This is a genomic window from Demequina sp. (assembly GCF_047975725.1).
GTDB lineage: Bacteria > Actinomycetota > Actinomycetes > Actinomycetales > Demequinaceae > Demequina.
Genome location: NZ_JBKEED010000023.1, coordinates 1 through 56,264, shown reverse-complemented (window position 1 = coordinate 56,264; position 56,264 = coordinate 1). Strand labels below are relative to the sequence as shown.

The window sequence follows — 56,264 nt, the reverse complement described above, 5'->3', positions numbered from 1 at the left end:
ATGAGGTCGTACTTCTTGGGCGCGAGCTCCGCGGTAGGGGACAGGTCGATCACCGACGCGTTGTTCACGACCATGTCGATGCCGCCAAAGCGCTCGACGGCACCCGCGACGGCGCGCGCGATGTCCTCGTCGCTGCGGACGTCGCCCACGACCGCGAGCGCTTGCCCGCCCGCGGCCTCGATCGCCTCGGCCGCGATGTGAATGGTGCCTTCCAGGCGTGGGTGAGGCGTGTCCGTCTTGGCGAGCATCACGACGTTGGCGCCGTCACGTGCCGCTCGTAAGGCAATGGCGAGACCAATGCCGCGGCTGCCGCCGGACATGAAGATGGTGCGGCCGGCGAGGGTGGCGTCGCTCATCGCAGTCCCGCCCGGGCCGCGCTGGCCGCCGCGAAGGCCGCGACGCGCCCCCGGGATTCCTCGGTGTCGTACGCCCGGCCGATGCTCGCTGCCTCGTCCGCGAGCGCATCGGAGAAGCTGCGCGTGCCAGCCGCTCGGACGAGCCGCTTGGCCTGCCCGAAGGCCTCGCTCGCGCCCTCAGCCCAGGACGCGGCCACCTGCTGGGCGCGCTTGAGGGGTTCGGAAGAGACCTCTGCGACGAGGCCCCAGTCGAGGGCGGTGGCCGCGTCCAGGGCCCGCGGGGTCAACAGGATTTCCAGCGCCCGGCGGTGCCCCACCGCCTGAGCGAGCAGTGTGCTGACGCCCAGGTCGGGGGTGAGACCAATTTCCGCGTACTTGCCCGCGACACGCAGGTCTTCGCCTGCGATCACCACATCTGCGGCGAGCATCAGCCCGATCCCGCCCCCGGCGACCGCGCCGTGCGCGGCGACGACCACGGGGATCGCCGACTCCACCAGCGAGGCAATGCCCTCGTGGATGACGTGCGCGCCCGCGGCCACGTCGCTGCCCGCCACCCCCGCCGCGGCCATGGCGAGCACGTCGCCGCCCGCGCAGAACGCCGGGCCCTCGGCGTGAATGAGGATCGCGCGGGTGTCCTGGGCCCCGACTGCGGCGAGGCACGCGTCGCGATATGGCTCACCCATGGCGAAATCGAAGGCGTTGAGTCGCGAGGGCCGCGCGAAGGTGATGGTCACGATCCCGTCCTGGGCCTCGTAGCGAATGTGCTCGGGCATGAAACCTCCTGGTGCATCGGCGTTGATGCTGCTGTGGCCATCCTGTCATGGGCGTAGGGCTTGCGGTATGGCCGATGCGGGTGCATGCTAGCGATATATCGTTCACTATCGCTCGGAACAGGAAGTGGTCATCGTGGGCACGGACAGCAACTTTGACCGGCACCAAGCCGCGGAGGCGATGCGCACAGCCTTCGACCAGCTGCGCGGCACCTTCGATCGCCAGGTCGGCCAGCGGATGGGGCGTGGGGACGTGCGCGCAGCCGTGCTGACCCTGCTGCTGGAAGAGCCCATGCACGGCTACGAGATCATTCGTCAGATCGAACAGCGCACTCACGGGCGCTGGAAGCCCAGCCCCGGCTCTGTGTACCCGACGCTGCAGATGCTCGCCGACGAGGGGCTCGTCCAGGTGGAGACGGAGCAGGACCGCAAGGTCTACTCCCTGACGCCCGAGGCGACGGAAGAAGCGGAAGCCTCTGCCGCATCGGCCCCATGGGAAGGCAATGCGTTCGACGCGAGCGGCTTCGGGGTCGTGCCCAAGGCCGCCATCGACCTCGCGCAGGCGGCGACCCAGGTGTATCGCAGTGGCACCACCTCTCAGCAGGAGCAGGCCGCGGAGGTACTGGGCGAGGCCCGACGTAAGATCTACTCGATCCTCGCGCAGGACTGACAAGCCCCTCGAGCATCGGGGATCAGGGAGGTCCCCATGCCCGAGACGGTCCTCGACCGCGCTCGCTACCGTCGGCTGCTGCGCTTCGCCGCGCGCCACTTGATCTCGACATGGTGGTACGAGGTGGTGCTGCCCTTGATCGGCTTCAGGGCCGTCGCGGACCGCCGCCGCGCGAGCCGGATGCAGAACTTCGCGAGGAAGTTCCGCGCGCTGGCCGTGGAGCTGGGCGGATTGATGATCAAGATGGGGCAGTTCATGTCCTCGCGGCTCGACGTGTTGCCGCCCGAGATCACCAAGGAGCTCGAGGGACTGCAGGACGAGGTGCCGGCGGCGCCGTTCGATCAGGTGCGCATGCTGGCGGAGGCGCAGCTCGGGGTGCCCCTCGAGCGGGTGTTCGCCTCCATCGATGCGGAGCCCGTTGCCGCAGCATCCTTGGGACAGGCGTACCGCGCCACGCTGGGAGCGGACGACGCGCGCAGGGCGGGCTTCGCCGACGTGGTCGTCAAAGTCCAGCGGCCAGGGATCGGCGCGATCGTCGAAGTTGACCTCGCGGCGCTGCGCCGGGTGGGGCAGTGGGTGCGGCGGTTCCGGCTCGTGTCCGACCGTGTCGACGTGAAGGCGCTCATTGAGGAGTTTGCTGCGGTCTCGCTCGATGAGATCGACTACTTGCACGAGGCCGCAAGCGCCGAGCGCTTTGCCGCAGACTTTGGGGACAACCCGCGCGTGCGCGTGCCGCAGATCGTGTGGGAGCGCACGTCGCGGCAAGTGCTGACCCTTGAGGACGTCTCCGCGATCAAGATCAACGACCGGGCCGCGTTGCGAGCGGCCGGCGTGGACACGCGCGAGGTCGCGAAGGTGCTCGCGGACATCATGTTCGACCAGCTCTTCTTGAACGGGTTCTTCCACGCGGATCCCCACCCCGGCAACCTCTTTGTCCACCCCGCGCCTGCGGGCAAGCGAGCGGACGAGTGGACGCTCGCGGTGGTGGACTTCGGGATGATGGGCGAGGTCAAGCCTGGAGTTTCTGAGGCGCTGCGCCAGCTCTTCATCGCCTCGGCCAGGCGTGACGGGGCGGGCATGGTCGCCGCGATGCACCAGGCCGGTGTGCTCCTGCCGCAAGCCGACACCGTGGAGCTCGAGAAGGTCATGTCAGAGGTGTTCTCGCGCTTCGGCGGCATGGGCCTGGCGGAACTGCGCGACGTCGACCCCCATGAGTTCGCCGACTTCGCCGCCGAGTTCAGCGATGTGATCCTGAGCTTGCCGTTCCAGTTGCCAGAGGACTTCCTGCTGGTCATACGAGCGATCTCGTTGACCTCGGGCGTCGCGACCGCCCTCGACCCGCGCTATAACGTGTGGGACTCCATCGATCCGTACGCGCAGCGGCTGCTGCGCACTCAAGGCGCGAACGTGGTCGGCGACTTCGGCAAGGAGGCGCTCGACCTGGTCGGCATCGCGTGGCGTATGCCGCACAAACTCGATTCGGTACTGACGCAGCTTGATTCTGGGCGCCTGCCCGTCACCGCGCCGCGACTCGAACGCACCATCGCGTACCTCGAGGGCACGGCGCGGCGGCTGATCGCCGGGATCGTCTTCGCGGGGCTCATACTTGCGGGGGCCATGGTGCGCAGCGACGATGCGTTCTTGGGCAACGTGTTCATGCTCAGCTCGCTGGTGCCGCTGGCGATCGCGGCGTTCGGGGGCAGGCCGCGTCGAAGGCCCTGACGCGGGCGACGCAGGGGTGCGGGCGGTGCGGCGAGGGGCGCCTGCGTGACCCTGGTCTACGCGTAGCACGCGCGGAACGCGCGAAGATGGGCCAGGTCTACGCGAACCCCGGGGGAGGGGGAGCGTGGAGGGGGCGGGGAGGTGGTGCCTGGCCCGGTTAGTGTTATCCCACTCTCGTCGCGCTCGGAGCGCGAGGGCCAGAAAGGGCGTGATGGCGAAGCTGTACTTCCGGTACGGGGCGATGAACTCCTCGAAGACTGCTCTGTTGCTGACGGCGGCGTACAACTATGAGGAGCGCGACCAGCATCCCGTCATCGTGAAGCCCGGCATCGACACCAAGGCTGGTGAGGACGTCTCGTCTCGCATTGGACTGTCCCGCGCTGTCGATGTCCTGTTGCAGGCGGAGGACTCCCTGATCGAGAGGCTCGAAGCACACAGGCCACTCGACGCGACCGACGCCGTGTTCATCGATGAGGCACAGTTCCTGACGCCTGCCCAGGTCGACGAGGCCTTTGTGGTGGCCGTCCGGCACGGCGTTCCCGTGCTGTGTTATGGACTGCGCGGCGACTTCATGACTCGGTCCTTTCCCGGCTCGCTGCGACTGCTCGAGATTGCCCACGCGATTGAGGAGCTGAAGACCATTTGTCGATGCGGTTCTAAGGCGATGTTCAACGCTCGGATCGTAGGTGGAAGGTTTGTGTCGCACGGCGCTCAGGTCGCCATCGATGGCCAGCAGGCCGACTACGAGTCCCTGTGTGGCCGGTGCTACCTCGCTGAGGTGGGCCCCATCGCGAGCGCCTGAGGCACCAAGGTCCCGCGCGCGCCAGGCTTGTCGCACCTACCGTGGGGCCGTGGACTGGTTCTATGACCCTGAGCGCTCGTATGAGGACAACTACGCGAACGGCCCCTTTGGCGCCTTCGCGGGGCCCGCGCCCGCCCTGCGAATGCCGGCAGTCTCGCATGAGTTCCTCGGTGTAGAGGTCGCCTCGCCCTTCGGAATTCCTGCTGGTCCGCTTGTCAATGCGCGGTTTTGCGCCGCGGCCTTCGCCCACGGCTTCGACGTCAACGTCTACAAGACCGTCCGCTCGCGTGCTGTCCCGTGCCATCCACACCCCAACGTCCTGAATGTGGACGCGCCCGTGCCGCTGACCTTGGAACGTGCCCGCCAGCCCCTCGTGGCTTCGGCGCACTACGAGGGCGCGCGGTCCATCTCGAACTCGTTCGGTGTGCCCTCCCAAGACCCCGCCGTCTGGCAGCCCGACATGGCCGCCGCAGCCGCCGCGGCTGGGCCCGGTCAGTTCCTCATCGGATCCTTCCAAGGCACGCGTGGTGGCGGCGAGGAGGCCTACATCGCGGATCACGTGACGACCGCACGGCTGGCCGCAGACACGGGCGTGCGGGCACTTGAACTCAACCTCAGTTGCCCCAACGAGGGCACGGGCAACTTGCTGTGCTTCGACACGCCCATGGTCACCCGGATTGTCCGGGTGGTGCGAGACGAGATCGGGGACCTACCCCTCATCCTCAAGCTCGCCTTCTTTCAGGACTGGGGTGCACTGACGCAGTTGGTCCAGGCCACCCACCTGCTCGTGGACGGCTACGCCGCGATCAACACCATCGCCGCGCCACTGGTCGATTCCGAGGGGCACCCGGCACTGCCTGGCGAGGGCCGCGAGGTCTCGGGTGTGTGCGGTGAGGCCATCAGTTGGGCCGGGTTCGAGATGGTCGATCGCCTGGTACGCATCAGGGCCTTGCTCGGCGGGGAGTTTGCCATTGTCGGCGTAGGTGGGGTCATGGACGCGGGCGACGCGAGCGAGATGCTCGCCGTCGGGGCCGATGCGGTGATGAGTGCCACCGGTTCCATGATCGATCCCGCGCTCGGTGCGGCGGTACGCGCCGCCTAAACAGGCGCGCCACGACACGCCGATGGGCGGTGGCAGTTTCCGCCCTACGATCCAGGGCCGAGGGCGTCGATAGGGACCTTGGTCCTACCGCCTGTCAGACACGAGATCTAGTGTTCCTACACGCCTTGCGACACCATATCTAGTGGTTGCGCGGCGATATTCACGCAAAGTTCACGCCCAGGGGAGAAGCCATGACCACCGCAGATCTGGCGCGGCCCGAGACAGCATTTGTCGCCGCGCACGCCACCCGCCTGACCGTCGTGAAGCGCGACGGTCGCACCCTGACCTTTGACGACGCTCGCATTCGCATTGCGCTGGTGAAGGCCTTCGCCGCCGTCTACGGCGAGCTGACCGGCGAGCATGAAGCCACCATCGACCGGCTCGTAGCCTCGATCGACCGCGAGCTTGACGCGCGCCACGACGGCTCCGTCAAGATCTACGAGATCCAGTCCGTCGTGGAGCAGGAGCTGCTTGACGCCGGCCTGTACGACATTGCCCGTGCCTATATCGACTACCGCGTGGACCGCGACTTCGCCCGTGCCAAGGCCACCGACGTCAATCACTCCGTCAACCGTCTGCTGGACCAGGACCAGTCGGTGGTGCACGAGAACGCCAACAAGGACGCGAAGGTGTTCAACACCCAGCGCGACCTCACCGCCGGCATGGTGGGCAAGGCCATCGGGCTCAGGATGCTGCCCGAGCACGTCGCAAACGCCCACCAAAAGGGCGACATTCACTACCACGACCTCGACTACCACCCGTACTCGCCCATGACGAACTGCTGCCTGATCGACTTCAAGTCGATGCTGTCGACGGGGTTCCGCATTGGCAACGCGCAGGTGGAGCCGCCGCGCTCGATCCAGACCGCGACGGCGCAGATCTCGCAGATCATCGCCAACGTCTCGTCGAGCCAGTACGGCGGCTGCACGGTCAACCGTATTGACGAGCTGCTCGCTCCCTATGCCGCGCTGAATTTCGCCAAGCATGAGGCCGAGGCGGCCCAGTGGATCGAGGGTGCCGAGCGACAGCAGGCCTTTGCTGAGGCGCGCACCCGCAAGGACATCTACGACGCGATGCAGTCGCTCGAGTACGAGATCAACACGCTGTTCACGTCCAATGGGCAGACGCCGTTTACCTCGGTGGGCTTTGGGCTGGGCGAGGGCTGGTTCGAGCGCGAGATACAGCGCGCGATCCTGGCAATCCGGATTCGCGGTTTGGGTTCGGAAGGCCGCACCGCAATCTTCCCCAAGTTGCTGTTTACCCTCAAGCGCGGCGTCAACCTCGAGCCGAGCGACCCCAACTACGACATCAAGGAACTCGCCGTCGAATGCGCGACCAAGCGCATGTACCCCGACGTGCTCAGCTACGACAAGATCGTCGAGATCACGGGCTCATTCAAGGCCCCTATGGGCTGCCGTTCGTTCCTGCAGGGCTGGACCGACGAGCAGGGCCATGACGTGGTCGAAGGGCGCATGAACCTGGGCGTCGTGACGCTGAACCTGCCCCGCATTGCCCTTGAGGCGGCCGGTGACCAGGCTCGCTTCTGGCGCCTGCTTGACGAGCGTTTGGCGACCATGAAGGACGCCCTGATGTACCGCATCGGCCGGTGCAAGGAGGCCGTGCCAGGAAACGCGCCCATCCTCTACGTCCACGGTGCCTTCGGCAACCGGCTGGGCCCCGACGACGAGGTCGACACCCTGTTCAAGAACGGTCGGGCGACGGTGTCGCTGGGCTACATCGGCCTGTACGAGGTGGCCGCCGCGTTCTACGGCGGGCAGTGGGAGGACAACGCCGACGCGAAGGCGCTCACTGTTGCCGTGCTCACCACGCTGCAAGATCGTGCGCGGGACTGGAAGGCCGAGACGGGGTACCACTTCTCGGTGTACTCGACGCCGTCCGAAAGCCTCACCGACCGGTTCTGCCGGATCGACAAGGAGCGGTTCGGCTCGATCGAGAACATCACCGACAAGGACTACTACACCAACTCGTTCCACTACGACGTGCGCAAGAACCCCACGCCGTTCGAGAAGCTCGACTTCGAGGCGGAGTACGCGCCGCTGACCGCGGGCGGGTTCATCCACTACTGCGAGTACCCCGTACTCCAGACGAACCCCAAGGCACTCGAGGCGGTGTGGGACTACGCCTACGACCGCGTGGGATACCTGGGCACCAACACGCCGATCGACCGCTGCTTCGCGTGCGGATACGCCGGCGACTTTGACCCCACGGCACGTGGCTTCGCGTGCCCCGAGTGCGGCAACGACGACCCGCGCACGTGTGACGTGGTGAAGCGCACCTGCGGCTATCTGGGCAACCCCCAGCAGCGGCCCATGGTGCACGGCCGTCACAGCGAGATCGCTGCGCGAGTCAAGCACCTGCCGGGCTCCGTCCGGGTGGCACCGCAGGAGAACTAGGTCATGCATCGCACGCCCAACCCGAAGACGTGGAGATCGGACAAGGTCAGCCACGGCTACGTGGCCGACTACAAGCCGCAGTCCTTCGTTGACGGGGAGGGCGTGCGTTGCAGCCTGTACGTGTCCGGTTGCCTGTTCGCCTGCGACGGCTGCTACAACGAGGCGGCGTGGAGCTTCCGCTACGGGCAACCCTTCACTCAGGACCTGGAAGACCAGATCATGGTGGACCTCGCGCACCCCGCGGTACAAGGGCTGTCGCTCTTGGGAGGCGAGCCGTTCGTCAACACCCAGGTGTGCCTGCGAGTGGCGCAACGCATGCGTGACGAGTTCGGCGATACCAAGGACATTTGGGCGTGGTCGGGCTTCCGGTTCGAGGAACTCGCGGCCGATGTCCGCGACAAGCGCATGCTGCTCGAACTGGTGGACGTCCTCATCGACGGCCCGTACGACCAGGACCAGCGGGACCTGACGCTCGCCTTCCGCGGATCTGCGAACCAGCGCGTTCTCGACGCGCGCGCCTCGCTTGCGCAGGGATGCGCGGTTGCTCGTCCGTAGCGGCGCTGGGGCTTAGCGAGCAAATGCGCTGACCGCGAGTTCCTCGAGGTCGGGTTTGGCGGGGGCTTCAAAGCCACCCACACTGGTCGCGACGTACTCGAGGTGCCACCATTCGGGGCGTGAGCCTCCCGCACGTGCCCAGGTGGGGTGGACCCAGCCATACGCCGCGCCGTTCTTTGCCAGCCATGTCGCAGAGGCGTAGTCCAGGTCGACCGCCATGCCCCAACCGTGGTTCGAGGTGCCCGGGACGGCGGCGGTCGAGGGCTTGTTGGCCTTGGTCGCGACCTGTGAGGCGTAGGACCGGTATGAATCCGTGATCGAGATGTGTCGGCCCGTCGCGGAGTAGTACGCCGCATCTGCGGCTTCGAGCGCCTCTGCGGCAGCGCACTGGAGTTGGTGTGAGGTGTCGAAGTCGAGGGTGCACAGGCTGCTGGCGGCGACTCGTCCGTTGGAGCCCGCCACGCCGGTGGGCTTGCCAGTCCAGCCCCCCTGGTTGTTGCCAACGGCCTTCTTGTTCGCCGCCTTCCACTCCGCGCGGGCAGCCTCGACCTTCTCCTGATAGGCGGCCATCAGCGTGTCGTTGGCGGCTTGGCGCTCGGCATTGACGTCCTCGACCCAGGCTTCGTGAGAGACCTGTAGTTGTTCCATCGTGGCGGCCAGCCCCGTCGTCGCGGATTCAAGGTCGGCCAGTGCCGTGGACACCTCATCGGCGTTCGAGCGGTCGACCTCCTGGGCCCTCGTGGCAGCGGCGCGCAGAGCCGAGTCGGCGCCAAGGGCGGCCGTGACGGTACTGCTGGTGACGACCCGACGGCCCACAGCTGAGATGAGTTCGGTAGACGACACCGTCGTGGCCAACGCCGATTGCACGCTGGTGTCCAGCGTCGCCAAGTCCTTGGCCAACTGCACCTCCTGCGTGGCGGCGTGGAGCGACTGTGCTTCCGTTTCGACGTCCGCGGTGACCTGATCGATGGCTTGTTTGGCGCTCTCAAGTTGCTCCGTGGCGGCCCGGGCTACGTCGGGGTCGTCGACCTCGCCGTCGAGAACGGCCGCGAGGTCCGTCACGGCCGCTTGAGCGTCAGCGAGGTCGTCAGTCGTGATGTCCGCCTCAATCTCGATCTCTTGGGCAGCCTGCGCCGTCTCGTCGACGTACTGGTCTGCCGAGGTGGCAGTGACGCCCTCCGTCACAATCTCCACGGACGTGGCGGCGTCGTTGGCCTCCTCCGCGGCTGCGGCGGCATCTACGATCGAGGCCTTCAGAGCATCAGCTGCGGCGGCCAGGTCGGACTCGTCCTCGAGTCCCTTGGCGCTGTTGACGACTTGTTCCGCCTTGGAGATCGACACATCGAGGCGGGTCTGGGTGTCTTCCAGCGCGGCGGCGGCCTCACGCGCGTCTTCAACGGCGTGATGGCGGTCGATCAGGTGGGAGCCGTGGGCGCTAAACAGGCCAATCGAAAAACACGTCAGCGCAACGGTGGCGGCCACGTGTCGGTACGGGCGGGGGATGAAATCCATAGTGGGGGAGGGTCGGGACAGTGGGCACACGCGCTCACCCGAAGGTGGGCGCGCGGCATCGCACACCGGTTCCGGGGATGAGGTGCTGCGCGGTGCGACGTGGCGGCCTTCACGTGACATGTCCGGATTTCCAGGCCGGGTGGCCCCCTCCCCTGGGGAGCGGGCCGTCAGATGAAAGCGCTACGGTGCGGTGCTACGGCGATGCAACGTCAGGACAACGACCACGACGACTGCCTCAGTTCCGGCTCGCCATGTGAGAAAGATCACGCCTAGCGCGTCGGGATGGTGCCCGTCGCGGGAGCAGCCGCGCGCGTCGGGCGGGGTGCTGCCATGAGATGCAGTGTGGCGGCGACGGCGAGGCCCACTGCGGCGATGATGGCGAGGGTGCCCAGGATAGGGAGCGCTCCGCGCGCGGGGTCGAGGAACGGGTAGGGCACCCATCCGTCCACGAAAGCTCGACACAGGAGGTAACCCAGCCAGCCAGCGGGCACCAGCAGCACAGTCCACCAGGTGCGCACGGGCAGGCGCATGCCGTGACCCACGAGGAACCAGTCAGCCACCAAGATCGCGCCCGACCCGCCGTGCAGAATGAGGTTCGCCCAGGGGAACACCGGAGTGGCAACCCCGGCGAGGAGCGCCCAGTAGACCACGCCGGTGATCACACCGTAGGTCGCCGCGTTCACCCGCAACAGCGCTACCCAGCGCGGCTCATTGCCGCCGGCGAGGGCCGCCGCGATGAGCGCGACGACGGCGCACACGGCCGCCAGAGGCGTGAAGTACCCAGGGAGCTCGCTCCAGGTGAAGGTGCCGTACGTGAGGTCGGCCCACGCCTGGACTCCCAGGGCAGCAAGAATGCCTGCGGCTGCGAGGAGGCGCAGGATGGCGGTGATAGCGACGTTGCTCACGTCCATCACTTTACCGAACCTTTGCGCGCACTCGGCGCAGGCTCGACCGAAGTGTGAGGAAATCCATATCTGGCTGGCGTGATCCGAGCTATGGGAGGCTGGAGTCATGTCCCCTCATGACCCGGCGAACCCCACGCCGCCGGCACTCGATGCGCGGCGAAACCCCGGGGACGCCTGGGTGGTGGCTCCCACGGGGCAGCGCTACTGGGGTCGCTATGGCGCGGCCGGGGTGATGATCGTGCATCCGGACAGGGGAGTGCTGCTGCAGCATCGCGCCCTGTGGAGCCACCACGGCGGCACGTGGGGGCTGCCGGGCGGCGCTCTTCACGAGGGCGAACTTCCGTTGGCCGCGGCGCTGAGAGAGGCTGACGAGGAAGCAGGCGCACCGGCCGATGCGCTCGCACCGTTCGCGACGCTCGTCGCCGACAAGGGGGTATGGCGCTACACCACGGTGCTCGCGAGGCTGACGCGAGACTACGTGCCCAGCGCCCATGACGGCGAGAGTCTCGAGCTGCGCTGGGTGAAGCCGCTACAGGTTTCCGAGTACCCGCTCCATCCGGGCTTCGCGGGAGCGTGGCCGACCCTCGCGAGGATGGTCGACCTGCGGCCTGCCCTCGTGGTCGACGCTGCCAACGTGGTGGGGAGTCGCCCGGATGGGTGGTGGAAGGACCGCCGAGGGGCGGCCGAGCGACTGATGGCGCGCCTGGGCCTCCTGCACCGGGTCGGTGTGCCTGCAGGGGAACTTGACCTGCCGGGTGAGCGGTGGCATCCACCGATAGAGGTCGTTCTCGAAGGAGCGGCCCGCGGTGCTGACGCGCTGGACTGCATTGAGGTGAGCGAGGCCCGCAGCTCGGGAGACGATCAGGTGGTGGACAGCACCAGGGCACGACTAGGCAACGGCGAACAGGTGACAGCCGTGACCTCCGATCGTGCCCTGCGCGAGCGGCTAGAAGCCCTCGGTGCCACCGTGCGTGGCGCTGGATGGTTGTTGCGCACGCTCGACCGCATCGCCTCGGACTAGTCGCGCGGTGCTAGCGCCTGGTCGAGGAACGTGCGGACATCGGACAGCATGCGTGCATCGACGCCGTGGCCGAGCCCCGGGTACGTATGCGAGCTCAGGTCGGCGATCGTGGGCAACAAGGCGCTCATGCGCTCAATGGCCGCGGGCCAAATGACCTGATCGGCAAGCCCCCGCCCCCAGAACACCGGTGCGGGGTGCTCGGACAGTCGCGCATCGGCCGGCTGAGGTCCATCGGTGACCAGCCCGGCGAGGACCACGGTCGCTGCGATGCGCTCGGGGCGGGTGCGCAACAACTGGAGCGCCATGAGTCCGCCCTGGGAGAACCCGACAGGCACGAGCGGCGTGTGGGGGTCCAGGTGCGTATCCACCCACTCCCACAGCAAGGCGGTCGCCGAGTCGATGGGCTCCTGCTCCGGCTCGCTGGGAAGCGTCAGAGGGAACCACGCGGCGCCGCCACCTGGCATCGGCAGGGGCGCGCGCACCGAGGCCCACGGCAAGGTGGGAAGGTACGGGGTGAGACCGGGCAAGTCGCGCTCGTTCGAGCCGTAGCCGTGTAGCAGGAGCATCACGGGACCCGTGGGCCCTTCCGGGATGGCAGGGTCGATCGACGCGAGATGGCTCAGAGGCATGTGACCAGTATTCCGCTCCTGGCGGACCCTCTCGCCCCTCAACGGCCCAGGTGTTTGACTGGCATCAGTGCCCGAAGGAGGCGCGCAGAGCCACGAGCGGAGGAGCAACCATGGCCGTCAAGAGCACCGCAAGCACCCTGTGGAGGGGATCGCTCGAGCAGGGAAGTGGGACGACATCATTCGGTACCGGTGTGGCGACGCTCGGCGTGCACTGGAAGGCGCGGTCGCAGGGCTCCGGCGACACGACCACGCCCGAGGAGCTCCTCGCGGCCGCACACGCCTCGTGTTTTGCGATGGCCCTGTCGCACGCCTTGAGTCAGGCCGGCCACGAGCCCAGTGAACTCCAGGTCTCGGCGGAGGTCGGCTTCGAGGCCGGCATAGGTGTGACCGGTTCGGTACTCAAGGTCAGCGGATCCGTCGACGGGCTCAGCCAGGAGCAGTTCGAAGGCTTCGCAAATGACGCGAAGGACAACTGCCCGGTCTCGCAGGCCCTCGCGGGCATCGAGATCACCCTCGCCAGTACATCGTTGCAATAGGACACGCCGCGTGTGAGGAATTTGGTTCGTAGCGATTTGATCTGGTAGTCAGTGCATGGTCCCCGGGGGTGGGCACGGAAGTTCTCTGTGCTGGACAGCCCTCAGGTCGCACCACCAAGCTGAGGAGCTGCACACACATGTCCTTACGAAGTATGCCCACACGAGTCCTGGCGTCTGCGGGCGCTCTCGCCCTCGCGGGCGCCGCCATGATTGGCGCCCCGGCCATCGGCCTCGCTCCGGACGCCCCCCTTCCCGGGGCCACCGGTATCCTCCCCGGACCCAACCCTTCGGGGGGTAACTGGGGAGACTGCGAGCCCGCCTATGGCCTGACGGATTGCTCGGCGAATACCTGGGGAGCCCCGAACATCTACTCGGCGTTCCAGGGGGTCGACAACGCGGCCAATGTGGTCGTGGGTGGCGACTTCCGTACCGGCGCAGGGTCGTCAGAAACCGAGGGACTGCTGGCGGTTGTCGGTGACGTGCTCTTTACTAAGGGCTACTCGGTTGGCGTCGTCGGTGCAGGCTCCTATGTGACGCCCGAGGACGGTGCCCCGATGCTGCTCGCCGCCGGCGACGTGACCGTCGAGGCCTCCCAGTCGGTGTCGATGGGTCTGCTGGTGAACGGCGAACACAGGTACGGCTTGCTGGCGATGGCCGGTGCACAGAACTTCCAGGTGCCGTCATGGAGCGGGGGAGCGTTCGGCAACCTGGGCAACACCGATCCGAGCGCACCGCATCTGCGCGGCGACTACTTCAACGAGCTGCTGTCCCTGGCCGGGCTGTCGGGCTACACGGTGACGACCGCCACGTCGAGCCGTGACATGAGCCCGTTTGCTGGACTGGCCGCGTTCAGTTCGCTCTTTGGGGAGCAGGGGTCGATCGCCCAGTACTCGCAGGGGTGCTACGCGCCGTTGTCCGATGCGGGTGTCACGCAAGCGCGCAACGCGGCCGGCGTTGTCGAGGTCTACCAGGGTGCCGTGGCTCAAACCGGGGGCGAGCTCGTCCTCACAGGAGACGGTTCCGCGGCACTCCAGGTGTTCGAGCTGCCCAGTGCGGCGTATGTGGCCACCACAGTGCGGTTTGCCAACATCGCGGACGACGCGACGGTCCTGATCAACCTCACCGGGGACCAGGTCTCCACGACCTTCACCAACTTCGAAGGCGACGGCCCCGGACAGGACTGGCTCTCCTTCACCACGCGCGTGCTGTGGAACATCCCCACCGCGACGGACATCTCGATCGGTGGCGCCTCGCAGTACCCGGGCTCGTTCCTGATCGGCAGCTCCGCCTCCCAGGCCAACCTCGGCGCGTCCGGATTCAACGGTCGCATCTACACCGCCGGCGACCTGGTGCACCAGGGCACCAACGGCGGTAGCGGCTCGGAGTTCCACGCCTACCCCTTCGAGGGCAGCCTGGCATGTGTGCTGGCCGACGACGGTGGCGATGGTGGCGATGGTGGTGACGAGGGCGGCACTGATGGTGGTGACGAGGGCGGCACTGACGGTGGCGACGAGGGCGGCACTGACGGTGGCGACGAGGGCGGCACTGACGGTGGCGACGAGGGCGGCACCGATGGTGGTGACGAGGGCGGCACCGATGGTGGTGACGAGGGCGGCACTGACGGTGGCGACGAGGGCGGCACTGACGGTGGCGACGAGGGCGGCACTGACGGTGGCGACGAGGGCGGCACTGACGGTACGGACGGTACGGATGGCACTGAAGGTACTGACGGCACCGACAGCACCGACAGCACTGACGGCACCGACGCCTCGGACGCCCTTGCGGCGACGGGAGCGGAGCATGTCACCGCGATGACCGCTCTCGCCGGTGTGCTGGTGCTTGCCGGCGTAGGAGCCTTGGCGATCCGCCGCCGCGCCTAGCGACGGCGACCCTAGAGCCGCCGGTGTGTGAACGCACCGGCGGCCAGGGTGGCCGCCACGGGCATGTGTTCGAGCTCGGCGGTGCTGCAGGTCAGCGGGTCCGCCTCGAGCACCACCAGGTCACCGGGAGATCCCGGGGTGAGGTGCGAGTGGGGGCTGCTCGCGGCAAGGGCCTGACGCCGCGTCAGGGCGTGCTCGGGGTGCCAAGCCTCACGCGCATCGGCCGTACGCGTGACCGCGGCGGCGATCGCTCGCCACGGGTCCAGACGTGCCACGGGGGCGTCTGAGCCCAACACCAGCGCTGCGCCCGCATCGCGCAGTGCCCCAAAGGGGAACGCCCGATGCGCACGGTCGGGCCAGATGCGCTCCGTCGCGTCGCGGTCGTCCCACAGGTGCTCGGGTTGGATGGAGGCGACCACGCCCAGCTCACCGAACCGCGCAAGGTCCATGTCTCGTACCAACTGCGCGTGCTCGATGGTGCCGCGAGCGCCGGTGGCGGCGAAGGCGTCGAGGGCATGGGTCACGGCGGCGTCACCGATCGCGTGTACTGCGACGCGGAACCCGTGCGCGTGTGCGCGCTCGAGCAAGGTCTCGCACAACTCTGGGGCCACGGTGAGTACGCCGCGCGTGTCCAGGCCCGTGTAGGTGTCGTGGCAGTAAGCGGTGCGCGTGTTGAGCGAGCCGTCCGTGATGATCTTGAGGGGTCCGATGGTCAGCATGTCGTCAGTCCCGGGCACCATGTCGCCGGTGCGCCACCCGGCGCCGATGCGTTCGTCGAGTTCCGCAGGGTAGAAGCCCGACCGGACGCGTAGGGCCCGCAGCCCGCGCGTCATCCGCTCGGTCCAGTTCGCCAGGTTGCCGCCCATCTCGAGATCCACGATCCCGACGATGCCGCGCGAGGCTGCGGCGAAGGCGGCTTCCGACACTGCCGCCAGCTCGTCCTCGGCGGTGGCCTTCTCGAGGCGCATCTGGAGTGCGAAGGCCTCGTCTTCCCTGACCACGCCCGCCTCACTGAGGCCGTAGCGATCGCGTGCCGCCGTATTGACCCAGCAGGCGTGCAGATCACCGGACAGCAACACCACGGGGCGCGTGGGTGCGACGGCGTCCAGCAACTCGAATGTCGCCTCGTCATCCCACATCGCGTCGCGGTAGCCGAACCCAATGAGCGGCTCGAGCGCCGCCATCTCCGCGTGCAGGCGTGCCGCGACAGTGTGGGCCGCTGCCTGTGCACTGCGCGCGCCGCTGAGGTCGAGCCTGCGCCGCACGATCGCCCATTGGGTGAAGTGCACGTGGTGGTCCCACAGCCCGGGGATGACCCAGCGCCCGTCGAGGTCGACACGCTCTGCATCGGCCGGGAGTGAGGCGGGATCGACGATCGCTCCGTCGGCGATGGCCAGGTCGACCAGGCGGTCGTGTCCGGGCAGACGGGCGTGGCTCAGTTGGACGGAGGTCATGGCGCGGTGCAGCTCCTCGGGTGGCATCGGTACGGCCAGGATAGGTCGCCTCTCCCATGGTGCGGACAAGCGCCGCTAGCATGCGGTCCATGGAGAAGTCTGCGGGCGGTCGTTCCTTGCCCAAGGAGTTCTCGCGCGGAGTCGCGATGGCCCTCAAGGGTGTCCGTACCTGGGGCGCTAACCCTCGGTTGATGCTGTGGGGCCTCATTCCGGGTGTCATCACGCTGGTGATCTTCGGCGCTGGCGCGGTCGTGCTGATCTCGCGGATCGTCGACATCAGCGGCGCGATCGCGGGAGCCCTTGTCAGTGGAGACGGCTGGTGGGCCGACGCTGTGCAAGTGGTCGCAGCGCTCGCGGTCCTGGGTGCGGCGGCCGTCGTGGGCATCTACACGTTCACGGCCGTGACGCTGCTCATCGGTCAGCCGTTCTTCGAGAAGCTCTCACGCGAGGTCGACCGCGCACACGGCTTTGAGGGCAGCGATCCGGAGGAGTCCGTGTGGGCGGGCACCTGGCGCGGGGTGGGGGAGGCCTTACGCATCGCGGCGCTGAGCATCCCCGTCGCCATCGGACTGTTCCTGATCGGACTCATCCCGGTGATCGGCGGATTGACGGCGTTTTGCCTGGGCGCGGCTTTCGGCGGCTGGTTCCTCACGCTCGAGCTGACGGCCTACCCGCTGGCGAGGCGCGGCATTGTGCCGCTGTCGCAGCGACGCGCCGTGTTGAAGCCGCGCCGCGCCCAGGCGGTCGGGTTCGGAGCGAGCGTGTTCCTGCTGTTCCTGATTCCGCTGGGAGCGGTGTTCTTCATGCCTGCCGCTGTGGCCGGCGCGACGCATATGGTGCGTGGGGCAACCGCCGACAACTCACCCAACTCCCTCGCACCCATGGACTGATCAGCGCGGTCGTTCCACACTGGCCTGATGGCTACCCCTGCGATGCCGTCGTCAATGTTCGACACGGATGCGGTGCTGAACCGGGCGCGACGGTGGCTCGAGAGTGCGGGCGCGTCGCGCCCCACACGCGGCGACCGGGTGCTCGAGCGGGCGCTCGCCACCCCCGGCGGGCTGGGATTTCTCACGCAAGCCGTCGATGGCATCGTCAGGCCGGACGATGCGCGGGTGGCTGCCCGCGCCATGCGTCGCCTGGGTGGTCAGGCGGGGGAGTATTTGCCCTGGCACCTCGCGCAGGGCCTACGGCTCGGCGGCCTGGTAGGGGCCGCGTTGCCTGGCCCCATCGTCTCCACGGCACGGCGGACCGTGCGCTCGCTCGTGGGCCACCTGGTGGTGGACGCGCGTCCGGGTCCGCGTGTGGCGGCGCTGCGTCGACTGGCACGCCAGGGGTACGACGCCAACGTCAACCTCTTGGGTGAGGCGGTGCTCGGCATCGAGGAGGCTGACCGGCGTCTCGTTGCTCTGGGTGAACTGATCGAGGCACCCGAGGTCGACTACGTCTCGGTGAAGGTCTCCGCAGCCGTGGCGCCTCACAGCCACTGGGACGTCGACGGCGCGGTGGACTCCATCGTGGCGCGCTTGCGACCGCTGTACGTCATCGCCGCTCGCCATGGCACGTTCATCAACCTGGACATGGAGGAGTACCGCGACCTTGAGGTCACGCTTGAGGTGTTCGCCAGGCTTGTGCGCGACCCCGAGTTGCTCCATCGTCCCTGGGGCGTCGTCCTTCAGGCCTACCTTCCCGACTCTGCAGCGGCGCTGACGAGGATGCAGGAGCTCGCCCGCGAACGTGAGCGGCGCGGGGGCGTGGGCCTGCGCGTCCGCATCGTGAAGGGCGCCAACCTGCCCATGGAGCGGGTCGAGTCCGAGTTGCGGGGTTGGCCGCTCGCGACGTGGCACTCCAAGGCCGAGACAGACGCGCAGTACAAGCGTCTGCTCGCTTGCGCGCTCGAACCCGACAGCGCCGCCGTCTTGCACGTCGGAGTGGCCGGGCACAACGTCTTCGACCTCGCGTACGCATGGGAACTGGCCGTCGCGCGCGGGGTCACCGACTCCGTCCAGGTGGAGATGCTCCTGGGCCTCGCATCAGGCTTGCGAGAGGCCATCGCTCGGGACGTGGGGCGCATCCGGTTGTACACGCCCGCCGTCGATCCCCGCGACTTCGACGTCGCGCTGGCGTACCTCGTGCGCCGGCTCGAAGAGGTGGCCAATCCCGGCAATTTCCTCGCCCACGCACAGGAGTTGATCGACCGGCCCTCCGGCGACCACGGACAGTGGGCGCGGTTCCGCGAGTCTGCGGAGCGTGCGACGAGGCCACCAGCGACGGCCAGCCACCGCATCGGCGCTGCGAGGACGTCGGACACCGGGACCGCACTGGCCGCTGAGAACTTCCGCAACACCCCCGACGCCGACCCGGCCAACCCCCAGGCACGCGCCAGGATGCTCGCCGCGTTGGCGCGGGCCGCCTCTTCCCACGTGGGGATCGCCACCGCCGACTCCGCATCGTGTACCGACGCCACGGCGCTCGACGCCGTCGTGGGACGTGCCAGAGCAGCGGGCGAGCAGTGGTCGCGCGCTTGCGTCGCGGACCGCGCCAGACTCCTGAGGGCGATGGCCTCGCGGCTGGAGCGCTCGAGGGAGTTGCTCGTGGAGGTGATGGCAAGCGAGACGGGCAAGACCGTCGACCAGGCTGACCCCGAGGTCTCCGAGGCAGTCGACTTCGCCCTCTATTACGCCGCACGCGCCGAGGACCTGGACAGCGTGAGTGGCGCGACACCGGTTCCACGTCCTCTGACGCTCGTGGCGCCGCCATGGAACTTTCCGGTCGCCATCCCGGCAGGGTCGACGCTTGCCGCGCTGGCGGCCGGCTCAGCCGTGGTCCTCAAGCCAGCGACAGAGGCCCGTCGCTGTGGCGCGGTGCTTACTGAGGTGCTTCACCACGCGTGCGACGACGCGGGCGTGAGCCGTGACACCGTCACGCTGGTGGATCTAGACCCCGCGCAGCTTGGGGACCGCCTCATCGCCGACGAGCGCATCGACCAGGTGATTCTGACGGGCGCGTACGAGACGGCCCAGCACCTCCTGGACGTCCGCCCAGGGCTCCGGCTGTTCGCCGAAACCTCGGGCAAGAACGCGATGATCATCACCCCAAGCGCCGACTACGAACTGGCAGCCCGGGACCTCGTGGCGTCCGCCTTTGGTCACGCGGGCCAGAAGTGCTCGGCGGCTTCGCTCGCCATCCTTGTGGGCTCCGCAGGCACCTCTGCTCGGCTCAAGCGTCTAATCCTCGACGCAGCCCGCGCACTGACCGTGGGCGTCGCCACCGACCCGGCGACCCAGATGGGGCCCGTCATCGCCCCGCCCGAGGGCAAACTCCTCAGAGCGCTGACCGCGCTTGACCACGGCGAAGAGTGGTGGCTCAAACCCAAATCCGTCGGCGCCGCGTTGTGGACGCCCGGTATCCGCGCGGGCGTCACACCGGGCAGCTTCTTCCACCGCACCGAGTGCTTTGGTCCCGTGCTCGGGATCATGGTCGCCGACAGCCTTGATCAGGCACTGACGCTCGTCGAGGGCATCGACTATGGGCTCACTGCCGGCCTGCATAGTCTCGATACCGAGGAGATCCACACCTGGCTTGACCGGGTGCCGTGCGGCAACCTGTACGTGAACCGTGCGACCACGGGCGCCATCGTCCGGCGGCAGCCTTTCGGGGGATGGCGCCGTTCGACCGTGGGTGCCACGGTCAAGGCCGGAGGGCCTCACTATGTGGCATCCCTGTGCGGTTGGGTCAGGGCCGATGCGCCCGGCACTTCCGTCATTTCGTCGCCTCCGCATGGGCAGGCCCTCCGTGCGCTCGGAGAGCAAGCTCGCGGCCCTTGGGTGGCCGAGGCTATTGCGGCCGATGCGCAGGCGTGGGAGGACGTCTTCCGGCGCGGCCACGACCCTTCAGGCCTGGCGGCCGAACTCAACGTTCTGCGTTACGTTCCCGCGCCCACACTCGTGCGCTGGGATGGCGTGGACGTCGACGATGCGCTGCGCGTGTGTGCGGCGATGGTCAGGGCCGGCACGTCAAGAGTGCTGTCCGCGGATCGTGCGCCAGCGACGAGCGTGTGCGGAGCGCTCGAGCGGGCAGGGGTCGTGGTGGAAGTCGAGCCGGACTCGGCGGCGCTCGAGCGTGTCGTCACTCGCCACGAGGGGCGCGTGCGCATGGTCGGTGCCGTAGCGCCACTGTGGCGCGGCAACGCGCAACTATACGTTTATGACGGAGACGTGACCGCAGCGCCCGAGCGCGAGTTGATCCCCTTTGTGCGTGAGCAGGCCGTCAGCGTGACCGCGCACCGATACGGCGCTCCCTGGAGGCCCGCTTCCCGCCTGCGGGCATCCCTCCTGGCACCTCGGTGAGCGCCCGCTGGTGAACGACCCACCGCGGAATCGCGGCGCCCGCTACTGTGGTCCCGGACCAACGCCTCGAAGGAGTCTCGATGAAACTCGTGCGCTCTCCCCACAGCCTGGACATCGCTGGAGCTGTCGTCGGCCTGCTGGCCGTCTTGGCCTCGCTCACCCCGTCACTGCTGCCGCGTCCCAACTGGGGCCAGGGACTCGTGTCGGGGCTTGCCTTTGCCGTGGGCTACGGCGTGGGAGTGGGCCTCTGGCGGCTCGCCGTGGTGATCTCGCGCCATCGTTTGCCGCGCAGCGCCGAGGCATCGTGGTGGATCGTGACTCTGATCGGTCTCGCGGGCGTGGCGGCCATGATGCCTCTCGCGATCAAGTGGCAGAACTCGGTGCGTGAGGCGGTCGGATCGTCCCTGGTATCGGGCTTTGACTGGCTATGGGGGGCTATCTTCTTTGGGCTGGCGGCGACCCTGGCCTTCTCCATTGGCAGGGGAGTGGCGCGCGGATGGCGCGCCCTGCATCGGCTTGCGGTGCGGTGGTTGCCGGGCGATCGGGCGACGCTGCGGTACCGCACCGTTGCGGGGGGCCTGACCTTGGTCGCGATGCTGGTGTGCTTCTCGCTCGCGCTGTCAGCGTTGTCGTGGCTGCTCACGGCGGCATCGGTGCAAGCGAATCGGTCCTACGACCCTGCCTATCCGCAGCCCACGAGCCCGCTGCGCTCGGGCAGTGAGGAGAGCCTGGTGGCGTGGGAACACCTGGGTCAAGCGGGCGCCAAGATTGCGGGCGGCGGCCCCACGGTTGCGCAGATTGAGGCCGTGACGGGTCTGGACGCCCTCGAACCGATCCGCGTCTACGTCGGCATCGATGCACCCGGATCCTTCGAAGAACGCGCAGCGCTCGCGGTACAAGAACTTGAGCGCACCGGTGCTGCGGAGCGTTCAGTCCTGATGATTGGCGGCACCACAGGGTCCGGCTGGCTTGATCCTGCAGCGATCGACGGCCTCGAATACCTGCACGCGGGCGACACCGCGCTGGTGGCGATGCAGTACGGCGCCACGGGAAGCCCCATCTCGGCGATCCTCACGCCTGAACTGTCGCAGCACGGCACCACAGCGCTGATCGATGCCGTCACCACATGGTGGGAGGCGCTTCCCGAGGAGTCCCGACCCGAGCTGGTGGTCTACGGATTGAGCCTGGGTTCGTTCGGAGTCCAGGCGGCTTATACCGACGGCGACGACCTGTTGGAGCACGTTGATGCGGCGGTGTTGGCTGGCACTCCGAGCTTCACGCCGGTCTGGCAAGGGTTCCAGAACGCGCGCGACGCGGGCAGTCCGTACACCCTTCCGGTTCTCGACGACGGCGCTCATGTGCGTTGGGCGGCGCAGGCGGACGATCTTCGGGCGCCAAGCGCAGCCTGGGAGGGCAAGCAGATTGCCTACCTCCAACACGGCACCGACCCGGTGGTCTGGATTGGTCCGAGTGTCGTGTGGCGCGAACCCGAGTGGCTCAAGGCGGGCCAGCGCTCACCGGAAGTTGCGGACGACATGCGCTGGATCCCCGCGGTAACCGCCTTCCAGGGCGTCATCGACCTGATCCTGAGCACGGCCGTGCCCGAGGACGCTGGGCACAAGTACGGCAATCTCGCTGTCGACGCTCTCCAGCAAGTCACGGGCGACGCCGGGCTCGACGCTGACGCGCTCGCGCGGATCCGCACGCTGATCGCGAGCTACGACACGTACTCGCCGGTCGCAAACTAGAAACAGGGTTGCCATGAGGATTCGGCGCAATGCTGGGGCGGCGCACCACGAGGTGGCGCCGTACATCGACCACGCGCTGACGTCCTCGGGTGCGGTAATTGTCGCGCCTGACGCAGCGCTGCGAGAGGCGCTCGAATCCGCCACCGAGTCCGATCCCGGCCACATCCCCGACGCGCGCGGAGACGCCACCGACGTGCCCTTCGTGACGGTCGACCCTCCCGGTTCCAGGGACTTGGACCAGGCGGTCCACGTCGAGCGTCACGCGCGCGGCTGGCGGGTGCGCTACGCGATCGCGGACGTGGGGGCGCACGTCACACCTGGAAGTGCGCTCGACGACCTCGCACACGCGCGCGGAGTCACGCTGTATTGCCCCGACCGGCGCATCGGCCTGCACCCCCCTGAGATGAGCGAGGCGCATGCCTCGCTCTTGGAGGGGCAGCGCACCAAGGCAGTGCTGTGGACGCTCGACATCGACCCCAATGGCGCCGTTGCGTTGGTCGGTCTCGAACGTGTGTGGGTCCGTTCGCGGAGGCAACTGACGTACGCCGAGGTCCATGCCGGAGCCGACGAGCTCACGAGTGAACTGCGAACCCTGTTCGCGGAGGTCGGCGATGCCAGACGCCTGGGCGTGAGCCGCGCCGGGGGAGTGACGCTTCCCAAGCCCGAGCAAGAGGTGGATTCACGCAAGGAGCGCTTCTATCTCACGTTGCGAGCCGCGCTGCCGTGTGAGGATGACAACGCCCAAGTATCCCTCGCGACTGGGACCGTCGCCGCACAGGCGATGGTCGGTGCCGGCGCAGGCGTGCTGCGCACCATGCCACCTGCGAGCCAGGAGGCACTCGACGCGCTCCGACGCGAGGCGCTCGCACTCGGGATCGTGTGGCCCGCGGGTGCGGATTATGCCGAGATCTTGCGCGCCGTGGACCCTCAGTCGCCGTCGGGCTTGGCTTTTCTCACTGCGGCCACGCGCCTGTTCCGCGGCGCGCGCTGGGCGGCCTTCGATGTCGCTGCGGGAGTTCCGGTGCCCTCGCCCGCCACCCATGGCGCGCTGGCCGCTCCGTACGCGCACGTGACAGCACCATTACGTCGCTTGGTCGACCGATATGCCACCGAGGCCGCGCTGTCGGCGTTCACCGGCCGCGCGCTCCAGGACTGGGCGCGCGCAGGACTTGAGCGGGCCGCGCAAGACACCGCACGCGGCGCTGCTCTCGCGGGCGACGTCGAGCGCCGCTGTGTCGATGCGCTCGAGTCGGTGGTGCTCCGGGGCTGGAAAGGGCACGTCTTTGAGGCGGTCGGGATCGACCGGACCACAGTGCAATTACGCGAGCCGCCGGTGGTGGGGCCGTGCGAGACGCCCGTGCCGGTGGGCGAGGCGGTCGCAGTCGTCGTTGCCGAGGCTCAGCCGCCTCAGGGGCCGCGCTTCGCGTCCGTTTCCTCCACGTAGACAGCGAGGGGGAACACCGCGCCGCGGCTCGGGGTTGCATCCGACGTGGGCACGGTCGCCCGCGGCCCAGAGAAGAGGAAGGTGACAGCCATGGCACCCCGAGAGTGGAGCGCCAAGCGCGATCGTCAGTACAAGCACGTCCGCGACAGCGCCAAGCAACGCGGCATGAACAAGGATGAGGCCGAGGAGTTGGCCGCACGCACGGTCAACAAGGAGCGAGCCCGTCACGGCGAGTCGAAGTCCGCCTCCAAGTCTTCGACTGACGACATCTCGAGTGGCCGACGAGGCGGGCTTCGCTCGCATAGTGGCGCCCAAGGCCCGACCAAGGACCAGTTGTATGCCGAAGCCAAGCGGCGCGGCGTCAAGGGTCGTTCGCGCATGAACAAGAAGGACCTTGCCAAGGCACTCGGGCGCTGAGCACGGCTTGACCTCGCCCCCTAGGCTGAGGGAAGTCCCTGCCTGACACCATCGACGGAAGGAGCAACACATGTCCGAGGACAACGCCATGGACACCCGGCGCTACAAGTTCGAGCAGATCAAGGCGAAGGAGCTCGCCCGCGGTGCGAGCGAGGACGAGGCCACCCGGATCGCCGCCGCCACGGTCGACAAGGTCATCGCTCAGGAGGGCGAGGACAAGTAGACTCGCCCCTCGTGGGTGAACAGGTGGAGGAAAAGGCGTCGGTGGAGCGAGACGAACCGGTGTTGGCAAACGTCTGGACGGTGCCGAACATCGTCTCTTTCGTGCGCATCGGCCTGATCGTCGTCTTCGGATGGCTGCTGATCGCGGGCGAGGACCTGTGGGCCATCATCGTGCTCGCGTTGGCGGGGATCAGCGACTTCCTCGACGGTTTCCTGGCACGCCGCTGGCACCAGGTGACGCAACTGGGTCGCTTGCTCGACCCCGCGGCCGACCGCCTGCTCACCGCCGTGGTCGTCGTGGGCTTCGCCATTCGCGGCATCATCCCGTGGTGGCTGGTCGCGATCCTGCTCAGCCGCGATCTCATGGTCGCCATCGCGTTGGTGATCGGGCAGGCCAAGGGGCTGAAGCCGCCAGAGGTGAGCTTCATCGGCAAGACGGCCACGGCGATGCTCTATGTCGTTCTGCCGGTGGCATTCCTGGCCTTCGAACGCTGGGACGGCATCCACGCTGGCGCGGTCATCGCTACCTACATCGCCGCTGGCCTGTACTGGGCTGCAGGACTCGGGTACGTCCGCGACGTCAGGTCGCGTCTGCCCGGAGCCGGGCGCGGCGAGTCTGCCAACCGGGCTGCTAGCGGCCTAGGATGATGGGGTCTACACCAGTCTCGACCAGCGGAAGGAGGAGTCATGACGTTCGATGAGAGTCCTGTAGAGCGGACCATGTCGCTCGACGCGCACGTCGTTCCTGATGACCACGCACCGGCGCGTATCTCCCCGCAGGACCAGGCAGCCGTCGACGCGCTCGACGAGCACTGCGCCCTGCTGATCGTTCATCACGGCCCCAACCTCGGTGCCCGGTTCCTGCTCGACGTCGATGTCACGACGGCGGGCCGCTCAGTGTCGGGGGACATCTTCCTCGACGACGTCACCGTGAGCCGCGAGCACGCTCGGTTCGTGCGAGAAGGCAAGCGCTTTGTCGTGCAGGACGCGGGGTCGCTCAACGGCACGTATGTGAACCGCCAGAGCGTCGGCGAAGCCGAGCTCCACGCGGGCGACGAGGTTCAGATCGGCAAGTACCGCATGACCTTCTACCCCGGATCTGCCGGCTGACCTGATGGCAGCGCTTAGGGCAGTCGAACCCGGAGACGAGTTCGACAGGGTTGCCGCGACGCCGGGCACCCCCTGGCCTCAGCAGCTTTCCCATGACCCGGAGCTGCGTGTGAGCGACGTGCTCGCGCAACTCGTCCACGAGTTCCCGGCGCTCACCCCGTCCAAGTTGCGCTTTCTTGACAGCAATGGACTGGTGAGCCCGCATCGGACCGGCTCTGGCTACCGCCAGTACTCCGTCGCCGATGTCGAGCGGCTGAGGTTCGTGCTACGCCGTCAGCGGGATGAATACCTGCCCCTCCAGGCCATTGCGAGCCAACTCGCTGACCTTGACGCAGGTCGCGTGCACCTGGCGGTCGGTCCTCGTGCCGTGGGCGAAAGCGCTGCCGTGCTTACGCTCGGGCAGCTGGCCGATGCGGCTGGCGTCACTCGCGAACGACTCGAGTCCCTGGTAGGTGCCGGGCTTATCTCACCCACAGGCCCCGGCCGGTTCGAGGGCACGGCCATTCCACTGGCGACCGCCGGCGCGGCCTATCTCGATGCGGGCGGCGACCCACGGTCCCTCACGACGCTTGCCCGTGCGGCCTCTCGTGAGGCCGATCTGGCGCAAGACGCGGCGCGGCCGCGCCGTAGCCGTGGCGACGACGCAAGCGCCGATGCGATTGTCCGGGCGCGTGCCGATGCGGCCGTCGCGCTGTTCTCGGCTTGTGTCCACGTGGGAATCGACCGATAGACAGGCAGGACGCCGAGGTCCCAGCGACATCGGCGGGGCGCGTTGACCGCAAGGGGACGCCGCTCTACGGTGGTGATCAGGATGGAAGAGGGAGAGGCTATGGCTGAGCAGGGCGGTCCGGACGTGACCCCGGTGCGGGACCAGGGCATCCTCTTCGACGACGGGCTCGCGCACCTCGACGAGAACGCGGGTTACCGCGGGCCCACCGCGTGCAAGGCAGCCGGCATCACCTATCGCCAGCTCGACTACTGGGCTCGCACCGGCCTCGTGGAGCCCTCGGTGAAGTCTGCGACTGGTTCGGGTACGCAGCGGCTGTATGGCTTCCGCGACATCCTCGTCCTGCGGGTGGTCAAGCGACTGCTCGACTCCGGCGTGTCTCTCCAGCAGATCCGCACGGCCGTCAGCACACTGCGCGAACGCGGCGTCGAGGACTTGTCGCGCATTACGCTCATGTCCGACGGCGCTTCCGTGTATGAGTGCACCTCCGACGACGAGGTCATCGACTTGGTGCAGGGTGGACAGGGAGTTTTTGGTATCGCGCTGGGTAAGGTCTGGCGCGAACTTGAGGGCTCGCTGTCCTCGTTGCCGGCCGACCGCGTCGATGGCGTCAACACGCCCGGCGAGCAGGTCGACGAACTGGCCATGCGGCGGGCCAAACGCTCCAACGCGAGCTGACAGGCGCATCGGCGCTTCTGTCCTTTAGGACCTCTTTACCAGGTTATTTGCCGTCATTGCTCGAGGGCCGTGGCGTGCTCGCCACCCAGGGCGGGGGAGTGGATCGTGGGGACGTAGGTCCCCTGTGAAGCGCTTCGCACCAGGGGAGACTGGTCATGTTCTCACCTGGGAGGTTGTCATGAAGGTTCTGGTCGCTACTGGCTCCAAGTACGGCTCGACGCGCGAGGTCGGCAGTGTCGTCGCCTCGACGCTTGAAGAAGCAGGATTCGAAGTGGATGTGCAGGACGCCTGTGACGTCCTCAGCGTGACCTACTACGACGCGGTAGTGGTCGGCAGCGCTGTGTACGGCGGGCTGTGGCGTCGCGACGCCTCTGAGTTGGTGCGCGATCACATGATCGAGTTGCGCCGGCGCGAGGTGTACATGTTCTCGTGTGGCATGGAGACGGTGGTCCGTCCCGGCCAGCGCCTGGACGAGGCCGACGCTCTCGCTCGCGACGTCGGTGCCCGCAAGCACCAGCGTTTCCCGGGTGCGCTCGACTACGACCGTCTGAACGTGGGGGAGAAGGCCATTATTCGTGCGCTCAACCCGCCGCGCGGAGACTTCCGCGACATGTCTGCGGTGCGCAACTGGGCATCGCGCGTGGCGACGGAACTGCAAGCGGTCGCGGCGGTCTAGCAGCCTGATCAGTAGGGCCGTGAGGGCCCTGGTGCCAGGGGCATTTGTCCGATAGGTTGTCGAGGATCCTAACGCTGAGGAGCCTCGATGACCCACCGCCTTGCCCTTCCTGTTGCCCTCCTGCTTGGCCTTGCGCTCACCGCGTGCTCCACGCCCGCTGACGACAGCGTGGCGCCCACCGATGGCGTGCAAGGCGAGCAGTCGACTGACGGTGCCACGGCGCCCCAGGACACTGGCGAGGCGGAGCCCGAGGGTCCCGCCGGCGATTCCTTTGCAGCTGAGGTGGATGCGGCCAACCCCGGCGACGACTGGGAGGCCGCCGACTCACCAGCGCTGGCGCTCAGTTCCGAGGAGCGCGCGCAGTACATGGAGGACGTAGCAGGCAGCTTCGACTTTTCTTCCGTGACGGCTTCCGACGACAGCGGCAACGCGATCTCGGCAGATCAAAGCGACGCGCTCGTCGCGGTGGTGTCACCATTGCCGCGGGTAGGCAAAGAGATCGTGTTGGTGTCGCTGGCCGAACAGGGTGCCGAACAGAGTGCTGTCGAGGGCGGCGAGGCCGTAAAGATGGATGCCGCCGTGGTGCTCGAGTACGGCTGGAACGTCTGCAACGCCGTCGACGGGGGACAGGCGTACGAAGAGGCGTTCGGCACTGCCTTTGGCGAGGCCCTCGGGCTGGGCTTCGAGGCCGGTCTCAGCGACGACGAGGATGCGATGGCGGCCGCACAGGTGACCGCTACATCGGCCATGTTTGGTGCGATGTTCGCCTTCATGTTGTGCCCGGACTACATGCAGGATGCGCTCGACTCCTTTCAGAGCCTGTCGCAAATGGGACAGGAGTAGTGCGATGGAGCCGACTCCGCTGGTTCCCTCCTCCTACGACGTCCTCTGGGTGGTCCTGACGCTCGCCGCGTTGGGCATGCTCATCGCTGGCATCGTGCGCTGGGCACGGGTCAGGGCCGACAGTCAGTCGGTTCAGCTCGGGTGGTTCCTGGTGATGCTCGTAGTGCCGGTCATTGGCCCTGCGGCCTTCCTGGCGGCTTCGCGCACGTGGGACCGGCGCGTTCGGCCGTCTCTTACCTAGAGGACCCTGCCAGCGGGGCAACGGAGGCCGCGAGAGTCTTTGGGCGCGAGAGCGCCTATCTGACATAATGCACATTATCGGCGTGCCGCACAGTGGCGTCGATGGGGGCACGTGTGTGCCACTCTCTGAACATGCGTGAGCCACTGACCGTCTCTGGATTGGCCAACGTCCGCGACCTGGGCGGCCTGGAGCGAGCTGATGGCACGACAACGCCGTGGGGCGCGTTCGTGCGCGCGGAGAGGCTCGACCGCATCGACGAGGCCGGTTGGCGTGCCTTGCGTGACTACGGCGTCGCCACCGTGGTTGACCTGCGTCGTCCTGGGGAATCCTCAGGTGACGTTCCTCGCTGGATCACGCGCGTGCAGGTCGACCTGGACGGCGACGAGGCCGAGTTCTGGCGCCCGTTCGAGGCGGATGGCCGCTGGGGAACGCCGCTGTACTACGGCGCGCACCTGCGTGAACTGCCGCATCGGCTGGGCGCGGTGCTCGAGGTGCTCGCGCAGGCGCCCGACGGTGCCATCCTGTTTCACTGCAGCGCTGGCTGGGACCGGACCGGATTGCTCGCGGCGTTCCTGCTTCGAGCGCTTGACGTGGCACCCGAGGCCGCGATAGCCGACTACCTGGCGTCGTTTGCGAACGTCGATGCCATGGAGGCTCTCCACGAACGCTCGTTCGAAGCCGTCGAGCGCAGGGCGATCCTTGAGCGCTTTGGCCACACTCCCGAATCAGCCTTCCTTGAGATGTACGCGCAACTTAACATAACGTTTCTTCTGCACGCCGCCGACCTCGACCTGGCCACGCGCGCAGCAACCCTCACATGGCGCGGCCACGCCTCGCCTGCCACTACAGCAACCCGTCAAATGGATCCATTTTCATCGTGAGAGTGCGTGTCGACGATGCGCTCCGTCTGTACCTGGGTCTGTGAGCACAGAGCCTTATCGCGGGCGCTGATCCGCGGGTAGGTCGGTGTCTCCCAAAATCCGGCCTAGGGCGATGAGGCCGTCCAGCAGTGCAGCCCTCTCCCCCGCCTCGAGGTCAGCCACGATTCGGGTCTCGTTTTCGGCGTGGGCCGTGTGCGCCAGCGCCTGAGCCTCGCGCCCGGCATCTGTCAGGCGCACGCGCACCACGCGGCGATCATGGTCATCCTTGCGGCGCGTGACAAACCCGCGCTCCTCGAGGCGCTGCACTCGGTGCGTCGTGGTGCCTGAGGTAATCAGCAGCGCGCGGTCGAGCTCTCCCGGCGTGAGCTCATACGGCTCCCCCGCCCGCCTCAGCGCGGCGAGCACGTCAAACTCCCACGACTGTATGCCGTGCTCAGCGAAGACTGCGTCGAGGCGGTCCTGCACCAATCCTGCGAACCTCGACAGCCTGCCGATGATCGCTAACGCCTCGATGTCAAGGTCGGGCCGCTCGCGCCGCCACGAGTCCATGAAGACGTCGATCATGTCGGGTGCGCGATCAGTCATGGGCACATCTTGCCATCGGGAATATCTTGACGTCGAGAAGTGTCTGATATCTTGATATCAAGATTTCTCGACGAAGGCTCCCCGACATGAACACTGCCCGCACCCTCGCTGTGACGGCGATCGCCCCCATCGTGTGGGGAACGACGTACCTCGTCACCACCGAGTTCCTCCCCGACGACAGGCCGCTGCTCACCGCAACCCTGCGCGCACTCCCCGCCGGCCTCGCCATTCTCGCGTTCACGCGTGCCCTGCCCAAGGGCGATTGGTGGTGGAAGGCCACGGTACTGGGCACCCTGAACATCGGCGCCTTCTTCGCTCTCATGTTTGTCTCGGCCTACCGCTTGCCGGGCGGCATCGCCTCCACCCTGGCCGCCGTCCACCCGCTCGTCACTGCACTGCTCGCGGGAGTGGTGCTCAGCGAACGGGTCGCACCCGTCGCGAGGGTGGCAGCGGGCGCCGGCGTCGTGGGCGTGGGCATGCTGGTATTCACCCCTGGTGTCAGCCTTGACGCGTGGGGCGTGGTCGCTGGCCTCGGCGCCGCCGCCTGCACCTCAGCGGGAGTGATGCTCACCAAGAAGTGGGGCCGGCCGGTGCCGCTGCTGACCTTCACTGGTTGGCAGTTGGTCGCAGGCGGCGCCGTACTCCTGGTGCCGCTCTTGTTGACGGAGGGCCTGCCCGCCTCTTTGACGGCGGTCAATCTGCTCGGATACGCCTGGATCGCGATTCCCGGCACCGCGATCGCCTATCTGCTGTGGTTCTCGGGAATCCTGCGCCTGCCCGCGAGCCAGGTGAGTTTGCTCAGCTTCCTCACGCCGCTGACGGCGGGTGCGCTGGGCTGGATCGTGCTCGGCCAGGCCCTCGCGCCCATGCAGATGGTCGGCGCGGTCGTCATTCTTGGCGCGGTCGCGGTCGGTGCCTTGGCCGCTCGCCCGAGCAAGGCAGTCGATATCGCCCCAGGCGTGCCCAGCGACAGCGCCGATGCGGGAGAGCCCCGTGACCTCGCTCCCCTTTCGGTGGCGGCGGGGTCCCGTCGCGGCTGAGCCTCGCCATTGTCACCAGTGCTCGCTAGGCTCCGTTCATGGGCATCGAGACCCGCACTCTGACCGCTTCCGACGGGAGAACTCTGCGCCTGCACGACGCTGGCACGCGTGGGCAGGGCCCCTCGCTCCCGGTGTTCTGGCACCATGGCACGCCCGGCATCGGCGAGCCGCCTGCTCCCCTGCTGGCACTTGCCGACGAACTCGGCATGCGCCTGCTTGGCCTGGACCGTCCCGGCTATGGAGGCTCCGAGCGCCTGCCCGGCAGGCGCATCGGCGAGATCGCCGACGATGTGGCCGATGCGGCGGACGCCCTGGGATTCGACCGCTACGGTGTGCTGGGCTACTCGGGCGGAGGGCCGCATGCGCTCGCGTGTGCCGCGTCGGATCCGCGTGTCGTCGCGGTGGTGTCGGTGGCGGGCATGGCGCCGCGAGCCGCCGACGGCCTGGACTGGTACGACGGGATGATCGCCTCGGGCCGGCGGGTGCTGGGTGCTGCCGAGCAGGGCGAGCAACAACGCCGTGCCGCCGAAGACGAGGGTTACGACCCCGAGTTTCTCTTCCCGGATCTCGCCGCGCTCGACGGACCGTGGGAGTGGCTGGGCCGCATCGCAAGTGCCTGCGGGCCGGACGATCTCGACGGCGCCGTGGACGACGACCTGGCGTATGTCCACGAATGGGGCGTCGAACCCACCGCCATTGAGGCCCCGGTCCTGCTGATCCACGGCGAGGCAGATCGCATTGTGCCCGTAGGTCATGCGCACTGGCTTGACAGTGCGCTTCGCGAGGCAGAGGTGGACGTGGAGCTACGAGTGATCGACGGGGCTGGCCACATCTCGGTGCTAGGCCTCGCGGACGAGGGCTTGCGGTGGATCGCACGGGTTGCCGCGCGAGGCTAGCGGCCTGCCGTCAGGTCGCCGGCGCTGGCGTCAGCAGCGGCGCCACGGTGGCGAGTTGCGGTGCATTGACGCTGTAGAACGCCCAGGTGCCGCGCTTTTCACGCAGGACGAGGCCTGCCGAGACCAACTGCTTGAGGTGGTGCGACACCGTTGGCTGGCTGAGCCCCAACGGCGACTCGAGGTCGCACGCGCACACCCACCCGTTTGCACTCAGGATCTGGATGATAAGCACGCGAGTAGGGTCGCTCAACGCCTTGAACATCGCCACGGTCTGCGCGGTCACGGGAGCGGGAACCACGAGCGGCGTTCCGGGCGTGCACACGTTGCTGTCGGCCAGCAGGTTGTCGTCGTGTGCCATGGCCCGAGCCTAGGCCTAAGATCGCCACTCATCAATATTGACAGGCATCAATCTACTGCGCCAGGCTGAACCTATGGCTTCCCCCACCGCATCCGTGATCTTCGTCTGTGTTCACAACGCTGGACGTTCCCAAATGGCAGCGGGCTACATGCGCCACTTGTCCGCAGGGCGGGTCGAGGTGCGCTCCGCAGGATCGATGCCCGCGGATGAGATCAATCCGATCGCCGTCGCAGCCATGCTCGAAGAGGGCATCGACATCCGCGAGCAACAGCCCAAGGTTCTCACCCCCGACGCTGTCATGGCCTCTGACGCCGTGATCACCATGGGGTGCGGCGACGCTTGCCCCTACTACCCTGGCAAGAGGTATGAGGACTGGGTTCTGGAGGATCCGGCGGGTCAAGGAATTGAGGCAGTGCGGCCCATTCGCGATGAGATTCGGCGCAGGGTAGAGGGCCTCCTGGCGGATCTGCTCGCGTGACAGCGATCGGGGCGGCCACGCGGCGCTGTGGGCGCGGCCACGACTGTTTCCACCTGCGACGAGTTCCTGGGCCTCGCCCATTCCCGTGACTGAGAAAAGCGCACAGGGAACATAAGCGCCACCAGGGACGTTCCCCACACGCGGACACCACCCCGTCCGCACGGATGAGGGAGGCTGACATGGCTGATCGAGCATTGCGCGGAATGCGTCTAGGAACGCAGAGCATGGAGACACCGGGGAACGCCGAACTGGCCGAACGCCGCGACGTCCACTACGACTGCCCCAACGGGCACGTGCTGACTTTTCCGTTCTCAGTTGAGGCCGATGTGCCGCTGTCGTGGGAGTGCCACTGCGGCGCGCTCGCGCTGCTGCGCGACGGCGAACAGCCCGAGGTGAAAGACGAGAAGACGGCACGCACGCACTGGGACATGCTCCTGGAGCGCCGCACCATCGCCGAACTTGAGGACCTCCTCGACGAGCGGCTCGAGCTCCTCAGGGCCGGACGAATCGGCTGACGCTTAACTCTTGACGAACGCGCGACGCACCTGCGTCGCGCGTTCTTTCATGCCCCACACGGTGACCTTGATCAGCGCTTCGCGAATGATCGCGCCCGACATCTTGGACGCGCCCAGTTCCCGCTCCACAAACGTGATGGGCACCTCCACGACGGTGCCGCCAGCCTGCAGCACTCGCCACGCCATGTCGACTTGGAAGCAGTACCCCTGCGACTCGACCTGGTCGAAAGCCAAGGCCCGTAGCGCATCGGCCTTGTAGGCGCGAAAGCCAGCTGTCGCATCCTTGACGGGGATCCCCAGGGCTAGCCGGACGTAGGTGTTGGCTCCCGTCGAGAGCAAGCGCCGATGCGCGGGCCAGTTCTCGACCGCCCCACCACTGACCCATCGCGAACCAATGGCAAGGTCCCAGTCGCCGGGAGCGGCGAGCACGCGGGGCAGGTCCTGGGCCCGGTGCGATCCGTCAGCATCCATCTCGACCAGGACGTCGTAGCCGCGTTCGAGGCCCCAGGAAAAGCCAGCAAGGTAGGCCGCGCCTAGGCCTTGCTTTCCCGACCGGTGCAGCACATGCACCTGCGGGTCGGCCTCCGAGCGTTCTTGGGCCCATGCGCCGGTGCCGTCTGGAGACGCGTCATCAGCCACCAAAATGTCGGCGTCCGGACACACCGCGCGCACCGCGTCGACCTGGCGAGGCAGAGACTCTCGCTCGTTGTATGTGGGAATGATGACGAGAATGCGACTCACCAGTCGTACCTATCGGACAGGCGGCGGGACACCGCGGCGGTTACTAACAACACGGCGCCCGCGAGCGGAAGCCACTCCCAGAACCACCGCAGGCGCACCGCCGGAGTGAGGGTGTCACGCAGCGGGACCGAGGCGTACATCTGGTCCGCAGTGAACAGCTCGGTGGAGTCCAAGACCCGGCCGGTCGCGTCAATGATGCCGCTCACCCCCACTGTGGACACGTGGACCACAGAACGGCCCGTCTCGATGGCCCGCAGGCGACTCATCTCCAACTGCTGAGTGGACTCGGCGGTCTCACCAAAAGAGGCGTTGTTGGTTTGCACGACCAGGAGCTCCGCGCCCGCCGCAGCCGAGGCGGTGACAATCGGGTCATACGCGACCTCGAAGCAGATCACTGTGCCAATGGTGACGGCGCGCGAGAGAGCCGCGATGGGAACAGTCACGGTGGCGGGGCCGTCACCCGGTAGCACCTCCGTCGTGACCCGGTCCACCTCCGCGGAGAACTTCCGGGCAATCTCGCGCATCGGAATGTACTCCGCGAACGGGGCGGGACGCTGCTTGTTGTAGGTGTCGAGCACCGTGCCCTCTGGCGTCCACACCAGCGAGGTGTTGTAGCGGCCGTCCTCTGGCGTGTAGTCGTTCGTGCCCAGCAGTACGGGAGCCTTCGCGGCTTGGGCCGCCTCGGTCACCATCGCCGCCGACTCGGAGTCTGTCCGCGGGTCGTAGTCCGCGGCGTTCTCCGGCCATGCCACCAGGTCGATGGGCCCAGGGTCGGATTCGACGAGTGCGAGGGTGCCATCCCGGTGATTCTTGGTGACCTGGCGGGCCTGAGAGAAGGCGTCCAGTCCCTCGTTGGGGACGTTGCCTTGGACCACGCCCACGCGCAGCCTCTCGCCGTCGGTGGGCTGGGTGTCCAGCGGAACAAGCATGCCGCTACAGATCACGGCGATGCCGACCAGCGGCGCCGCAAATCCCGTGACGAACTTGCGCCGCATCAGCGACTCTGCACCCGCACCGATCAGCGCACCCATGAGCGCCGCGGCAAACGACACGAGCGCCGCGCCGCCCACCCAGGCCAGCGGCGCGGCCGCGGAGTCCATCTGCGAAAACGCCAGCCGGCCCCACGGGAAGCCGCCGAAGGGAACGATCGAGCGCAGCTGCTCCATCGCAACCCACAGGAGTGCGAACGCGGGCGCGCCCAGCCACGCACTGCCGCGCAGCACGCCCGAGCGACGCACGTGCACCCACGCGGCGCCGAAAAGGCCATAGAACAGCCCCGACGCGATACTCAGCGCCACCCAGGGAACTGCTCCCACCGAGGTGTACGCCCACCATACGTGCGGGAGCATAAAGACGGTGCCAAAGACCCAGCAGTAGAAGAACCCACCCCACGCCTTAGCACTGACCAGTGCGAGCCACAGGAGCGCCAGCGCCACGTAGGCCATGGGCCACCAGCCCAGATCAGGGAACGACGAAGCGAGGGCCACGCCGCCGACGATGGCGATCGCGAGGTTCCTCAGCACGGAGATCACCCCGCCACTGTATTCGAGTCCCGCGGGCCAACTTGCCAGGCACCCCGTGAATGATCCGTGGGGCGCCTGGCAAGCGATGACTGAACGCTACGGACGCGCTACTACGTCCAGCGAAATGGTCACGGGCTCGAGCCCTTCAGCGGTCACAGTGACCTCTGCGACTCCCGCCCCCGCCGGACGCACCACGGCGAGCGCGCGGCCGTCGAAGGTACTCCACGTGGATGCATCGAAGCGCTCCTCGGTGCGAGGGTTTGCGCTACACATGCCCGCGAGAACCGCCGCACCGCTCACCGTCACGGTGACCTCTCGGTCTTGATCGGTCACCAAGACGCCTGTGGTGTCGCGCAGCTCCACCGCGACGTACGCGAGGTCGTCATCGGAGTCCACCAGCGCGGTCCGGTCTGCGGCCGCGGTGAGTGTTGCGTCGCTCGCCGTCGTGAGGGCAGTGCGACCGGTCTCGATACCGTTTCGATAGGCCATCGCGACGAGCGTGCCGGGTCGGTACGCGGTCTCGAGGACCGCCAGCATCGGTCGCTCCTCCCCTACTGTCGCGCGGGCAACTTCCTCGCCGTCAAGTTGCAGCACGACCTCGTCGGCGTCGGCATAGACCTCGACGGTCACGCGCCTGTCCTCGTAGCCGTGCCATGTCCACGAGGACACCGAGTCGCTCCACGCCCACGAGGACGGGTTGACGATCGCGACGCCGTGGTGGGCTGGGCGGCGCACCGCGATGAACGGCTCGGTACGCAACCCGAACACAGTCTCGCGGTAATAGGAAAGGGGCAGACGCGCACCCGTGATGTCCAGGTCCGCACACCGGGCGGTGAGGTAGGGGAACTCGCGCTCAAGCTGGCCCGAAGCGGCACTATCGTCCGCGTACATGGTGGAGCCGATGCCTACCTCTCCGAGGTAGTCCCAGCCGGTCCAGGTGAAGTCGCCGATGACGTTGGGGCTTTCGAGCACGAGCGGCCATAGGCGCCCAATCTCCGGCCCAAAGGTCTCCGATCCCACGATCACGCGGTGCGGATACTCATCGCAGTCTGCGGCATAGCGCGACTCCGCATAGTTGAGTCCCAGTACGTCCAACACGGACGAAGACTCTTCGATGCGCGCGCCAGCGGCATCGGTAGAGCCCACCGTGTTCATCGCGTTCTTGTCGGCCATAAGCGCGTTGAGGCCACCCAGTTCCTCGACGAATCGGGGCATCTCGTCGAGTACCGCGAGGAGCGCGTTGACGCCGTTCGTGACTGGCCTGGTCGGATCGAGCGCGCGAACCTTGTTGGCGAGGCGACGTGCCCTCCTTGCACCGTGGGGGGTGCCAACCTCGACGATCTCGTTGCCGATCGAGTACATGATGACGCTCGGGTGGTTGCGGTCCTTCGCGACGAGCGCCTCGATATCCGCCTCCCACCACACCGGGAAATCGGCCGCATAGTCGTACGGAGTCTTGTACCGGGTCCACATGTCGAATGCCTCGTCCATGACGAGCACGCCGAGTCGGTCACACGCCTCGAGCATTGCCGGCGACATGGGGTTGTGAGCGGAGCGGATCGCGTTGAAGCCAGCCTCCTTCAGCAGTTCGATGCGGCGCTCCTCAGCGCGACCGATCGCAGCGGCTCCGAGTGGTCCGTTGTCGTGATGGATGCACGCTCCGCGGAGTTTGATCGGCACGCCGTTGATGCGCAAGCCCTTGCGCGGGTGCACTGTGACGGTCCGGATTCCGAACGTCGTGACCACGGGCTCGCCCTCATCGAGCGCGACCGATGCATAGTGGAGGCGAGGGCTGTCCGGTCCCCACAACGCGGGGTTGTCGACATAGAAGAGTTGGCGAGCGTCGGCTTGTTCCCCCGGGGCGAGGGTCAACGGGGTGTCGTCAGACTCCACCATGACCCCCGCATCGTCCCGAATCACTGTCCGCACTCGGACAGTCTTGGAGACGCGTTCGTCGTTGCGCACCGTCGTGGACACCGCGATCACTGCCTGATCCTCTTCGAGGCGCTCGGTGCGTACGCAGATGCCGTCCTCGACGATGTGGACGGGCTCGTGCACGTGGAGCAGCACCGGACGGTGGAGACCTGCGCCGGAGTACCAGCGCGAGTCCTCCCCAGAGCGCACCTCAATGCGGAGCACGTTCTGCTCGCCGTGGCGCAGGTACGGCGTGAGGTCCACGAAGAACCGGCTGTAGCCATCAGCGCGCACGCCCGCGAACTCGTCGTTGAGGAAAATCTGCGCGCGCCTGAACGCACCCTGCAGTTCGAGCCGCACGGACTTGCCGCACCACTCCTGGGGCACATCGAGCGTTCGCTCGTAGGTGTAAGCGCCGTTGGGGTAGTAAGCTCCGGCGCCTTTGGCAGGGACATCGGGATGGCGCACTTCGTCGCGCATAGCGTCGTGTGGCAAGCGCACGACGCCGAGAACCTCAGGCCCGCCCGTGACCGAGGCGAACGGGCCTGCAGGTCGGCGGACGGTCCACGCGTCATTGAGAGGAATAGGTGTCATCTTGAGGCGAAGGGGTGTCATGAGAAGTCCTTTCTGGCCGATTGGTGGGCGATGCGTGTCAGCGCACGCTGCGGATAGCACCGAGGGTGACGGCGGAGGCGATGAGCAGCAGGATCGCGGCGACGAAGCCCATGACGTAACCACCGGTCACGGTGACGACGATCGACATGATCACTGGGCCCAGAATCTGGCCGCCGGAGTTCGCGACGTTGAGGATGCCCAAGTCCTTGGCAGCCGACTCCTTGTCCGGAAGGACATCGATGTTAAGTGCCTGATCAACGGCGTTGAACGTGCCTTGACCGATGCCGACGAACATGCAGAGGGCGACCATCGCCCACGCGGTCGGCATGAGCAGGGGGAACAGCATGCCGATCGCGATCACGATTGCGGAGGCGATCACGAAGGGCTTGCGACGGCCAAACCTGTCGGACAAAGGACCGGACGTGAAGCCGAATAGCAGGGCGGTGATGAGGGTGATGATGCCGTTCAGGGCGATGATCTTGGCCGCACCGTCTTCCTCGAGCTTGATGTAGTCCGTCAAGATGTACAACTGGTAGTTCGAGACGGCGTAGGTGCCCGCCACGAGGAAGAACTTACCGAACAGCGCTAGGTAGAAGTCCCGCGCGCCCTTGGTTGGCAGACGGAACGAACGCAGGAACTGCTGTCTGGAGAGCTTTTCGCGGACTTCGTCCTTGTTGTTGGTGCGCGGTGCCACAGCGATAAAGACCAGCGCAGACATCAACGTCATGACGGCGAAAAGAGTCAGCCCAGCACCGGGGTTCGGCACAAACATGGACGCCATCGTCAGCGAGATGGCCGAACCAATCACGATGCCGACGCCGTAGAGGGCCGAAACCGTACCGCGACGCTCGACCGGTACACGATCAGAGATCTCGGCCACCATGGGCGCGATGATCGCGTTGAGGGCGACCATGTAGATGCACCACCAGACCGTGAGCTCGGTAACAGAATCCGCTGTTCCGAACACGTACATCGCTAGGGCACCGACGATGGAACCACCGAGCATCCAAGGAGCACGCGCGCCCCAGCGTGTGCGCGTCATGTCGGACAGGGCACCAAAGACGATGTTGGTGAACAACGAGAGCGCGGCGCCAGCGATGCCCAGCACGCCCACGAGTGCGACCTTCTGATCCGGAGCGATGTCCTCAACAAGCGCCGGCATCAGCACACTGATGGCACCCATATAGGGGGCGATCCAAAGTATGGCGCCTAGGAAGAGGGCAATGGCGAGGCGCCACTTGAATGTGGGGGCAGTGGAAGTGGCGTCGGGCCCTGAGGGCTCGGCGGCGGTGTCGAGCGAGGTCATGCGTGTCCTGCCTTCTCTTTGGGGGAGGGTTGTAGCGGGGACTACGTCTGTGGGGAGCGCAGAATCAGGTGCAAGAAGTCTTCGAGGAGAGCGACCACATCGACTCCATCGCGGTCAATCAGCCAGTGGAGTTGGGCACCCTCCCACAGTGCGAGCAGAGCGCTGGACGCGAACTCGGGCGTCACGCCGTCGCGGAGCATGCCCGCGTCGGAAAGCGCGGTGAGCCCTTCGAGGAAGCCTGCGCGCACACGCGCCAGCCGCTCGTGGAAGAACTCCTCGAGGGCGTGGTCGGCCGTGACTGACTCTGCGGCGAGGAGTGTGTACAAGGCGATGATGTCGGCCTGCCCCGCATTGCTTCGGGCCAGCGCGAGGAGCGCTTCGGGAACGTCGGCGATAGTAGCGGGGCGTGCAGCGGCAAAGATCTCGTCTGAGCGGGCGTCACGCTCCCGCATGAGCGCGATCAGCAACGTCGCCTTCTGCGGGAAGTGATGGAGCACGGTTGACTGGTCCACGCCCGCGCGCCTTGCGATCTCACGCATGGAAGCGGAGCGGGAACCCTGCTCGATGATCACGGCCATGGCGGCGTCCAGGATCGCCGCACGAGTCACTGCAGACCGCTTGTAGGGGCCGCGTGCGCCTCGACGCTCGGCAGGAGCTCCCTTGGCTCCGGCAGCGATGGGGAAGCTCGGCAACTTTGACGGCTCAGGAGTCGTGTGCCTTGAGCCGTGCTCGGTCATCGCCGGTACCTTCTCTCCATTGAATTTCCATCACGCGATGGAGATTCCATTGTGAACGTTCACCAATGCCGTGTCAAGTGGACACGAGGCCGCGCCGGACTGCGGGTGCACGCAGCCGACTCGCGGGCCTGAGTGAAGGAAGTCTCAGTGGGTGGAGGGGGCACCAGCCACACGACCCTCGGCCTCCATCGCCATTCGACAGGCCGCCGCCCAGCGCGTCAGTACGCGACCACTCCCCTGCGCATGGCGTCGATCGCGGTGTGTGCGCGGGCCCGCAACTGAGGCTGCGGGGCCGACTGCGCGATCTGGTCGAGCACGTCGATGACCTGCTTGCACCACCGCACCATGTCGCCCGGCGCGATCTCCGTGTCGCGCAGCACCTGGTCCAGGCCCTTGCCCTGAGCCCACCCGTGGATGGGACCCACGATGCCCCAGTGCGGGGCCGGCAGTTCTGGAAGCCCCTTGGCGCGCTGCAGGTCGTCAATGTCCGACCAGATGCGCTGCGTCTGGGTGAGCGCCTGCCCCAGCACACCGTGCGGGCCGCCTGCGATCTTGGGGGTGCGAACCTCGTCCTCTCGCCTGCCGCGATACAGCAGCGAGGACACCGTCGCGGCAAGCGCGGGCGGGTGCAGTTCGCTCCAGATCCCGGTGCGCAGGCACTCGGCCATGACTAGGTCGTTCTCGGAGTACAGGGTGCGAAGGCTCACTCCCGCGTCGGTGATGGTGGTCGACTCACCGTCGCCCGCGAGGTAGCCCAGTTCGCGGAGCACGTCGCAGCGCTTGTCGAACACGCGGGCGATCGAGCCAGTAGCACGCGAGATCTCACCCATCACCCTGTCCCGGTCGCGCTGCGCTCGGAAGTAGCGCTCTGCCCAGCGCGCGTGCTGTTCGCGCTCGGGGCACCGATGGCACGGGTGGTGCTGCAGTGCCTGGCGCAACTGCTCGACCTCGCGCTCCGGGCCCACTTTGGCCCGCTTGGCGCGATTCTCCGCGAGTTCGAACGTCGCTCGTGCCGCGTGGACCACCTGGCCCAACTCCTTGCGGGACCGCGCGTCGCGCGGCTCGAAACGACGCGGCACCTTCACGTGCCCCACGGAGTCGATGCCGTGGTGCAGTTCCGACACGGCCAACCGAAAGGAGCGGCCATCCACCGTCACCGCGGTGGGCCGGGGCTGGACGGGATCGCGGTCCGGTGCCACCACGACGGCCAGGCCCGCACGCTTACCGCCGCCGATGCGCACGACCTCGCCTCGCTCGAGACCTGCGAGCACGGCCGAGGTGGCCTGGCGGCGTTCGCGCGACGCGGCCTTGGCCGCGTTCTTCTGCAACCGGCCCAGCTTTTCGCGCATGGCGGCGTACTCCATGAAGTCGCCCTGATCGCACGAGGCCGCCTCACGAAATCCGTTGAGCGTGGCGTCGAGTTCCTTCGCCTTGCGGGCCTTGCCCACGACCGACTGATCCGCCTGGTATTGCGCGAACGACAGTTCGAGCAACTCGCGCGCCTTCGACACGCCCGAGCGGCCCACCAGGTTGATGGTCATGTTGTACGACGGCTGGAAGGAACTGATAAGCGGGTAGGTGCGGCGCGAGGCCAAGCGGCCCAGCTGTGCGGCGTCAAAGCCAGGGTGCTCGACGACCACCGCGTGGCCCTCGATGTCAATGCCGCGCCGTCCGGCACGCCCCGTGAGTTGGGTGTACTCCCCCGCCGTCAGGTCCTGGTGGGCCTGCCCATCCCACTTCACGAGCTTTTCGAGCACCACGGAACGGGCGGGCATATTGACACCGAGCGCGAGGGTCTCAGTTGCGTACACGACCTTGATCAGCCCCGCAGCAAACAGCTCCTCGACCACCTCCTTGAACAGGGGGATCATGCCAGCGTGGTGCGCTGCGATGCCGGCTTCGAGGTGGTCACGCCAGTGCAGGTAGCCCAGCGCGCCAAGGTCCTCGGCGGGCAGACCGGCGCATCGCTCCTCGATAATGCGTGCAATGCGTGCGCGTTCGTCGTCGGTGGTGAGGCGCATCCCTGCCGAGCGCACTTGATCGACGGCGTCCTCACAACCGGCTCGGGAGAACACGAACACGATCGCGGGCAGCAGGGCCTGGCGGTCGAGCACGTCGACGACGGCGAAACGGGGTGGGCTACGGCGGCCCTGCGGCCGACGGCCTCCCCGGGCCGGGCGTCCACTGAAACGGCGCTCTGTCTCCTGGCGCTGACGCTTGGTGATGGCCTCGAGCTCCGGGTTGAGCCGTGGTGTGGGACCGGGGTCAAGCGGGTCGACCCCAGGCGCGTACAGGTCGAAGATGCCCTCACGTACGAGCACATGGGGCCACAGCGGCACTGGCCGACGCTCGGAGACGATCACCTTGGTGTCACCGCGGACCTCGGTGAGCCACGCGCCGAACTCCTCGGCGTTAGACACGGTCGCGGACAGCGAGATGACCGCGGTCTTGGCGTCGAGGTGGACGATCACCTCTTCCCAGACTGAGCCGCGGTAGCGGTCAGCGAGATAGTGCACCTCATCGAGGACCACGGCACCCAGCCGATCCAGCGTGGGTGAGGCCGCGTAGATCATGTTGCGCAGCACCTCGGTGGTCATCACCACGATCTGCGCCTCGGAGTTGATGGACGTGTCGCCCGTCAGTAGCCCCACGCGATCCTCGCCGTAGACCCGGCGCAGCTCGTTGAACTTCTGGTTCGATAGCGCCTTGATGGGCGTCGTGTAGAACGCCTTCTCACCGCGGTCGACGCAGTGACGCACGGCAAACTCGCCCACGATCGTCTTGCCCGCGCCAGTGGGTGCGGCGACCAACACCGAGTGGCCATCTGCCACGGCGGCGCACGCTTCACGCTGGAAGTCGTCGAGAGGGAAAGGAAGGTCGGCTTCGAAGTCCGCGAGCCCTCGGCGTCGTGCCTGGGCCTTCGCGGCGGCGAAGCGCTCTGCTGGAGAGCTCATGCCCTCAGGCTATCGGGCCTGCCTCCGAGGACCTGCAAGGCTCCGGGCTGCACGCGGATGTCCAACGGCGCAGGACCCACCAGTTCTCCGTCAGCAAACGCTGCGGGCAACGGCGCGCCCAGCTCGGCAGGGCCGATGCGGATACGCCGCGCACGGACGATCCTCACCTCGGGCGCGTCGATGACAGAGCCGTCATACAGCTGTGGGAACAGTTGCAGGATGCGCCGCTTGCTCATCGCGTTGGCGACGACCACCTCGAGCATGCCGTCAGTGACGGAAGACTCGCGCGACACCTTCAGGCCGCCACCAAAGACAGGTCCGTTGGCGACGGCAACCAGGGTGCACGTCTGCTCCCACGACTCACCATCAGCCTCAATACGCACCCCGTAGGGCTTGAACTGCGGAAGCACACGAAAGGTCGCGACCTTGTACTTGAGCGGGCCGCGGGGATAGCGCAACCGGGAACCGTATTCGGCCACGGCCGCATCGATCCCCATCGACAGCACCGCGGCGAACCAGCGCCGCCCCTTGCGGTCGGCGACCCCAGGGCCGTCCATCCGGCCAAGGTCCATGTGCGCGACGTCGCCCTCCAGGCCGCGCTCGATCACATCAATCGCGGCCGGGATGTCGTACTGCGGCAGCCCCAACGAGGCCGCCACGTCGTTGCCCGAACCTGCCGCGACGATACCCAACGGCATCTTGGTGCCCGCACACGCCTGGACACCCAAGTGGGCCATCCCGTCGCCGCCCACGACGACCAGCGCGTCGAGGTCGCGATGGCGTCGCCTGGCCTCTTCGAGAGACGCTGCCCATGAGCCACGCGAGAGGTCCTGAACGCGGTGTCCGCGTGCGGCGAGCAGCGCGAGCGCCTGCGCTCCCCACGCCTCGCCCCGCCCTGACCCGGAGGTGGGGTTCGTGATCACCCCGAGCGTGCTCATGCGGCACGCCTCCGGGCACGAATCCCCTTGAGCGAGGCGACGCCCACAGCTGCGAAGTACAACCCGGCCATCGGCAGCGCCATCGCAAGCATCGTGAACACGTCCGGAGTGGGCGTGAGGATGGCCGCCGCGACAAAGATGATCAGGACGGCCCAGCGCCAGCCGCGCAGCCACGTACGGGCTTTGACAATGCCTGTCCAGGACAGGAACACCATGAACACGGGGAACACGAAGGCGATGCCAAAGGCGAGGAACAGTCGCAAGGTGAACGTCATGAACATCTGCGCATCGAGGAAGTTCGAGCCGCCCTCGGGCGTAAAGCCCGTCAGGATCGCGATGGCGCGAGGGTAGACCCACCAGGCCAGCGCAATCCCGCCGGCAAACAACGGCACTGCCGTTCCGAGGAACGCGACGGTGTAGAACTTCTCCCTGCGTTCGAGACCAGGCGCGATGAACGCCCACAACTGGTAGAGCCACCACGGTGCGGACAGCACCACTCCGATGAACAGCGCAACCTTGATCTGCATGTCAAGCGCAGTGACAACGCCCGCGAAATTGATCGACACCATCGCGTCGGCGCCGGCCTCCTTGGCGGCGTCGAGCACGGGTTGCTGGAGAGCATCAAAGACCGGCTTGTACAGAAGCCAGCCGACCACCGAGGCTACGGCGATGCCCAACGCGGCCAAGATCAGCCTGTTGCGGAACTCCCGCAGGTGCGCAGACAGGGGCATCCGCGCGTCGCGGCCCGCGCCGCGCGCGCGTTTACTTGCCACGTGCCTCGTCGTCGGGAAGATCGATGGTGGAGTCCGGCACCTGCGTACCGCGCGACGTGGGAGCCGCAGGCGGCTGCTTGTCCTCCGCCTTGTCGTCGTCGGCGAGCGCCTTCGTCTCGTCCTTCAAAATGCGCATGGACTTGCCGATGCTCCGAGCCAACTCGGGCAGCTTGGGTGCACCAAAGAGCAGCACCACGATGATGGCGATGATGATGATCTCGCGGGGACCCATGGTTCCTCCAGATAGAGCGGCGAACGCCTCAGTCTATGCGCCTTGGGCCTGTGCGACGGCATTCGCCTGGCGCGCCAACGCTTCCTTGAGCACAGCGGGCTCTACGGAGCGCAACGAGGGTGCGATGGCGAGCAACCGCGCGGCCGTCCAGTCGGGGTCGGTGACACGGAGCGTCACGACCGCCGTGTCACCGTCGTCCTCGACGTGCGCGCCCGCGATGTCCTCGAGCGCCCACCGGGCGCTCCTGTCGAGCCTCACCACCGCGTCGAAGCGGGACTCGAGCGAGAAGCCGTGCTCCGCGGAGGGGCCGTGCGTGTGGGGCTCTGCCAGTGCATCGGCCGCCTGGATGCGGCCAAGCCGAAGCGTGCGGTAGCCCTGGGCGCGGCGGCACCAGCATTCGATGTAGCCGATGCCGTCGATGGTGACGAGCTGGTGCGGCTCGATGACGCGCTCCGTGCGACGGTCCTGCGCGTCGACATAATCCAGGCGCACCGCGACCTGGTCCGCGATGGCAGACTCGAGGACGCTGCGCACCTGGGGTGCGACGGCATCGGCGCCGTCCAAGACCGTGACAGGGGCGACGCCTCCAAAGGCCTCGCTGATCCGGGTCAGCAGCTCTTGCGCCCCTTCGGGAGCGGTGCCAGCGGCGATCAGGGTCGCCAGGGCGCCGGTGAGCGCGACGGCTTCCTGACCGCTGAGCCTCACCTGAGTGAGCCCCTGCGCGTCCACCAGCACGACCAGACCTTCGTCATCGAGCGCACCGAAGTCGAAGTCGAGCATCTCGTCCGGCAGGTACGGTGGTACGCCGCTCGTGCCTAGCATCCACACGTCGGCCGTGATCCGGTCCGGCCGCACGCCAAAGTGCTCGGCGAGCACGGTCACCGGCGTGGCGCCGTGCGCCTCCAGGTACGCCACCATGCCCAGCAGGCGCACCATGCGGGCGCGAGAGTTCTCAGCCACGGGCCACCTCCAGAGCGGCGGCGGCGTACTCGACGATGCTGTCCGCGAGAGCCACAGGAGCGATGACGCGCGCGGCGCCCGCGGTGGCGAGCACCTCCGCACGCAGCACGTCCTCATGCCGGTAGGTCACCTCAAACACATCCCAACCGTGGTCGGTTCCCGCAGGGGTACCGCGGTGGCGGAAGGCGTGCCCGGCCTCGGGGCGTACCGCAATGGTCGCCGTCAACTCGGCAGCATCGTCGCCGAGCGAGCCCAGCGGCAAGGTGTCAGGCCGATCGAAGGCCTCGGGCTCCCCCACCGCCTTGACCGCACCGAGCACGCGCGCGAGCCGGAAGGTGCGCGAGTCCTCAGCGTCCTCGTCGTAGGCCACCAGATACTCGATGCCAGCGCGCAGCACGATGCCCCACGGCTGCACGCGACGCTCACGTGTCGGCGAACTGGCGGAGGCGTACTCGAAGCGCACCCGCTGGCGCAGGCTGATCGCCTCCGACAGCGCCGCCGTCACCTCCGCCGCAGCGGAGGTCGACATTCCACCGAAGGGCAAGTGCGGCACATCCTCGTGAGCGATGCCGGACACGAGCTTCGCGTAGCCGTGACGCGCATCGGCCGCGAGGCTCTTTCCGCTCCAGTACTCGGCGGCGATCGCGAGCACGGCGGCGTCGTGGACCGTGAGATCCAGCGCCGGCATGGAGATGTCGCCGTCGATCCGGTAGCCCAGGTCATCCTGGTGGACCGGGTCGACGATGGTGCGCAGCGGCAGGCCCATGCGCCGCAGTTCGTCCTTGTCGCGTTCGAACATGCGCTGGAAGGCGATGTCGGCGCGCTCGCGCTCCGCGTCGCTGACTCCGCGAGGGGCAGGGTCGTAGCCCTCGACCTGGGCGCGAATCTGCTCGCGTGTGAGGCGGTGCCGGGTACGGCTGAGCGCCATCATCAGATTCAAGCGGCGCTGCTCGGCGGAAAGCTCGGACATCTAGAGCCTGACCGCCAGCAGCTCGGTGGTGAGGATGCCGCGGGCGCCTGCAGCGTGCAGGCTGTCCATGATGTTGTTGGCCTCGACCCTGGGGATCATCACGCGCACCGCGTGCCAGTCCTTGCCGTGCAGCGGCGTCACGGTCGGGGCCTCAAAGCCGGGCGAGACGGCGATCGCAGCGCTGAGGTGTTCGTTGGGTACGTCGTAGTCAACCAGCACAAACTGCCGGGCCATCAGCACGCCACGCAGGCGACCGGTGAGCACGGCGAGTTCGTCGTCCTTGACCTCGGGGCCCTTGATGAGGATGGCCTCTGACTTCAGGATCGGCTCGCCAAAGATCTCGAGACCTGCGGCACGCAGCGTGGTGCCGGTCGAGACTACGTCGGCCACCACATCGGCCACGCCTAGGCGCACCGACGATTCCACGGCGCCGTCGAGACGCACCACGGTCGCGTCGACGCCAAAGGACTTGAGGTGGTGCTTGACCAGGCGGGGGTAGCTCGTGGCCACCCGCTTGCCCTGGATGCCCTCGATGGTCGTGATCTCGCCTGCGGTCGCGGCGTAACGGAAGGTCGAGCCGCCAAAGCCCAGTTCGAGGTGCTCGGTGGCCGGCGCGCCCGAGTCGAGCAGCAGGTCGCGGCCGGTGATGCCCGCGTGGACGGTGCCGGAGCCCACGTACACGGCGACGTCACGGGGGCGGAGGAAGAAGAACTCGACCTCGTTGCGAGCGTCCACGAGCACGAGCTCGCGGGGGTCGCGGCGTTGCTTGTAGCCGGCCTCACGCAGCAGTAGGTCGGCGGGCTCGGACAGCGAGCCCTTGTTGGGAACGGCAATGCGGAGCACTGATTTGCCTCGTCTCAGTCGCGGGTCACAGGTAGCGGTAGATGTCGGCGGGGGTCAGGCCCTTCGCAACCATCATCACCTGCACGTGATAGATCAGCTGCGAGAGCTCCTCGGCCGTCTCCTCGTCACTTTGGAACTCGGCGGCCATCCACGACTCCGCCGCCTCTTCGACGAGCTTCTTGCCGATCGCATGGACACCCTTGTCTAGCAGGGCGACCGTGCCAGATCCCTCGGGGCGCTCGGCGGCGCGGGCGGACAGCTCCTCGTACAGTGCGTCGAAGGTTTTCACGCCTGTCAGCCTAGGGCAGGTCGGGCCCTGCGGCTGCAGTGACATGGAGCAACACCGCATCCTGTGGCGACAGGGCCGGTGATTGGACACCCACGGAAGCCAACGCCCGGCCGGTGAGGGTCACCCCGGTCGCCCACCAATGCGGCAATGCCCGCCCCGGCGCGTCACCGCCCAGCGCGGGTACCAGGGGCTTGACGTCGTAGAGCGTGTCAGGATCAAGCCAGCCGATGCGCACGCGCCCCGGGTGCGCGACCTCGGGCAGAGCGACACAAGAGATCGAGATGACCGCCTCACGGCGGTCCCGTGCCACCGCTGCCCCGATCACGTAGCCGTGCTCGGGCAGGTCCGAGCGGACCGTGATGGCGTCGTGCAGCATGGGGCGCAGTCGCTTGTGCAGGGCGATCCACGCGCGGATCTCGTCGTGGGCCTCACGCGCCTCGCTCGACGACACGTCCCATTCCAGGCCAAAGTGATACGGAAGCGCCGTGGCGGCGCGGAACGTCAACCGCGCGCTGCGGTGAGTGGTGTGAGCGGTGCCGGGCCCCACGTGGGACCCGATCATCTCTGGTGGAACGATCAGCGACGTCCAGCGCTGGATGTGTTGGCGCTCGACGGGGTCGTTGCAGTCAGAGGCCCATACACGGTCCATGCGGGACAGCGCCTCGAGGTCGATGCGCGCTCCGCCGCCCGAGCACGACTCAATTTCGAGCTCTGGGAAGGCGCCCTTGAGGCCGTCGACCAGCCGGTAGAAGGCCAACGTCTGCTCGTGCACGATGGGGCGGCCGGTCGCGCTCGACCCGGCCTCGAGCAGATCGCGGTTGTGATCCCACTTGATGTAGGCGATGCCCAGATCGCCGACGAGCGTGTGGAGGCGTTCCTCGATGTAGGCGTACGCCTCCGGGTGAGTGAGGTCGAGCACCTGCTGGCGGCGTGCCTCGATGGGCAGACGCTGAGCAGTGCCGGGCCGCGCGATCCACTCGGGGTGCGCACGCGCCACATCCGAGTCGGGGTTGATCATCTCGGGCTCGAACCACAGGCCAAACTCGAGGCCAAGCGAACGCACGTGGTCGGCGAGGAAGCCGAGCCCGTGCGGGTACATCTCCTCATCGACATACCAGTCGCCGAGCCCCGCGTTGTCGGCGCGGCGGTGGCGGAACCAGCCATCGTCGAGCACGAACCGCTCGGCGCCCACCGCCGCAGCGTCGTCGGCGAGCGCCATCAGACGGGGGACGTCGTGGTCAAAGTAGACCGCTTCCCAGGTGTTGGCCGTGACCGGCCGTGGGCGACGCGGATGGGCATTCAGCGAGCGCAGGTGTTGATGGAAGCGGTCGGACGCGGCATTGAGGCCGGTCTGCGAGTACGACCCATAGAGCCAGGGGGTGACGTAACTGTCACCCGAGTCGAGCCTGACTTCCCCGGGCATGAGCAGTTCGCCACCTCCCACCACGATGGTGCCGTCTGGCCGTCGGTCGGTGAGGTAGCGGGCGTTACCGGACCAGGCCACGTGGGTGGCCCACACCTCTCCGCGGTCGAAGCCGAAGGCGGGGGTGCCCACCACGGACAGAAACGTGGCGTCGTGGCCGGGCTTGCCGCCGCGGGACTCGCGCAGGCGGGTGCCCACGGTCACCGGCGTGCGCTGTGGGGTGCGTTCGCGGATCCAGCGACCGGTGAAGTCCAAGATTTCTTGGGCCTCGTGTGGCACGGGAAGCGCTGGAGTGATCGCGCCGACCTCGAAGGGGGCCTCACCGCCGGTGCTCGTGAGTGTCACCCTGGTGCGGACGAGCCCCGTCGCAAGGAGCTCGATCTCCACAGTGCAGGCCATCTGAGCGTCGTGGTCCTGCCCGGTCACCACCACCCGGGCGTGTCCGGCCTCGCCGCGCTCCTGTGCGATCCCGGTGGGTACAAGCCTCAGCGAGTGGTGCGCTCCCCCGCGCGAGCCGCTGATGCCGGGTTGACCCAGCCAGCCGTCCGCTTGCGCGGGCAGCACGGCGACGTCATAGGTGTCGTCGGTACCCCCGAAGGCAAACCCCGCACGTGCACTACGAGCGAGGTCTGCCAGCTGGCGCGCACTCAACTCACCAAGATCGCCACCCCAGTGAACGATGCGCGGCATACGGTCGCCGTCAACGGTGACCACGAGTGACACGTCACTCGCGCGCAGGTGGATGAGGGTGGTGTCGGCGTTGCTCACCGAGCCACCTTAACCGATTCAGGCCAAGGACTTGAGCGCCACCGCGGTCGACAGTGCGGCCTCCACGGCCTCCGCTCCCTTGTCTTCCTTCGAGCCCTCAAGGCCCGCGCGGTCGAGCGCCTGCTGAACGTCGTCCACCGTCAGCACCCCAAAGCCCACCGGGACGGCGTTGGCGCGTGCGACCTCGGTAAGGCCGAGCGTCACCGACTGGCAGACGTACTCAAAGTGAGGCGTCTCCCCCTGGACGACCACGCCCAAGGCGACCACCGCATCGGCCCCTTGTCGCGCGAGGTGCTCGGCGACGACAGTGAGCTCGAACGCCCCGGCGACGCGAGTGACGCGGTACTGGGCCCCGGCGGACTCGGCGGCGCGCACCGCGCCGGCCACCAGGCCATCCATGATCTCCGTGTGCCACAGGCTCGCGATGATCTCGACGGTCAGGCCCTGACCGTCGACTGCAATCTGGGGTGCTCCTGCGCCGCTCATTCGTTGTCCTCCAACAGGTGGCCCATGCGCTCGATCTTGGTGCGCAGGTACTGCTCGTTTTCTGGGTGGGAGCCATAGTGGTGAGGGATGCGCTCGGTCACGCTGACCCCCGATGCGCGCAGCGCCTCCACCTTGGCAGGGTTGTTGGTCATCAGGCGCACGTCGTTCATCCCCAGGGCGTGCAGGATGGCCGCTGCGGCGCCGTACTCACGGCGGTCAATCGGAAAGCCCAGATCCGTGTTGGCGTCGACGGTGTCCCGGCCCGCGTCTTGCAGCGCGTACGCCTGCACCTTGCCGAGGATGCCGATCCCGCGCCCTTCATGTCCGCGCAGGTACACCACGGCACCACCTTCGGCCGCGACCCGTGCGATCGCTGCATCGAGTTGCGGACCGCAGTCGCAACGCAGCGAACCGAACGCGTCTCCGGTGAGGCACTCCGAGTGCACTCGGACCACCGGAACGACGCCCGGCGCCGTGGGTGCGGTAAGGGCGACGTGCTCGTCCCCGGTGCGCGCGTCGCGGTAGGCACGAATAGTGACGTCGCCATGACGGGTGGGCAGGCGGGCCTCACCAGAGGCCTCCACCCGATGGGGCGCAGGCTCGGCCGGCTCGGGTAGGTCGCCAACCTCGCGACGGTAGGCAATGAGGTCAGCGATGGTGAGGAAGAGCACATCGTCGCGCTCGGCCAGCGCCTTCGCGTCACCGGTGCGCATCATGGTGCCGTCGTCGTTCACGAGTTCCGCGATGACGGCGACGGGCTCGAGCCCAGCGAGGCGGCACAGATCCACTGCGGCCTCAGTGTGGCCGGGCCGATGCAGCACTCCCCCGGCGACGGCACGCAGCGGCAGCACGTGGCCGGGTCGGATCACGTCGTTGGCGGTGGCCTGCGGGTTGGCGAGCACCTGCAACGTGCGGTGACGATCGGCGGCCGAGATCCCCGTGGTGACTCCTTCAGCGGCGTCCACCGACACGGTGTAGGCGGTGCGGCGCGGGTCCTGGCTGTTGGGGACCATGAGCGGGAGGTTCAGCTCGTCGGCGCGGCTGCCCGTCATGGGAGCGCACAGGTAGCCGCTCGAGTGGCGGATGCCCCACGCGATCCAGTCCACGGTCGTGGTTTGGGCAGAGATGATGAAATCCGCCTCGTTCTCACGGTGGTGCGAGTCGGCCACGAGCACGGGCTTACCAGCGCGCAGCTCCACGAGGGCCCGCTCCACCAGCGCGATCAGTTCCGCGGTCATGCGCGCTCTCCCAGCATCTTCTCGACGTACTTGCCGATCACATCGACCTCCACATTGACGAGGTCCCCTGGTGCCAAGTCACCGAACGTCGTCTCGGTGAGGGTGGTCGGGATGAGGGAGACGGTCGCGAGGGTGCCCTCCAAGGCCGCCACCGTGAGCGACGTGCCGTTGAGGGCGATCGAGCCCTTGCGCACCACGTAGCGCTCGAGTTCCTGGGGAATCTCGAAGGTCAGGTCAGTCCATTCGGGCTGGACGTCCGCCGACACGAGCCGCGCCGTGCCGTCGACGTGGCCGAGCATCATGTGCCCACCCAAGCGCGCATCGGCCCTGAGCGCCCGCTCGAGGTTGACGCGCGAGCCCACCGCCAGACCAGCGAGAGCGGTGGTCTCGAGGGTGACGCGCATGACGTCTGCGGTCCACTCATCGGCCTCGGAGGAGGCGACGGTCAAACACACGCCATTGACGGCGATCGACTCGCCGTGGACGTAGTCGCCTTCCAGGTCGGCACGAATAGTGAGCTGTGCCGTCGAGCCGGACTCGGTCACTCGCGTGACCGTCCCCACGGACTCGACAATGCCGGTGAACATCAGATTCCTCCAGTGAAATGTGCCGTCACCAAGGTGTCGGCGCCCAGGCGCTCAGAGGTGACGGCGCCACCCCTCAACGCGTCGGCCATGGTGCTAATTCCCAGGTCGGAGACGACCGAGGGGCCAGAGCCCAGCAGAGCCGGGGCAATGTAGGCGTTGACTTCATCAACGAGCCCTGCGCGAAGGAAGGCGCTCAGGAGTCTAGGCCCTCCCTCCACGATGAGCGTACGTACCTCGCGCTGCCACAGCGCGCCGAGCACGTCGCGCGGCTCATCCGTCGAGATCGCGACCGCATTCCCGTCGCGCCAGACCTTCGCGCCGTCGGTCGCGCGGTGACCCACCACCACCCGCAGAGGTTGATGCCCGGCTTCCTCGCCGTGCGGGCGGGCCGACAGTGAAGGGTTGTCCGTCAGGATGGTCCCGGTACCCACGGCGATGGCATCGACACTCGCGCGCACCCCGTGCGCGTGTGCGCGGGCCTGTTCGCCCGTGATCCAGAAACTGGTGCCATCTGCGGCCGCCATGCGCCCGTCGAGCGTCGCGGCCCACTTGGCGATCACGTAAGGCGCACCCTTGGTCATCGCCGCCAGCCACCGGCGAGTCAACGCGGTGGCGTGGGCGTGCGGCGTGAGCAGCGCAGGGATGCCACGCGCACGCAGCACGGCGGCACCTCCCGCGGAGGCCTCGCCCGGGTCGGCAACGGCGTAGTGCACGGCGCCGATGCCCGCGTCCGTGAGCGCGTCCACGCACGGGCCGGTGCGGCCGGTGTGGGCGCAAGGCTCAAGGGTCACCACGGCGGTCGCACCGGTGAGGTCGGCGCCGCGCGAGCGAGCATCGGCAATGGCAGCGACCTCGGCGTGGGCCGTCCCGGCGCCCCGGTGCCAGCCCTCGCCGAGCACGGAACCGTCCGCTGCGAGTAGCACGCAGCCCACGCGGGGGTTGGGCCCGTAACCGGGTCCGTTCAGGGCGAGCGTCGACGCACGCTCGAGCGCCTGGTCGATGTCAGCCATGGCACGCGGCGCGCGCGAGATCGCGCAACGCCGTCACCTCCGCCGCCGGGTCGGGCGCGCCGTACACCGCGGAGCCCGCCACAAAGACGTCGCCACCGGAGCGCGCGACGGTCTCGATCGTGTCGCGCGAAATGCCGCCGTCGGTCTGGATCCACAGGTCGTGCTGCTCGGCGTGGGCGTGGTCACGCAGCGTCCGGACCTTGCTCATCATGTCGGGCATAAACGACTGCCCACCAAAACCGGGTTCGACGGTCATGACGAGGACCATGTCGAACTCCCGCAGGTCGTCGAGCACCGCCTCAACCGGGGTGCCGGGCTTGAGGGCGACCGATGCGCGCGCCCCGAGCCGCTTAATGTCCCGAGCGATGGCCTTGGCGTCGCGAGCGGCCTCGAAGTGGAAAGTGACGGATGCTGCTCCGGCCTCCGCGTACCGAGGGGCCCAGTGGTCGGGGTCCTCGATCATCAGGTGGGCATCGATCGGCACGGGAGAGACCTGCGCGAGGCGTTCAAGAACAGGCAGGCCAAGCGTGAGATTGGGCACAAAGTGACCGTCCATGACATCTACGTGCAGCCAGTCGGCATTCGCGACCGCCGCGATGTCCCGTTCGAGGTTGGCGAAGTCCGCAGACAGGATGCTTGGAGCGATCTGGATACCCATGCGGGAAAGCCTAGCCGGGCCTGCCTCGTCACCAGGGGCCTGCCAATCAGCGCCGTGCGTCATGACACGAACCTGCGTGCCAGTGCGGCCGCTGCCGCGCGCCCGGCGCGGTTGGCGCCAATGGTCGACTGGGACGGGCCGTAGCCGATCAGGTGGACTCGTGAGTCAGCGAGGGCGCGCGTGCCGTCGACCGGGACTCCTCCGAGGGGGCCCTCGAGACCCAAAGCGCGGAGGTGCTGCAGGGCAGGCCGGAATCCCGTAGCCCAGATGATGGTGTCCACGTGGCGCTCGCGTCCGTCCGCCTCCTTCACGTGGTCGACGCCCACGCCGCGAAACATCTCCTTGCGGTGGAGAACTCCGCGCCGCTCGGCCTCACGCGCGTACGCCGTCCTGGCCAGGCCCGTGTACGACACGATGCTCTTGGGGGCGAGGCCCTGCGCCGTATCGGCGGCTACTCGTCGCTCCACGTCGACACCGTCGATCTCGTGGACAAAGTCCCCGTCCCTCCACTGCGGCTCGCGGCGCGTGTACCAATGGGTGGTGGCGTACCTGCTGACCTCCTCGAGCAGCTGCACCGCGGAAATGCCACCGCCGACGATGGCCACGTGCTGCCCCGCGAAGTCAGATCCCTGCGTGAACTCGGAGGCGTGAAGCTGACGCCCCGCGAACACCTCCTGGCCCGCAACGGTGGGGAGCACGGGGTTGTCCCAGGTGCCGGTCGCGTTGATGATCGCGTCCACGGACCACTGGTCGTGGTCGGTATCGATCTCCAAAGGGCCACCGGGCCGGTTTGTGGCTGCGCGCACCCCGGTCACGCGCACGGGGCGCAGGATCGGCAGGTTCTGGTCGGCCTCGTAGTCAGCAAAGTAGTCAGGCACCGCCTCACGGGAGGGCGCATGGGGGTGAGCGGTGGGCACGTCCATGCCCGGCAGCCCGAAGATGCCGTTGACCGTGGACATGGTGAGCGACGGCCAGCGGTGCTGCCATGCGCCGCCGGGGCGCGCGTTCGCGTCGAAGACCACAAAGCTCGCGCCCTGCTCCGCGTGTTCCAAGGCCGAGCCGAAGCCGCGCCTGCGCAGGTGGTGTGCCGCCGACAGGCCCGCCTGGCCCGCCCCGATCACGGCGACGGTGGCAGAGCGCATGGCAGGTACCTTTCGTCGGGGCGGCGCGCCCTGGGGCGCGTGGGCAGGCCACCACGATAGAAAGATTTAGTTGACGCGTCAACTTAGTGTGCGGTGGGAGGCACTACTCCCCCGCGATTCGCACCTCCAAGGCAGTGCCCGCAGCAAGCAGCGCCGCCCATGCCGCACCATCGAGAGCCGGCACGGCAGGGTCCGTGACGGTCATATTGACACCTTCGCCAGGCAGCAGGGTGAGCAACTGGTGGTCGACGATGGCGTCGGGCAGGTTGGGGTGGGTCTCTGCCAGCAGTGCCAGGTCTCGCACCAGTGTGTGGGCCGTGATGGCTACCGTCGCCGTCGCACCGTCACCACTCACGCTGTCGACACTCAAGATCGCGGTGGGATGGGCCAGTTCGAGGTCGGGCAGCACCCACCGCACGCCGCGCAGACCGTCAGCATCGACCACGACGGCCGCCGCGCCAGCGGGCACCGACTCGGGCTCGATGACCAGGTGGCCGTCGGCGGCGACCGTGACGTGCTGGTGCTGCTCGTGGAACACCTGGCCGGCCTCGTCGACCACCCGCGTGCGCACCTGGACCTGCCATGGCTGCGGCAGGTCGTTGACCAGGGTCAGCCCAGTCG

At 67.6% G+C, this 56,264-nt stretch carries 56 protein-coding genes (1 of these 56 running past the window's edge); 27 read left to right on the top strand and 29 right to left on the bottom strand.

All coding sequences use genetic code 11. The annotated features are described in order from the left end of the window. Window positions 1-356: the 5' end (the start) of an SDR family oxidoreductase gene (locus tag ACK5NO_RS08980; protein ID WP_416812330.1), read on the bottom strand. Its footprint begins 484 nt before the window's first position; 356 of the gene's 840 nt are visible here — the first part of the coding sequence; it begins with the start codon at window positions 354-356; its stop codon lies beyond the left edge, outside the window. After that, window positions 353-1,129, bottom strand: coding sequence for an enoyl-CoA hydratase/isomerase family protein (locus tag ACK5NO_RS08975; protein ID WP_416812329.1), 777 nt, complete (start codon window positions 1,127-1,129; stop codon window positions 353-355). The genes ACK5NO_RS08980 and ACK5NO_RS08975 overlap by 4 nt, the downstream gene beginning before the upstream one ends. Before the next feature lie 133 nt (window positions 1,130-1,262). Here ACK5NO_RS08975 and ACK5NO_RS08970 point away from each other — a divergent pair, with 133 nt between their 5' ends. The 6 genes from ACK5NO_RS08970 (at window position 1,263) to nrdG (ending at window position 8,391) form a co-directional block, all read left to right on the top strand. Next, the gene (locus ACK5NO_RS08970; protein ID WP_416812328.1) at window positions 1,263-1,796 is read left to right on the top strand and encodes a PadR family transcriptional regulator; all 534 of its coding nucleotides are present in this window, start codon (window positions 1,263-1,265) and stop codon (window positions 1,794-1,796) included. A 36-nt stretch (window positions 1,797-1,832) separates the two neighbouring features. Then, window positions 1,833-3,518, top strand: coding sequence for an ABC1 kinase family protein (locus tag ACK5NO_RS08965; protein ID WP_416812327.1), 1,686 nt, complete (start codon window positions 1,833-1,835; stop codon window positions 3,516-3,518). Between the two features lie 211 nt (window positions 3,519-3,729). Next, window positions 3,730-4,320 carry a thymidine kinase gene (locus ACK5NO_RS08960; RefSeq protein WP_416812326.1) on the top strand — a complete coding sequence of 197 codons (591 nt, stop codon included), beginning with the start codon at window positions 3,730-3,732 and terminating at the stop codon, window positions 4,318-4,320. 49 nt (window positions 4,321-4,369) lie between these two features. Further along, entirely contained in the window at window positions 4,370-5,422 is a 1,053-nt protein-coding gene (locus ACK5NO_RS08955; RefSeq protein ID WP_416812325.1) for a hypothetical protein, read from the top strand. 191 nt (window positions 5,423-5,613) lie between these two features. Next, entirely contained in the window at window positions 5,614-7,836 is a 2,223-nt protein-coding gene (gene nrdD / locus ACK5NO_RS08950) for an anaerobic ribonucleoside-triphosphate reductase (protein WP_416812324.1), read from the top strand. A gap of 3 nt (window positions 7,837-7,839) precedes the next feature. Beyond that, window positions 7,840-8,391: an anaerobic ribonucleoside-triphosphate reductase activating protein gene (nrdG, locus tag ACK5NO_RS08945; protein ID WP_416812323.1), complete on the top strand. Its 552-nt coding sequence runs from the start codon at window positions 7,840-7,842 to the stop codon at window positions 8,389-8,391. Between the two features lie 12 nt (window positions 8,392-8,403). Here nrdG and ACK5NO_RS08940 read toward each other — a convergent pair whose 3' ends face one another. Further along, window positions 8,404-9,903, bottom strand: a complete 1,500-nt coding sequence (locus ACK5NO_RS08940; RefSeq protein WP_416812322.1) for a hypothetical protein — start codon at window positions 9,901-9,903, stop codon at window positions 8,404-8,406. A gap of 269 nt (window positions 9,904-10,172) precedes the next feature. Further along, window positions 10,173-10,808, bottom strand: coding sequence for a Pr6Pr family membrane protein (locus tag ACK5NO_RS08935; RefSeq protein ID WP_416812321.1), 636 nt, complete (start codon window positions 10,806-10,808; stop codon window positions 10,173-10,175). Between the two features lie 106 nt (window positions 10,809-10,914). Here ACK5NO_RS08935 and ACK5NO_RS08930 point away from each other — a divergent pair, with 106 nt between their 5' ends. After that, the gene (locus ACK5NO_RS08930; RefSeq protein WP_416812320.1) at window positions 10,915-11,829 is read left to right on the top strand and encodes an NUDIX domain-containing protein; all 915 of its coding nucleotides are present in this window, start codon (window positions 10,915-10,917) and stop codon (window positions 11,827-11,829) included. Here the strand turns inward: ACK5NO_RS08930 and ACK5NO_RS08925 are convergent. Next, entirely contained in the window at window positions 11,826-12,458 is a 633-nt protein-coding gene (locus tag ACK5NO_RS08925; protein WP_416812319.1) for an alpha/beta hydrolase, read from the bottom strand. The genes ACK5NO_RS08930 and ACK5NO_RS08925 overlap by 4 nt on opposite strands. 110 nt (window positions 12,459-12,568) lie before the next feature. On the opposite strand from ACK5NO_RS08925, the gene ACK5NO_RS08920 reads away from it, so the two are divergent. Together ACK5NO_RS08920 and ACK5NO_RS08915 are read left to right on the top strand one after the other, a co-directional pair. Continuing rightward, a complete protein-coding gene (locus ACK5NO_RS08920; RefSeq protein ID WP_416812318.1) occupies window positions 12,569-12,994 on the top strand; it encodes an OsmC family peroxiredoxin in 426 nt (141 codons plus the stop codon). Between the two features lie 152 nt (window positions 12,995-13,146). Next, window positions 13,147-14,874 carry a choice-of-anchor A family protein gene (locus ACK5NO_RS08915; protein WP_416812317.1) on the top strand — a complete coding sequence of 576 codons (1,728 nt, stop codon included), beginning with the start codon at window positions 13,147-13,149 and terminating at the stop codon, window positions 14,872-14,874. Window positions 14,875-14,885: 11 nt separating this feature from the next. On the opposite strand, the gene ACK5NO_RS08910 is transcribed toward ACK5NO_RS08915, so the two are convergent. Next, window positions 14,886-16,328 carry an amidohydrolase gene (locus ACK5NO_RS08910; RefSeq protein WP_416812316.1) on the bottom strand — a complete coding sequence of 481 codons (1,443 nt, stop codon included), beginning with the start codon at window positions 16,326-16,328 and terminating at the stop codon, window positions 14,886-14,888. Window positions 16,329-16,417: 89 nt separating this feature from the next. On the opposite strand from ACK5NO_RS08910, the gene ACK5NO_RS08905 reads away from it, so the two are divergent. From ACK5NO_RS08905 to ACK5NO_RS08840, 14 genes are all read left to right on the top strand, one after another. Next, entirely contained in the window at window positions 16,418-17,218 is an 801-nt protein-coding gene (locus ACK5NO_RS08905) for an EI24 domain-containing protein (RefSeq protein WP_416812315.1), read from the top strand. Window positions 17,219-17,245: 27 nt separating this feature from the next. Beyond that, the gene (locus tag ACK5NO_RS08900; protein ID WP_416812314.1) at window positions 17,246-20,677 is read left to right on the top strand and encodes a proline dehydrogenase family protein; all 3,432 of its coding nucleotides are present in this window, start codon (window positions 17,246-17,248) and stop codon (window positions 20,675-20,677) included. 80 nt (window positions 20,678-20,757) lie between these two features. Continuing rightward, complete coding sequence (locus ACK5NO_RS08895; RefSeq protein WP_416812313.1) at window positions 20,758-22,425, top strand: alpha/beta-hydrolase family protein; 1,668 nt, start codon at window positions 20,758-20,760, stop codon at window positions 22,423-22,425. Between the two features lie 13 nt (window positions 22,426-22,438). Beyond that, entirely contained in the window at window positions 22,439-23,869 is a 1,431-nt protein-coding gene (locus ACK5NO_RS08890) for a ribonuclease catalytic domain-containing protein (protein ID WP_416812312.1), read from the top strand. Window positions 23,870-23,959: 90 nt separating this feature from the next. Further along, window positions 23,960-24,286 (top strand): plasmid stabilization protein, encoded by a 327-nt coding sequence (locus ACK5NO_RS08885; RefSeq protein WP_416812311.1) that lies wholly within the window; start codon window positions 23,960-23,962, stop codon window positions 24,284-24,286. A 70-nt stretch (window positions 24,287-24,356) separates the two neighbouring features. Continuing rightward, window positions 24,357-24,509: a hypothetical protein gene (locus tag ACK5NO_RS08880; protein WP_416812310.1), complete on the top strand. Its 153-nt coding sequence runs from the start codon at window positions 24,357-24,359 to the stop codon at window positions 24,507-24,509. 11 nt (window positions 24,510-24,520) lie between these two features. After that, complete coding sequence (locus tag ACK5NO_RS08875) at window positions 24,521-25,156, top strand: CDP-alcohol phosphatidyltransferase family protein (RefSeq protein ID WP_416812309.1); 636 nt, start codon at window positions 24,521-24,523, stop codon at window positions 25,154-25,156. Window positions 25,157-25,195: 39 nt separating this feature from the next. Continuing rightward, entirely contained in the window at window positions 25,196-25,618 is a 423-nt protein-coding gene (locus ACK5NO_RS08870) for an FHA domain-containing protein (RefSeq protein WP_416812308.1), read from the top strand. Window positions 25,619-25,622: 4 nt separating this feature from the next. Further along, a complete protein-coding gene (locus tag ACK5NO_RS08865) occupies window positions 25,623-26,348 on the top strand; it encodes a MerR family transcriptional regulator (protein WP_416812307.1) in 726 nt (241 codons plus the stop codon). Between the two features lie 99 nt (window positions 26,349-26,447). After that, complete coding sequence (locus ACK5NO_RS08860; protein WP_416812306.1) at window positions 26,448-27,023, top strand: MerR family transcriptional regulator; 576 nt, start codon at window positions 26,448-26,450, stop codon at window positions 27,021-27,023. A gap of 178 nt (window positions 27,024-27,201) precedes the next feature. Beyond that, a complete protein-coding gene (locus ACK5NO_RS08855) occupies window positions 27,202-27,699 on the top strand; it encodes a flavodoxin domain-containing protein (protein ID WP_416812305.1) in 498 nt (165 codons plus the stop codon). An 87-nt stretch (window positions 27,700-27,786) separates the two neighbouring features. Then, complete coding sequence (locus ACK5NO_RS08850) at window positions 27,787-28,542, top strand: hypothetical protein (protein ID WP_416812304.1); 756 nt, start codon at window positions 27,787-27,789, stop codon at window positions 28,540-28,542. Between the two features lie 4 nt (window positions 28,543-28,546). After that, on the top strand, window positions 28,547-28,783 hold the full coding sequence (locus ACK5NO_RS08845) for a PLDc N-terminal domain-containing protein (RefSeq protein ID WP_416812303.1): 237 nt from the start codon (window positions 28,547-28,549) through the stop codon (window positions 28,781-28,783). Window positions 28,784-28,914: 131 nt separating this feature from the next. Further along, the gene (locus ACK5NO_RS08840) at window positions 28,915-29,664 is read left to right on the top strand and encodes a tyrosine-protein phosphatase (RefSeq protein WP_416812302.1); all 750 of its coding nucleotides are present in this window, start codon (window positions 28,915-28,917) and stop codon (window positions 29,662-29,664) included. Window positions 29,665-29,718: 54 nt separating this feature from the next. On the opposite strand, the gene ACK5NO_RS08835 is transcribed toward ACK5NO_RS08840, so the two are convergent. Beyond that, window positions 29,719-30,249: a MarR family winged helix-turn-helix transcriptional regulator gene (locus tag ACK5NO_RS08835; RefSeq protein WP_416812301.1), complete on the bottom strand. Its 531-nt coding sequence runs from the start codon at window positions 30,247-30,249 to the stop codon at window positions 29,719-29,721. A gap of 86 nt (window positions 30,250-30,335) precedes the next feature. Here ACK5NO_RS08835 and ACK5NO_RS08830 point away from each other — a divergent pair, with 86 nt between their 5' ends. Together ACK5NO_RS08830 and ACK5NO_RS08825 are read left to right on the top strand one after the other, a co-directional pair. Next, a complete protein-coding gene (locus ACK5NO_RS08830) occupies window positions 30,336-31,289 on the top strand; it encodes an EamA family transporter (RefSeq protein WP_416812300.1) in 954 nt (317 codons plus the stop codon). A 38-nt stretch (window positions 31,290-31,327) separates the two neighbouring features. Next, window positions 31,328-32,185 carry an alpha/beta hydrolase family protein gene (locus tag ACK5NO_RS08825; RefSeq protein WP_416812299.1) on the top strand — a complete coding sequence of 286 codons (858 nt, stop codon included), beginning with the start codon at window positions 31,328-31,330 and terminating at the stop codon, window positions 32,183-32,185. 10 nt (window positions 32,186-32,195) lie between these two features. On the opposite strand, the gene ACK5NO_RS08820 is transcribed toward ACK5NO_RS08825, so the two are convergent. Continuing rightward, window positions 32,196-32,543 (bottom strand): ArsR/SmtB family transcription factor, encoded by a 348-nt coding sequence (locus tag ACK5NO_RS08820; RefSeq protein WP_416812298.1) that lies wholly within the window; start codon window positions 32,541-32,543, stop codon window positions 32,196-32,198. 73 nt (window positions 32,544-32,616) lie between these two features. On the opposite strand from ACK5NO_RS08820, the gene ACK5NO_RS08815 reads away from it, so the two are divergent. Continuing rightward, window positions 32,617-33,021, top strand: a complete 405-nt coding sequence (locus ACK5NO_RS08815; protein WP_416812297.1) for an arsenate reductase ArsC — start codon at window positions 32,617-32,619, stop codon at window positions 33,019-33,021. A 179-nt stretch (window positions 33,022-33,200) separates the two neighbouring features. Next, complete coding sequence (locus ACK5NO_RS08810; RefSeq protein WP_416812296.1) at window positions 33,201-33,536, top strand: RNA polymerase-binding protein RbpA; 336 nt, start codon at window positions 33,201-33,203, stop codon at window positions 33,534-33,536. A 3-nt stretch (window positions 33,537-33,539) separates the two neighbouring features. Here ACK5NO_RS08810 and ACK5NO_RS08805 read toward each other — a convergent pair whose 3' ends face one another. The 21 genes from ACK5NO_RS08805 to ACK5NO_RS08705 form a co-directional block, all read right to left on the bottom strand. After that, window positions 33,540-34,280: a polyprenol monophosphomannose synthase gene (locus ACK5NO_RS08805; RefSeq protein WP_416812340.1), complete on the bottom strand. Its 741-nt coding sequence runs from the start codon at window positions 34,278-34,280 to the stop codon at window positions 33,540-33,542. Then, window positions 34,274-35,809, bottom strand: coding sequence for an apolipoprotein N-acyltransferase (gene lnt / locus ACK5NO_RS08800; protein WP_416812295.1), 1,536 nt, complete (start codon window positions 35,807-35,809; stop codon window positions 34,274-34,276). Before lnt ends, ACK5NO_RS08805 begins: the two co-directional genes overlap by 7 nt. An 87-nt stretch (window positions 35,810-35,896) precedes the next feature. Beyond that, the gene (locus ACK5NO_RS08795; protein ID WP_416812294.1) at window positions 35,897-38,329 is read right to left on the bottom strand and encodes a glycoside hydrolase family 2 TIM barrel-domain containing protein; all 2,433 of its coding nucleotides are present in this window, start codon (window positions 38,327-38,329) and stop codon (window positions 35,897-35,899) included. A 37-nt stretch (window positions 38,330-38,366) separates the two neighbouring features. Beyond that, window positions 38,367-39,512, bottom strand: coding sequence for an MFS transporter (locus ACK5NO_RS08790; RefSeq protein ID WP_416812293.1), 1,146 nt, complete (start codon window positions 39,510-39,512; stop codon window positions 38,367-38,369). Window positions 39,513-39,676: 164 nt separating this feature from the next. Next, window positions 39,677-40,372 carry a TetR/AcrR family transcriptional regulator gene (locus tag ACK5NO_RS08785; RefSeq protein WP_416812292.1) on the bottom strand — a complete coding sequence of 232 codons (696 nt, stop codon included), beginning with the start codon at window positions 40,370-40,372 and terminating at the stop codon, window positions 39,677-39,679. A 218-nt stretch (window positions 40,373-40,590) separates the two neighbouring features. Continuing rightward, window positions 40,591-43,326: a DEAD/DEAH box helicase gene (locus ACK5NO_RS08780; protein ID WP_416812291.1), complete on the bottom strand. Its 2,736-nt coding sequence runs from the start codon at window positions 43,324-43,326 to the stop codon at window positions 40,591-40,593. Continuing rightward, window positions 43,323-44,264 (bottom strand): diacylglycerol/lipid kinase family protein, encoded by a 942-nt coding sequence (locus ACK5NO_RS08775; RefSeq protein WP_416812290.1) that lies wholly within the window; start codon window positions 44,262-44,264, stop codon window positions 43,323-43,325. The genes ACK5NO_RS08780 and ACK5NO_RS08775 overlap by 4 nt, the downstream gene beginning before the upstream one ends. After that, window positions 44,261-45,037 carry a twin-arginine translocase subunit TatC gene (tatC, locus tag ACK5NO_RS08770; RefSeq protein WP_416812289.1) on the bottom strand — a complete coding sequence of 259 codons (777 nt, stop codon included), beginning with the start codon at window positions 45,035-45,037 and terminating at the stop codon, window positions 44,261-44,263. The genes ACK5NO_RS08775 and tatC overlap by 4 nt, the downstream gene beginning before the upstream one ends. Next, window positions 45,027-45,269 carry a Sec-independent protein translocase subunit TatA gene (tatA, locus tag ACK5NO_RS08765; protein WP_416812288.1) on the bottom strand — a complete coding sequence of 81 codons (243 nt, stop codon included), beginning with the start codon at window positions 45,267-45,269 and terminating at the stop codon, window positions 45,027-45,029. Before tatA ends, tatC begins: the two co-directional genes overlap by 11 nt. Before the next feature lie 33 nt (window positions 45,270-45,302). Beyond that, window positions 45,303-46,229 (bottom strand): helix-turn-helix transcriptional regulator, encoded by a 927-nt coding sequence (locus ACK5NO_RS08760; RefSeq protein WP_416812287.1) that lies wholly within the window; start codon window positions 46,227-46,229, stop codon window positions 45,303-45,305. After that, window positions 46,222-47,199, bottom strand: a complete 978-nt coding sequence (locus ACK5NO_RS08755; RefSeq protein ID WP_416812286.1) for a helix-turn-helix transcriptional regulator — start codon at window positions 47,197-47,199, stop codon at window positions 46,222-46,224. The genes ACK5NO_RS08760 and ACK5NO_RS08755 overlap by 8 nt, the downstream gene beginning before the upstream one ends. After that, the gene (gene hisG / locus ACK5NO_RS08750; RefSeq protein ID WP_416812285.1) at window positions 47,200-48,042 is read right to left on the bottom strand and encodes an ATP phosphoribosyltransferase; all 843 of its coding nucleotides are present in this window, start codon (window positions 48,040-48,042) and stop codon (window positions 47,200-47,202) included. It abuts the gene before it with no gap. 25 nt (window positions 48,043-48,067) lie between these two features. After that, a complete protein-coding gene (locus ACK5NO_RS08745) occupies window positions 48,068-48,331 on the bottom strand; it encodes a phosphoribosyl-ATP diphosphatase (RefSeq protein WP_416812284.1) in 264 nt (87 codons plus the stop codon). 10 nt (window positions 48,332-48,341) lie between these two features. After that, on the bottom strand, window positions 48,342-50,522 hold the full coding sequence (locus tag ACK5NO_RS08740; protein WP_416812283.1) for an alpha-galactosidase: 2,181 nt from the start codon (window positions 50,520-50,522) through the stop codon (window positions 48,342-48,344). A gap of 18 nt (window positions 50,523-50,540) precedes the next feature. Continuing rightward, a complete protein-coding gene (ribH, locus tag ACK5NO_RS08735; protein ID WP_416812282.1) occupies window positions 50,541-51,008 on the bottom strand; it encodes a 6,7-dimethyl-8-ribityllumazine synthase in 468 nt (155 codons plus the stop codon). Further along, window positions 51,005-52,246 (bottom strand): GTP cyclohydrolase II, encoded by a 1,242-nt coding sequence (ribA, locus tag ACK5NO_RS08730; protein ID WP_416812281.1) that lies wholly within the window; start codon window positions 52,244-52,246, stop codon window positions 51,005-51,007. The genes ribH and ribA overlap by 4 nt, the downstream gene beginning before the upstream one ends. Continuing rightward, window positions 52,243-52,833 (bottom strand): riboflavin synthase, encoded by a 591-nt coding sequence (locus tag ACK5NO_RS08725; RefSeq protein ID WP_416812280.1) that lies wholly within the window; start codon window positions 52,831-52,833, stop codon window positions 52,243-52,245. Before ACK5NO_RS08725 ends, ribA begins: the two co-directional genes overlap by 4 nt. Next, the gene (gene ribD / locus ACK5NO_RS08720; protein ID WP_416812279.1) at window positions 52,833-53,843 is read right to left on the bottom strand and encodes a bifunctional diaminohydroxyphosphoribosylaminopyrimidine deaminase/5-amino-6-(5-phosphoribosylamino)uracil reductase RibD; all 1,011 of its coding nucleotides are present in this window, start codon (window positions 53,841-53,843) and stop codon (window positions 52,833-52,835) included. The genes ACK5NO_RS08725 and ribD overlap by 1 nt, the downstream gene beginning before the upstream one ends. After that, window positions 53,836-54,501, bottom strand: coding sequence for a ribulose-phosphate 3-epimerase (rpe, locus tag ACK5NO_RS08715; RefSeq protein ID WP_416812278.1), 666 nt, complete (start codon window positions 54,499-54,501; stop codon window positions 53,836-53,838). Before rpe ends, ribD begins: the two co-directional genes overlap by 8 nt. A 59-nt stretch (window positions 54,502-54,560) precedes the next feature. Continuing rightward, window positions 54,561-55,643: an NAD(P)-binding domain-containing protein gene (locus ACK5NO_RS08710; RefSeq protein WP_416812277.1), complete on the bottom strand. Its 1,083-nt coding sequence runs from the start codon at window positions 55,641-55,643 to the stop codon at window positions 54,561-54,563. Window positions 55,644-55,746: 103 nt separating this feature from the next. Further along, window positions 55,747-56,264: hypothetical protein (locus tag ACK5NO_RS08705; RefSeq protein ID WP_416812276.1), on the bottom strand; the 518-nt coding region annotated here is incomplete at its 5' end.

Bases quoted from the DNA above. Each gene is read 5' to 3' on its own strand.
- ACK5NO_RS08975 (WP_416812329.1), bottom strand. From the start codon at position 1,129: ATGCCCGAGCACATTCGCTACGAGGCCCAGGACGGGATCGTGACCATC.
- ACK5NO_RS08965 (WP_416812327.1), top strand. From the start codon at position 1,833: ATGCCCGAGACGGTCCTCGACCGCGCTCGCTACCGTCGGCTGCTGCGC.
- ACK5NO_RS08960 (WP_416812326.1), top strand. From the start codon at position 3,730: ATGGCGAAGCTGTACTTCCGGTACGGGGCGATGAACTCCTCGAAGACT.
- nrdD (WP_416812324.1), top strand. From the start codon at position 5,614: ATGACCACCGCAGATCTGGCGCGGCCCGAGACAGCATTTGTCGCCGCG.
- nrdG (WP_416812323.1), top strand. From the start codon at position 7,840: ATGCATCGCACGCCCAACCCGAAGACGTGGAGATCGGACAAGGTCAGC.
- ACK5NO_RS08940 (WP_416812322.1), bottom strand. From the start codon at position 9,903: ATGGATTTCATCCCCCGCCCGTACCGACACGTGGCCGCCACCGTTGCG.
- ACK5NO_RS08930 (WP_416812320.1), top strand. From the start codon at position 10,915: ATGTCCCCTCATGACCCGGCGAACCCCACGCCGCCGGCACTCGATGCG.
- ACK5NO_RS08925 (WP_416812319.1), bottom strand. From the start codon at position 12,458: ATGCCTCTGAGCCATCTCGCGTCGATCGACCCTGCCATCCCGGAAGGG.
- ACK5NO_RS08920 (WP_416812318.1), top strand. From the start codon at position 12,569: ATGGCCGTCAAGAGCACCGCAAGCACCCTGTGGAGGGGATCGCTCGAG.
- ACK5NO_RS08915 (WP_416812317.1), top strand. From the start codon at position 13,147: ATGCCCACACGAGTCCTGGCGTCTGCGGGCGCTCTCGCCCTCGCGGGC.
- ACK5NO_RS08910 (WP_416812316.1), bottom strand. From the start codon at position 16,328: ATGACCTCCGTCCAACTGAGCCACGCCCGTCTGCCCGGACACGACCGC.
- ACK5NO_RS08905 (WP_416812315.1), top strand. From the start codon at position 16,418: ATGGAGAAGTCTGCGGGCGGTCGTTCCTTGCCCAAGGAGTTCTCGCGC.
- ACK5NO_RS08900 (WP_416812314.1), top strand. From the start codon at position 17,246: ATGGCTACCCCTGCGATGCCGTCGTCAATGTTCGACACGGATGCGGTG.
- ACK5NO_RS08895 (WP_416812313.1), top strand. From the start codon at position 20,758: ATGAAACTCGTGCGCTCTCCCCACAGCCTGGACATCGCTGGAGCTGTC.
- ACK5NO_RS08890 (WP_416812312.1), top strand. From the start codon at position 22,439: ATGAGGATTCGGCGCAATGCTGGGGCGGCGCACCACGAGGTGGCGCCG.
- ACK5NO_RS08885 (WP_416812311.1), top strand. From the start codon at position 23,960: ATGGCACCCCGAGAGTGGAGCGCCAAGCGCGATCGTCAGTACAAGCAC.
- ACK5NO_RS08880 (WP_416812310.1), top strand. From the start codon at position 24,357: ATGTCCGAGGACAACGCCATGGACACCCGGCGCTACAAGTTCGAGCAG.
- ACK5NO_RS08870 (WP_416812308.1), top strand. From the start codon at position 25,196: ATGACGTTCGATGAGAGTCCTGTAGAGCGGACCATGTCGCTCGACGCG.
- ACK5NO_RS08865 (WP_416812307.1), top strand. From the start codon at position 25,623: ATGGCAGCGCTTAGGGCAGTCGAACCCGGAGACGAGTTCGACAGGGTT.
- ACK5NO_RS08860 (WP_416812306.1), top strand. From the start codon at position 26,448: ATGGCTGAGCAGGGCGGTCCGGACGTGACCCCGGTGCGGGACCAGGGC.
- ACK5NO_RS08855 (WP_416812305.1), top strand. From the start codon at position 27,202: ATGAAGGTTCTGGTCGCTACTGGCTCCAAGTACGGCTCGACGCGCGAG.
- ACK5NO_RS08850 (WP_416812304.1), top strand. From the start codon at position 27,787: ATGACCCACCGCCTTGCCCTTCCTGTTGCCCTCCTGCTTGGCCTTGCG.
- ACK5NO_RS08845 (WP_416812303.1), top strand. From the start codon at position 28,547: ATGGAGCCGACTCCGCTGGTTCCCTCCTCCTACGACGTCCTCTGGGTG.
- ACK5NO_RS08840 (WP_416812302.1), top strand. From the start codon at position 28,915: ATGCGTGAGCCACTGACCGTCTCTGGATTGGCCAACGTCCGCGACCTG.
- ACK5NO_RS08835 (WP_416812301.1), bottom strand. From the start codon at position 30,249: ATGACTGATCGCGCACCCGACATGATCGACGTCTTCATGGACTCGTGG.
- ACK5NO_RS08830 (WP_416812300.1), top strand. From the start codon at position 30,336: ATGAACACTGCCCGCACCCTCGCTGTGACGGCGATCGCCCCCATCGTG.
- ACK5NO_RS08825 (WP_416812299.1), top strand. From the start codon at position 31,328: ATGGGCATCGAGACCCGCACTCTGACCGCTTCCGACGGGAGAACTCTG.
- ACK5NO_RS08820 (WP_416812298.1), bottom strand. From the start codon at position 32,543: ATGGCACACGACGACAACCTGCTGGCCGACAGCAACGTGTGCACGCCC.
- ACK5NO_RS08815 (WP_416812297.1), top strand. From the start codon at position 32,617: ATGGCTTCCCCCACCGCATCCGTGATCTTCGTCTGTGTTCACAACGCT.
- ACK5NO_RS08810 (WP_416812296.1), top strand. From the start codon at position 33,201: ATGGCTGATCGAGCATTGCGCGGAATGCGTCTAGGAACGCAGAGCATG.
- ACK5NO_RS08795 (WP_416812294.1), bottom strand. From the start codon at position 38,329: ATGACACCCCTTCGCCTCAAGATGACACCTATTCCTCTCAATGACGCG.
- ACK5NO_RS08790 (WP_416812293.1), bottom strand. From the start codon at position 39,512: ATGGGTGCCATCAGTGTGCTGATGCCGGCGCTTGTTGAGGACATCGCT.
- ACK5NO_RS08785 (WP_416812292.1), bottom strand. From the start codon at position 40,372: ATGACCGAGCACGGCTCAAGGCACACGACTCCTGAGCCGTCAAAGTTG.
- ACK5NO_RS08780 (WP_416812291.1), bottom strand. From the start codon at position 43,326: ATGAGCTCTCCAGCAGAGCGCTTCGCCGCCGCGAAGGCCCAGGCACGA.
- ACK5NO_RS08775 (WP_416812290.1), bottom strand. From the start codon at position 44,264: ATGAGCACGCTCGGGGTGATCACGAACCCCACCTCCGGGTCAGGGCGG.
- tatA (WP_416812288.1), bottom strand. From the start codon at position 45,269: ATGGGTCCCCGCGAGATCATCATCATCGCCATCATCGTGGTGCTGCTC.
- ACK5NO_RS08755 (WP_416812286.1), bottom strand. From the start codon at position 47,199: ATGTCCGAGCTTTCCGCCGAGCAGCGCCGCTTGAATCTGATGATGGCG.
- ribH (WP_416812282.1), bottom strand. From the start codon at position 51,008: ATGAGCGGCGCAGGAGCACCCCAGATTGCAGTCGACGGTCAGGGCCTG.
- ribA (WP_416812281.1), bottom strand. From the start codon at position 52,246: ATGACCGCGGAACTGATCGCGCTGGTGGAGCGGGCCCTCGTGGAGCTG.
- ACK5NO_RS08725 (WP_416812280.1), bottom strand. From the start codon at position 52,833: ATGTTCACCGGCATTGTCGAGTCCGTGGGGACGGTCACGCGAGTGACC.
- ribD (WP_416812279.1), bottom strand. From the start codon at position 53,843: ATGGCTGACATCGACCAGGCGCTCGAGCGTGCGTCGACGCTCGCCCTG.
- rpe (WP_416812278.1), bottom strand. From the start codon at position 54,501: ATGGGTATCCAGATCGCTCCAAGCATCCTGTCTGCGGACTTCGCCAAC.
- ACK5NO_RS08710 (WP_416812277.1), bottom strand. From the start codon at position 55,643: ATGCGCTCTGCCACCGTCGCCGTGATCGGGGCGGGCCAGGCGGGCCTG.